Annotated in this window: 48 protein-coding genes (1 of these 48 only partly in view); 13 read left to right on the forward strand and 35 right to left on the reverse strand. The window is 73.3% G+C overall.

Features of this window, described 5'->3' with window-relative positions:
* Positions 1-207 precede the first annotated feature (207 nt).
* The 3 genes from ACZ52J_RS29635 to ACZ52J_RS29645 form a co-directional block, all read right to left on the reverse strand.
* Positions 208-1,011, reverse strand: coding sequence for a DUF3710 domain-containing protein (locus tag ACZ52J_RS29635; RefSeq protein WP_360506080.1), 804 nt, complete (start codon positions 1,009-1,011; stop codon positions 208-210).
* A 69-nt stretch (positions 1,012-1,080) separates the two neighbouring features.
* The gene (dut, locus tag ACZ52J_RS29640; RefSeq protein WP_465623112.1) at positions 1,081-1,548 is read right to left on the reverse strand and encodes a dUTP diphosphatase; all 468 of its coding nucleotides are present in this window, start codon (positions 1,546-1,548) and stop codon (positions 1,081-1,083) included.
* Positions 1,545-2,123, reverse strand: a complete 579-nt coding sequence (locus tag ACZ52J_RS29645) for a PaaI family thioesterase (RefSeq protein ID WP_465623237.1) — start codon at positions 2,121-2,123, stop codon at positions 1,545-1,547. Before ACZ52J_RS29645 ends, dut begins: the two co-directional genes overlap by 4 nt.
* A 136-nt stretch (positions 2,124-2,259) precedes the next feature.
* Between ACZ52J_RS29645 and ACZ52J_RS29650 the strand changes: the two genes are divergently transcribed.
* On the forward strand, positions 2,260-2,709 hold the full coding sequence (locus ACZ52J_RS29650) for a DUF3093 domain-containing protein (protein ID WP_396289671.1): 450 nt from the start codon (positions 2,260-2,262) through the stop codon (positions 2,707-2,709).
* 318 nt (positions 2,710-3,027) lie between these two features.
* Here the strand turns inward: ACZ52J_RS29650 and ACZ52J_RS29655 are convergent, their stop codons facing one another.
* From ACZ52J_RS29655 to ACZ52J_RS29670, 4 genes are all read right to left on the reverse strand, one after another.
* Positions 3,028-3,327: a DUF4193 domain-containing protein gene (locus ACZ52J_RS29655; protein ID WP_030057692.1), complete on the reverse strand. Its 300-nt coding sequence runs from the start codon at positions 3,325-3,327 to the stop codon at positions 3,028-3,030.
* A gap of 473 nt (positions 3,328-3,800) precedes the next feature.
* Positions 3,801-4,799, reverse strand: a complete 999-nt coding sequence (locus ACZ52J_RS29660) for an acyl-ACP desaturase (RefSeq protein ID WP_396289669.1) — start codon at positions 4,797-4,799, stop codon at positions 3,801-3,803.
* A 229-nt stretch (positions 4,800-5,028) separates the two neighbouring features.
* Complete coding sequence (locus tag ACZ52J_RS29665) at positions 5,029-6,330, reverse strand: sensor histidine kinase (protein ID WP_465623115.1); 1,302 nt, start codon at positions 6,328-6,330, stop codon at positions 5,029-5,031.
* Positions 6,331-6,415: 85 nt separating this feature from the next.
* Positions 6,416-7,069 (reverse strand): response regulator transcription factor, encoded by a 654-nt coding sequence (locus ACZ52J_RS29670; RefSeq protein WP_359913230.1) that lies wholly within the window; start codon positions 7,067-7,069, stop codon positions 6,416-6,418.
* Between the two features lie 443 nt (positions 7,070-7,512).
* On the opposite strand from ACZ52J_RS29670, the gene ACZ52J_RS29675 reads away from it, so the two are divergent.
* Complete coding sequence (locus ACZ52J_RS29675; RefSeq protein WP_030057688.1) at positions 7,513-7,698, forward strand: hypothetical protein; 186 nt, start codon at positions 7,513-7,515, stop codon at positions 7,696-7,698.
* 167 nt (positions 7,699-7,865) lie between these two features.
* Here the strand turns inward: ACZ52J_RS29675 and ACZ52J_RS29680 are convergent, their stop codons facing one another.
* Positions 7,866-8,684 (reverse strand): inositol monophosphatase family protein, encoded by an 819-nt coding sequence (locus ACZ52J_RS29680; protein WP_465623117.1) that lies wholly within the window; start codon positions 8,682-8,684, stop codon positions 7,866-7,868.
* Between the two features lie 42 nt (positions 8,685-8,726).
* Positions 8,727-9,869: a ferrochelatase gene (locus tag ACZ52J_RS29685; RefSeq protein WP_465623118.1), complete on the reverse strand. Its 1,143-nt coding sequence runs from the start codon at positions 9,867-9,869 to the stop codon at positions 8,727-8,729.
* A gap of 136 nt (positions 9,870-10,005) precedes the next feature.
* Here ACZ52J_RS29685 and ACZ52J_RS29690 point away from each other — a divergent pair, with 136 nt between their 5' ends.
* Together ACZ52J_RS29690 and ACZ52J_RS29695 are read left to right on the forward strand one after the other, a co-directional pair.
* A complete protein-coding gene (locus ACZ52J_RS29690) occupies positions 10,006-11,262 on the forward strand; it encodes an MFS transporter (protein WP_465623120.1) in 1,257 nt (418 codons plus the stop codon).
* A 103-nt stretch (positions 11,263-11,365) separates the two neighbouring features.
* A complete protein-coding gene (locus tag ACZ52J_RS29695) occupies positions 11,366-12,688 on the forward strand; it encodes a D-arabinono-1,4-lactone oxidase (RefSeq protein ID WP_465623122.1) in 1,323 nt (440 codons plus the stop codon).
* A 46-nt stretch (positions 12,689-12,734) separates the two neighbouring features.
* On the opposite strand, the gene ACZ52J_RS29700 is transcribed toward ACZ52J_RS29695, so the two are convergent.
* Positions 12,735-13,580, reverse strand: a complete 846-nt coding sequence (locus tag ACZ52J_RS29700) for a hypothetical protein (RefSeq protein WP_465623124.1) — start codon at positions 13,578-13,580, stop codon at positions 12,735-12,737.
* A gap of 518 nt (positions 13,581-14,098) precedes the next feature.
* Between ACZ52J_RS29700 and sepH the strand changes: the two genes are divergently transcribed.
* The gene (gene sepH, locus ACZ52J_RS29705) at positions 14,099-15,178 is read left to right on the forward strand and encodes a septation protein SepH (RefSeq protein WP_465623126.1); all 1,080 of its coding nucleotides are present in this window, start codon (positions 14,099-14,101) and stop codon (positions 15,176-15,178) included.
* A gap of 54 nt (positions 15,179-15,232) precedes the next feature.
* Here the strand turns inward: sepH and ACZ52J_RS29710 are convergent, their stop codons facing one another.
* Positions 15,233-16,108 carry a sulfurtransferase gene (locus ACZ52J_RS29710; protein ID WP_465623128.1) on the reverse strand — a complete coding sequence of 292 codons (876 nt, stop codon included), beginning with the start codon at positions 16,106-16,108 and terminating at the stop codon, positions 15,233-15,235.
* 165 nt (positions 16,109-16,273) lie between these two features.
* Here ACZ52J_RS29710 and ACZ52J_RS29715 point away from each other — a divergent pair, with 165 nt between their 5' ends.
* A complete protein-coding gene (locus ACZ52J_RS29715) occupies positions 16,274-17,017 on the forward strand; it encodes a VOC family protein (protein WP_465623239.1) in 744 nt (247 codons plus the stop codon).
* A gap of 86 nt (positions 17,018-17,103) precedes the next feature.
* Here ACZ52J_RS29715 and ACZ52J_RS29720 read toward each other — a convergent pair whose 3' ends face one another.
* The 4 genes from ACZ52J_RS29720 to ACZ52J_RS29735 form a co-directional block, all read right to left on the reverse strand.
* On the reverse strand, positions 17,104-17,760 hold the full coding sequence (locus tag ACZ52J_RS29720; protein ID WP_360506051.1) for a thymidine kinase: 657 nt from the start codon (positions 17,758-17,760) through the stop codon (positions 17,104-17,106).
* Positions 17,761-17,821: 61 nt separating this feature from the next.
* Positions 17,822-19,009: an alkaline phosphatase family protein gene (locus ACZ52J_RS29725; RefSeq protein ID WP_465623130.1), complete on the reverse strand. Its 1,188-nt coding sequence runs from the start codon at positions 19,007-19,009 to the stop codon at positions 17,822-17,824.
* A 32-nt stretch (positions 19,010-19,041) separates the two neighbouring features.
* Complete coding sequence (locus ACZ52J_RS29730) at positions 19,042-19,641, reverse strand: DUF5998 family protein (RefSeq protein WP_360506045.1); 600 nt, start codon at positions 19,639-19,641, stop codon at positions 19,042-19,044.
* A 91-nt stretch (positions 19,642-19,732) separates the two neighbouring features.
* On the reverse strand, positions 19,733-22,534 hold the full coding sequence (locus ACZ52J_RS29735; protein WP_465623241.1) for a bifunctional acetate--CoA ligase family protein/GNAT family N-acetyltransferase: 2,802 nt from the start codon (positions 22,532-22,534) through the stop codon (positions 19,733-19,735).
* Positions 22,535-22,775: 241 nt separating this feature from the next.
* Between ACZ52J_RS29735 and ACZ52J_RS29740 the strand changes: the two genes are divergently transcribed.
* A complete protein-coding gene (locus ACZ52J_RS29740; protein ID WP_360506040.1) occupies positions 22,776-23,057 on the forward strand; it encodes an HPr family phosphocarrier protein in 282 nt (93 codons plus the stop codon).
* An 83-nt stretch (positions 23,058-23,140) separates the two neighbouring features.
* On the opposite strand, the gene ACZ52J_RS29745 is transcribed toward ACZ52J_RS29740, so the two are convergent.
* From ACZ52J_RS29745 to ACZ52J_RS29755, 3 genes are all read right to left on the reverse strand, one after another.
* Complete coding sequence (locus tag ACZ52J_RS29745; protein ID WP_465623133.1) at positions 23,141-24,334, reverse strand: RtcB family protein; 1,194 nt, start codon at positions 24,332-24,334, stop codon at positions 23,141-23,143.
* A 316-nt stretch (positions 24,335-24,650) separates the two neighbouring features.
* Entirely contained in the window at positions 24,651-26,015 is a 1,365-nt protein-coding gene (locus ACZ52J_RS29750) for a M16 family metallopeptidase (RefSeq protein WP_360506092.1), read from the reverse strand.
* A 20-nt stretch (positions 26,016-26,035) separates the two neighbouring features.
* A complete protein-coding gene (locus ACZ52J_RS29755) occupies positions 26,036-27,421 on the reverse strand; it encodes a M16 family metallopeptidase (RefSeq protein ID WP_465623135.1) in 1,386 nt (461 codons plus the stop codon).
* 274 nt (positions 27,422-27,695) lie between these two features.
* On the opposite strand from ACZ52J_RS29755, the gene ACZ52J_RS29760 reads away from it, so the two are divergent.
* Both ACZ52J_RS29760 and ACZ52J_RS29765 read left to right on the forward strand, forming a co-directional pair.
* On the forward strand, positions 27,696-30,146 hold the full coding sequence (locus tag ACZ52J_RS29760; RefSeq protein ID WP_360506031.1) for a DNA gyrase/topoisomerase IV subunit A: 2,451 nt from the start codon (positions 27,696-27,698) through the stop codon (positions 30,144-30,146).
* A 97-nt stretch (positions 30,147-30,243) separates the two neighbouring features.
* The gene (locus tag ACZ52J_RS29765) at positions 30,244-31,146 is read left to right on the forward strand and encodes a sucrase ferredoxin (RefSeq protein ID WP_465623137.1); all 903 of its coding nucleotides are present in this window, start codon (positions 30,244-30,246) and stop codon (positions 31,144-31,146) included.
* Positions 31,147-31,301: 155 nt separating this feature from the next.
* Here ACZ52J_RS29765 and ACZ52J_RS29770 read toward each other — a convergent pair whose 3' ends face one another.
* Genes ACZ52J_RS29770 through ACZ52J_RS29780 form a run of 3 tightly spaced genes read right to left on the reverse strand, consistent with a single transcriptional unit; the run spans position 31,302 to position 34,100 of the window.
* Entirely contained in the window at positions 31,302-32,378 is a 1,077-nt protein-coding gene (locus tag ACZ52J_RS29770) for an ABC transporter substrate-binding protein (protein WP_360506025.1), read from the reverse strand.
* A 38-nt stretch (positions 32,379-32,416) separates the two neighbouring features.
* The gene (locus ACZ52J_RS29775; protein WP_465623140.1) at positions 32,417-33,286 is read right to left on the reverse strand and encodes an ABC transporter permease; all 870 of its coding nucleotides are present in this window, start codon (positions 33,284-33,286) and stop codon (positions 32,417-32,419) included.
* Complete coding sequence (locus tag ACZ52J_RS29780) at positions 33,276-34,100, reverse strand: ABC transporter ATP-binding protein (RefSeq protein WP_360506020.1); 825 nt, start codon at positions 34,098-34,100, stop codon at positions 33,276-33,278. The genes ACZ52J_RS29775 and ACZ52J_RS29780 overlap by 11 nt, the downstream gene beginning before the upstream one ends.
* A gap of 305 nt (positions 34,101-34,405) precedes the next feature.
* Between ACZ52J_RS29780 and ACZ52J_RS29785 the strand changes: the two genes are divergently transcribed.
* Both ACZ52J_RS29785 and ACZ52J_RS29790 read left to right on the forward strand, forming a co-directional pair.
* A complete protein-coding gene (locus ACZ52J_RS29785; RefSeq protein ID WP_465623142.1) occupies positions 34,406-36,001 on the forward strand; it encodes an ATP-binding protein in 1,596 nt (531 codons plus the stop codon).
* Positions 36,001-36,687, forward strand: coding sequence for a response regulator (locus tag ACZ52J_RS29790; protein ID WP_360506014.1), 687 nt, complete (start codon positions 36,001-36,003; stop codon positions 36,685-36,687). Before ACZ52J_RS29785 ends, ACZ52J_RS29790 begins: the two co-directional genes overlap by 1 nt.
* A gap of 148 nt (positions 36,688-36,835) precedes the next feature.
* Here ACZ52J_RS29790 and ACZ52J_RS29795 read toward each other — a convergent pair whose 3' ends face one another.
* The 6 genes from ACZ52J_RS29795 to ACZ52J_RS29820 form a co-directional block, all read right to left on the reverse strand.
* A complete protein-coding gene (locus ACZ52J_RS29795) occupies positions 36,836-38,638 on the reverse strand; it encodes a solute symporter family protein (protein ID WP_465623144.1) in 1,803 nt (600 codons plus the stop codon).
* Positions 38,635-39,273: a DUF485 domain-containing protein gene (locus ACZ52J_RS29800; protein ID WP_465623145.1), complete on the reverse strand. Its 639-nt coding sequence runs from the start codon at positions 39,271-39,273 to the stop codon at positions 38,635-38,637. The genes ACZ52J_RS29795 and ACZ52J_RS29800 overlap by 4 nt, the downstream gene beginning before the upstream one ends.
* Before the next feature lie 127 nt (positions 39,274-39,400).
* Positions 39,401-40,093, reverse strand: a complete 693-nt coding sequence (locus ACZ52J_RS29805) for a response regulator transcription factor (RefSeq protein WP_465623147.1) — start codon at positions 40,091-40,093, stop codon at positions 39,401-39,403.
* On the reverse strand, positions 40,090-41,280 hold the full coding sequence (locus ACZ52J_RS29810; RefSeq protein ID WP_465623148.1) for a sensor histidine kinase: 1,191 nt from the start codon (positions 41,278-41,280) through the stop codon (positions 40,090-40,092). The genes ACZ52J_RS29805 and ACZ52J_RS29810 overlap by 4 nt, the downstream gene beginning before the upstream one ends.
* An 82-nt stretch (positions 41,281-41,362) precedes the next feature.
* Positions 41,363-41,848: a DUF1453 domain-containing protein gene (locus tag ACZ52J_RS29815; RefSeq protein ID WP_465623150.1), complete on the reverse strand. Its 486-nt coding sequence runs from the start codon at positions 41,846-41,848 to the stop codon at positions 41,363-41,365.
* 156 nt (positions 41,849-42,004) lie between these two features.
* Positions 42,005-44,116: a DNA gyrase/topoisomerase IV subunit B gene (locus tag ACZ52J_RS29820; protein WP_360505997.1), complete on the reverse strand. Its 2,112-nt coding sequence runs from the start codon at positions 44,114-44,116 to the stop codon at positions 42,005-42,007.
* A 538-nt stretch (positions 44,117-44,654) separates the two neighbouring features.
* On the opposite strand from ACZ52J_RS29820, the gene ACZ52J_RS29825 reads away from it, so the two are divergent.
* Complete coding sequence (locus ACZ52J_RS29825) at positions 44,655-44,888, forward strand: DUF7455 domain-containing protein (RefSeq protein WP_360505994.1); 234 nt, start codon at positions 44,655-44,657, stop codon at positions 44,886-44,888.
* A gap of 224 nt (positions 44,889-45,112) precedes the next feature.
* On the opposite strand, the gene ACZ52J_RS29830 is transcribed toward ACZ52J_RS29825, so the two are convergent.
* The 8 genes from ACZ52J_RS29830 to ACZ52J_RS29865 form a co-directional block, all read right to left on the reverse strand.
* A complete protein-coding gene (locus tag ACZ52J_RS29830) occupies positions 45,113-45,913 on the reverse strand; it encodes a S1 family peptidase (protein WP_465623243.1) in 801 nt (266 codons plus the stop codon).
* Positions 45,914-46,204: 291 nt separating this feature from the next.
* Positions 46,205-47,830 (reverse strand): RNA polymerase sigma factor, encoded by a 1,626-nt coding sequence (locus tag ACZ52J_RS29835; RefSeq protein WP_465623152.1) that lies wholly within the window; start codon positions 47,828-47,830, stop codon positions 46,205-46,207.
* Positions 47,831-48,349: 519 nt separating this feature from the next.
* Complete coding sequence (locus ACZ52J_RS29840) at positions 48,350-49,228, reverse strand: FadR/GntR family transcriptional regulator (RefSeq protein WP_360505985.1); 879 nt, start codon at positions 49,226-49,228, stop codon at positions 48,350-48,352.
* A gap of 202 nt (positions 49,229-49,430) precedes the next feature.
* Positions 49,431-50,336, reverse strand: a complete 906-nt coding sequence (locus ACZ52J_RS29845; RefSeq protein ID WP_465623154.1) for a hypothetical protein — start codon at positions 50,334-50,336, stop codon at positions 49,431-49,433.
* Positions 50,337-50,339: 3 nt separating this feature from the next.
* Positions 50,340-51,935 (reverse strand): ATP-binding cassette domain-containing protein, encoded by a 1,596-nt coding sequence (locus ACZ52J_RS29850; RefSeq protein WP_465623156.1) that lies wholly within the window; start codon positions 51,933-51,935, stop codon positions 50,340-50,342.
* Between the two features lie 221 nt (positions 51,936-52,156).
* Positions 52,157-52,288: a hypothetical protein gene (locus ACZ52J_RS29855; protein ID WP_465623158.1), complete on the reverse strand. Its 132-nt coding sequence runs from the start codon at positions 52,286-52,288 to the stop codon at positions 52,157-52,159.
* 11 nt (positions 52,289-52,299) lie between these two features.
* Positions 52,300-53,058: an NUDIX hydrolase gene (locus tag ACZ52J_RS29860; protein WP_465623160.1), complete on the reverse strand. Its 759-nt coding sequence runs from the start codon at positions 53,056-53,058 to the stop codon at positions 52,300-52,302.
* Positions 53,059-53,231: 173 nt separating this feature from the next.
* Entirely contained in the window at positions 53,232-55,355 is a 2,124-nt protein-coding gene (locus ACZ52J_RS29865; RefSeq protein ID WP_465623245.1) for an amylo-alpha-1,6-glucosidase, read from the reverse strand.
* Positions 55,356-56,107: 752 nt separating this feature from the next.
* On the opposite strand from ACZ52J_RS29865, the gene ACZ52J_RS29870 reads away from it, so the two are divergent.
* On the forward strand, positions 56,108-57,276 hold the 5' portion of the coding sequence (locus tag ACZ52J_RS29870; protein ID WP_465623162.1) for an alpha/beta fold hydrolase. The gene runs 145 nt beyond the window's last position; the window shows 1,169 of its 1,314 coding nt (coding positions 1-1,169); its start codon is at positions 56,108-56,110; the stop codon falls past the right edge of the window.

Here is a 57,276-nt window from a genome sequence, read left to right on the forward strand (position 1 = left end):
CCCTCCGGGCTTCGTTCTTTCGTGTTTCAAGCTTATCAGATGTTTTCCGCTCCGTTTTCCGGAGTTTCATTCATCGGATTCGCTTTCCGCTTTGCAGCCCCGGTCTCCCGCGGCGACTCCGGAACTGTACGGGGACGGGCCCGCCACATGCAAATCGCCCCTGCCCGGGGTCCCGGGCAGGGGCGATCAGGGCCGATCACGGACCGATCAGCGGACCTCGGTGATCTCCGGACCGCGCGCGAACGGGTCGATCGAGGCGCCGCCGAAGCGGTTGTCGCCCTCGCCGGCGGTGGCGGCCGCCCCGCCACCGTCGGCCACCATCTGGGCGTCCTCGGGAAGCTTCAGCACGATCGGGTCGCGGGGAGCCATCGGGGACTCGCCACGGACGACGACCGTCTGGCGGAAGACCTGCTCCAGGATCCCGGCCATCTCCGGCTGCACCGCAGCCTGACCCGAGATCACGCCGCGCAGGAACCAGCGCGGACCGTCGCAGCCGACGAACCGCACCAGCTGGACACCCTGGGTGCCGTCGGGCAGCTGCACCGGGACCTGGGCACGGAGGTGCCAGCCGAGCGGGCCCTCCTCCTCCTCGATGAGGCCGCCCTGCGAGGTGATGCCGTTGGCGATCTCCTCGCGGACCTCCCCCCAGATGCCCTCGGACTTCGGGGCCGCGAAGGCCTGGAGCTGGATGGCGCTGTTGCCGAGCACGAGGGTGGCGGCCACGATCGCGTCACCGGCGACCTCGACGCGCAGTTCCATTCCCTCGACACCGGGGACCAGCAGACCCCCGAGGTCGACTCGTCCCTCCTCGGGGTTCTCCAGCTCCGAGTGGTCCCACGGACCGTCCGGCCGGGGGGCCGGCGGCAGGCCGACCCTGTCGGCCGGGTCCAGCTCGGTCACGTTCTCGCTCTCGGCGGAACCTTCGACGTCATCGGCCGTCTCGTCGGCGCTGATGGCGTCGTCGGCGAGCTGCTCGACAGCGTCCTCGCTCTTCTGGCGACGACGGAACACGGTCACTGTCCTTCCCGGTCCAAGACCGATGCGAATACCTGCTCGGCTTCCTGCGAGGCCGCGGGAATGCTAGACCGCGGCATGGCCGCCGGTCGACCCGAACCCGCCCTCGGCGCGTGCCGACCCAGGCAGCTCCTCCACCTCGTGGAAGCGGGCCTTCTCGACCTGCTGGATCACCAGCTGGGCGATCCGGTCCCCTCGGCGGAAGCTGACCCCCTCGTGCGGGTCCAGATTGACGACGATCACCTTGATCTCTCCACGGTACCCGGCATCGACGGTCCCCGGGGCGTTCACGAGAGCAACTCCGCAACGAGCTGCGAGCCCGGACCGGGGGTGGACGAAGGCCGCGTAGCCGTCCGGGAGGGCGACGGCGATGCCGGTCGGCAGGACCGCCCGCTCGCCGGGGGCCAGCTCGGCGTCGACGGTGGTGCGCAGATCGGCGCCGGCATCCCCGGGCTGCGCGTACGCGGGCAGCGGCAGCTCGGGGTCGATGCGCTTGATCAGGACGTCCAGCTGCGGGCGGGGGGTGTCACTCAAGGGTTCACCTCAAAGGCTCGTGCGCGCTTCATCAGATCCGGGTCGTCGAGGACCTTTCCGACGTCCTCGGCTCGACCGTGCGTGGTGAAGTGTTCCAGCTTCACCTGGATGAAGAGCGCCTGAGCACGCACGGCGACCGGTCCGTCCGGCCCGCCGATCCGCGCCTCGGCGGCGCTGTAGATCTTGCGGCCGTGCACGCCGGTGACCCAGGCGCGCAGGTGCAGCACCGAGTCGACGGGCACCGGGGAGAGGAAGTCGGTCTCCAGCCGGCCGGTCACGGCGGGGGCGTGCAGGAGCCAGTTGAGCGTGCCGAGGGTCTCGTCCATGGCGGTCGTCAGCACGCCGCCGTGGGCCAGCCCGGGGCCGCCCTGGTGGACGTCCCGGACGGTGAACTCGGCCGTGACGTCGAGTCCCTCGCCGGCGATCGCGTCGATCCGCAGGCCGCCGGGGTGCTGCGGGCCGCAGCCGAAGCAGTGCTCGTAGTGGGAGCCGAGCCGGGTGCCGGGGGCCGGTGCCTCGGGGGCGCGCGGCGGCAGGACGGCGTCCGGCGGCGGGGTGGTCGGGGACGGCGGCACCGCGGGCGCCGGCCGGTCGGTGGGAGTGGTGGGGGCTGTCGTACCGGTCACGGAGCCCAACCCTACTCAGGGGTAGGTAGGCCCCCGGTGGGGGTGGCGTCCCGCGCCAGGCGTCAGGGCGCCCACAATGGAGGGCATGTACGACGAACGCCTCACGGTGCCGCGCTCCTGGTGGCTGCTCCCGGTCGCGGTGGGCCTCACGCTCGCGCTGATCCTGATCCGGGTCAGCGGCCCGGCCGCGCTGGTCGGGCTGGTGGTCGGCATCGCTGCCGGCGCGGTCGGGATCAGCAGCTACGGCTCGGCCCGGATCCGTGTGGTCCAGGGCTCGCTGGTGGCCGGACCGGCCCGGATCCCGGTGGACGCGCTCGGCGCCGCGCAGGCGTTGAGCCCCGCCGAGGCGGCGGCCTGGCGCGGTCCGAAGGCCGATCCGCGCGCCTTCATGCTGCTGCGCAGCTACGTCCCGACGGCGCTGCGGGTCGAGGTGAGCGATCCGGCCGACCCGACGCCGTATCTCTATCTGTCGACCCGCTCGCCGATGAAGCTGGCGGAGGCGCTGGAGGAGGCCCGGCGCGGCGCCCGTACCTGAGCGCGCGGGCCGCGAGGGCCCCCGAAGGGTCGTGACAGGCCCTGACAGATCCTGGGAGGCCCTGGGAGGCCCTGAAGGGTCCGAGGACCGGAAACCTGAAGGGTCCGAGGACCGGAAAACGGAGAGGGACGGTTCCGCTGCTGCGGGACCGTCCCTACGACTTTGTGCCGGCCGACGCGTCGGCCGACTCCGTCCTGCCGGGCCCGTCCGTTCGGACGGGCTCCGGAACTGCCGTCCGGCCCCGCTGCCCGGGGCCGGAAGGAGCGGTGTGCCGGTCCCGCGGGAGCCGCGGGCACCGGGCCCTGTCTGCCGCGGTGCTCAGGCGCCGCAGTCCCGGCAGATCGGGTTGCCGTTCTTCTCGCTGTAGAGCTGGCTGCGGTGGTGGACCAGGAAGCAGCTCATGCAGGTGAACTCGTCCGCCTGCTTCGGCAGCACCCGGACGGCGAGCTCCTCGTTCGAGAGGTCGGCGCCGGGGAGCTCCATGCCTTCGGCGGCGTCGAACTCGTCGACGTCGACAGAGCCGCCGCCCTTGTCGTTCCGCCGAGCCTTGAGCTCCTCGATGCTGTCTTCGTTGAGCTCGTCGTCAGTCTTGCGTGGGGTGTCGTAGTCGGTTGCCATTTGTCGCTCTCCCCCTCCGGGTTGTGCGGTGTGTGCGGGTATCTCCAGCGCACGTAACGCATGGGGGGCCGGTCTTGTGCCCGACCCGAGGCGGAGATTTTGCCTTACTTCAAGCCCTGTTACTCAATCGACACTCAGCCCGGGGTCCATCGGGGTGATCCTCGGGGCCGCAAAAGGCCTCACGCTGGGCCATCGCCGACCCTTCCCGGGCCCGGTGAGCCAGCCACGCACAGTGAGCACCGGAGGTGCGGGTACCCGCCGAATCCCTTGCCTCTCAGGGATGACGACCGATCCGGCGGATCCGCCCGGGGGCGAAATCCGGTCACGGACGGCGATCTACACCCCCGAACGGGTGATCACTCTCCGGGGTTGGCCGAAACCATGGAGCGACACGGTGTGAGCTTGGTCACGTTCAGAATCTTCCGGGGCAAACCACGGAAAATCCACCCACTCCGACCGCCTGCGGGAGCACCCTACTCCGCGCTCCGCCGGGCCGCCCGACGCGCCATGATCGCCGCCTGGCGCTCCTCGAACTTCCGCGCCTGCGAGTCCAGCCCGTCCAGGAAGACGCCCAGCTCGTTCTGCGCCAGCACCCCCTCCGGGCCGAGGCCGCCGATCTCCATCACCTTGAGGTGGCGCAGCACCGGCTGCAGCACGTCGTCGTGGTGGATGCGCAGGTTGTACACCCCGCCGAGGGCGATCTGCGCGGCGGCGCGCTCGAAGCCGGGGATGCCGTGGCCGGGCATCCGGAAGTCGGTGACCACGTCGGCGATGGCCCGCATGGCCTGGTCGGGGGCGATCTCCAGGGCGGCCTTCAGCAGGTTCCGGTAGAAGACCATGTGCAGGTTCTCGTCGTTGGCGACCTTCGCCAGGAGCTGCTCGCACAGCGGGTCGCCGGCGTACTTGCCGGTGTTGCGGTGCGCGATGCGGGTGGCGAGCTCCTGGAAGGCCACGTACGCGACCGACTGCAGCATGCTGTGCGCGTTGTCGGACTCGAAGCCCTCGGACATGTGGCTCATCCGGGCCCGCTCCAGCTCCACCGGGTCGACGGCCCGGGTGGCGAGCAGGTAGTCGCGGATGGCTATGCCGTGGCGGCCCTCCTCGGCCGTCCAGCGGTGCACCCAGGTGCCCCAGGCGCCCTCGCGGCCGAACATGCTGGCGATCTCGTGGTGGTAGCTGGGGAGGTTGTCCTCGGTCAGCAGGTTCACCACCAGCGACACCCGGCCCAGCGCGGTCACCTGCGACTGCTCGACCGACCAGGCCTCACCGCCCAGCACGCCGTCGAAGTCGCGGCCCTGACTCCACGGGACGAACTCGTGCGGCATCCACTCCTTGGCGACGCTCAGGTGGCGGTCGAGTTCCTTCTCCACGACCTCCTCGAGGGCCAGGATCAGCCGCGCGTCGGTCCAGCCGCTCGATCCGAGCGAGGTGCTGCTCTGCACGGTGCTGCGCTGCACAGGGGCGATGGTCACGGTTTGCTCCTGGGGGACGGCACGCGCGGGGACCGGCGCGTTGGGCGGGCACACGTCGTGCGGACTCCGGCGGGGGCGCCGGCGGACTCGCACTTACGGTTGCGTAGGTTACGACACCGTAAGTTGCTGGGGCCGCAAAAGACAAGCCGCCCCCGCCAGGCCTTATGTCGTCTTGACGGGCCTGACGGGGGCGGCTTGCTGTTCCACGAGCCGACGGCAGCCGGTCTGCCTACGGCGAGGGGATGCGAACCCGCATGGTGAGGCCGCCGCCGGCGCGCGGGGTGGCCTCGATGGTGCCGCCGTGGGCGCGCACGACCGAGCGGACGATGGACAGACCCAGCCCGACCCCCTTGTCGCTGCGGGTGCGGTCGGCGCCCTTGACCCGGCGGAACGGCTCGAAGATGTGTTCCAGTTCGTACCCCGGCACCATCGGGCCGGTGTTGGAGACCACCAGCTCGCCGCCGCCCGGCACCTCGGCGGTGGCCAGCTCGACCCAGCCGCCCGGGGTGTTGTACCGGACCGCGTTCTGCAGCAGGTTGAGCGCGAGCCGCTCCAGCAGCACGCCGTTGCCCGCGACCACGGCCGGATCGAGCTTCGAGCGCAGCTCGACCTCGCGCTTGTCCGCCTCGGCCCGGGTCTGCTCCAGCGCCCGGGTGGCCACCTCGGACAGCTCCACCGGGCGGCGGTCGGTCAGCTCGTTCTCGCTGCGGGCGAGCAGCAGCAGGCCCTCGACCAGCTGCTCGCTGCGCTCGTTGGTGGCCAGCAGGGTCTTGCCCAGCTGCTGCAGGTCGGGGGAGGCGGCCGGGTCGGAGAGCTGGACCTCCAGCAGGGTGCGGTTGATCGCCAGCGGCGTGCGCAGCTCGTGCGAGGCGTTGGCGACGAAACGGCGCTGGGAGTCGAAGGAGCGGTCCAGCCGGTCCAGCATGTCGTCGAAGGTGTCGGCGAGCTCCTTGAGCTCGTCGTCCGGCCCGTCCAGCTCGATCCGGCGGTGCAGGTCGGAGGAGGCGACGTCGCGGGCGGTGCGGGTGATCCGGCCGAGCGGGCGCAGCACCCGGCCGGCCATCGCGTAGCCGGCCGCGAAGGCGATCACGGCGAGGCAGACCAGGACGGTCAGCAGCTTGCGCAGCAGGGTGTTGAGCGCCTGGCTGGCCTGGTAGGCCTTGTAGTCGTTCAGCCACTGGTCGAGCGCGGACTGGCTGTTGAGGGTGAGGTTGTCCGGGGTCCGCACCGAGATGCCCGGTCCGTTGAGCACCAGGTGCGGCTGGCCGACCTCCTGCAGGGCCTGCTGGACGAAGAAGTACATCACCAGCAGCAGCACGACGCCGGCCATCAGGAACATCCCGCCGTAGAGCAGGGTGAGCCGCATCCGGATGGTGGGGCGGAAGGGCAGCCAGGCGAGCACGCCGTCGCCGGGGACGTAGGTCTGGTTCGACCGGGCCGAGCGCGGCGGGTGCAGAGGCTTGGGCGGTACGGCGCGCGGGCCGCCGGCGGGCGCGCCGGAGGGCCCGCCGGCCGGGGGCGGGGTGGTCATGATCGTCCTCTCGGGGCGTCCGCCGGGGCGGGCGCGGGGTGGTGGATTCCCGGGATCCGGGCCCTTCGTCGAAGGGATCCCGGGGTCAGATCCGGTAGCCGGAGCCCGGCACGGTGACGATCACCGGCGGGTCGCCGAGCTTGCGGCGCAGCGTCATCACGGTGACGCGCACGACGTTGGTGAACGGGTCGGTGTGCTCGTCCCAGGCCTTCTCCAGCAGCTGCTCGGCGGAGACGACGGCGCCGCCGGCCCGCATGAGCACCTCCAGGACGGCGAACTCCTTGGGGGCGAGTTGGACGGTGCGGCCGTCGCGGATCACCTCGCGCCGACCGGGGTCGACCGAGATGCCGGCGCGTTCGAGCACCGGGGGCAGCGGAACGGTCGCGCGGCGGCCCAGCGCCCTGACCCGGGCGACGAGTTCGCTGAAGGCGAACGGCTTCGGAAGGTAGTCGTCCGCGCCGATCTCCAGGCCCTCGACCCGGTCGCTGATGTCGCCGGAGGCGGTCAGCATGATCACCCGGGTCGCGAGGCCCTGCTCGACCACCTTGCGGCAGACGTCGTCGCCGTGGACCAGCGGAAGGTCGCGGTCCAGGACCACCACGTCGTAGTCGTTGACCGCGATGCGCTGGAGCGCGGCCTCCCCGTCGTACACCACGTCGACAGCCATCGCCTCGCGGCGCAGGCCGGTCGCGACGGCCTCGGCAAGCAGCTGCTCGTCCTCGACGACGAGAACCCGCACGGTCGTTGTCCCTTCTCCAGGCCGGCCCCGGAAAGCGGACGCACGGCTCCGACGGTGGCTCCATCCTGCCTGGTCCTGCGGTAAAGCAGCGATAAGCTGCCCCTCGGGCACGGGGTCCGGGTCCGCGGCGATGACCGTTCGTGTCGGCACCACTCCGCTTGGACTGTGACACGGGCAACTTTCTTTCGCCGGGAGGTTTCCCGGCCGCCCCGGCGGGGAGGACAGCTGCACACCCGCGATCTGGCCCTTGGCCGGTCGCACCCACCCGCCGTGCGTTCATCCGCGCCGGCCCTGGGGCTGGGACATCACCGGGAGCGGCCGAAGGCCGTCTCCGCGTCCGACCGGCGATCCACCACTGCCGGCCGGGGCGCTTTCACCGGCTGGACCTTCCTCAGGGCGGAGAACGCACGACCGTGCACGTCCGACACAGTAAGGGGGCCCGTATGGACGCCTTCAAGGCCGGAATCCTGCAGCGCATAGCCAACGCCGAGCAGGACCTGCACCGCGCGATCGAGGCCGGGGACGAGTTCCTCGCCGAGGTGGAGCAGTCCGAGCTGGACGACCTCCGCCGACTCGCCGCCGAGCACGGCGTGGACACGGTGCTGGAGCGCCACCGCACCGCTGCCTGACCCGTCCGGCACCACCGACCCGTCGCCGGTCCTCCGGCACCTGCGGCCCTGCGGGGGCCGTGCGAAACCCCAGGCCCTGGCATCCCCCGTATGCCAGGGCTCTTCGCATGCCCGGGGCCGAGCCGCGGTCCCGGGCGTGCGAACCCGCCCGGCCGGGCCGGAACCGGTCAGTCCGCCCAGGCGCGCAGCGTGGCCAGGCGTTCCTGCAGCGGCTCGTACACGCCCGGGGCGGCGGCCACGGTCAGCTCGCCGTCCGGGCCGTGCCCGGGGCGGCCGCCGGTCAGCGCGCCGGCCTCGGCGGCGATCAGACAGCCGGCCGCGCGGTCCCAGGGGGCGAGGCCGCGCTCGTAGTAGCCGTCCAGCCGCCCGGCGGCGACGTCGCACAGGTCGACCGCGGCCGCCCCGCCCCGGCGGATGTCCCGCACCTCGGGCATCAGCGCCAGCAGCACCTCGGCCTGGCGCACCCGCACCGACCGGACGTAGTTGAAGCCGGTGGCGATCAGCGCCTGGCCCCACGGCGGGGCGGGGCGGGCCGAGAGCGGCCGGCCGTTCAGCCGGGCGCCGCGGCCCAGGACGGCGTGGAACAGTTCGTCGCGCGCCGGGGCGAACACCACGCCGACGACCGCCCGGCCGTCCAGCTCGGCGGCCACGCTGACCGCCCAGGAGGGCAGTCCGTACAGGTAGTTGACCGTGCCGTCGAGCGGGTCCACGACCCAGCGGACCCCGCTGGTGCCGGACCGTTCGGCGCCCTCCTCGCCGAGGTAGCCGTCGGTCGGGCGGCGGTCGGTGATCAGCTCCAGCAGGAGCTTCTCGGAGGCGAGGTCCATCTCGGTGACCACGTCGACCGGGCTGCTCTTGGTGCCGGCCACGCCGAGGTCGGCGGGGCGGCCGTCGCGCAGCAGGACGCCGGCCTGCCGGGCCGCGTCCAGGGCGACGTCCAGCAGGTCGTCGAGGAGCCGGTCGTCGGGCTGGGCGGGGGCGGTCACGGGATTCTCCTCCGGGGCGGCGGTGAGCGGCGGGACGGGCGGTCAGTGCTCGGCGGCGGCCGGGCGCGGGGCGCGCGGGTTGGGGCAGCAGGCGATCGCGCACACGTCGTGGCTGGGGCCGAGCGCGCCGAGGGCGCAGCGGGTCACGCCCTCGCCGCGCTCGGTGGCGGCCCGCTCCAGGACCAGGTCGCGGACAGCGGCGGTGAACCGGGGGTCGGCGCCGACGGTGGCGGCGCGGGCCACTGGCAGGCCGAGTTCGGCGGCCTTGGCGACCGCCTCGGTGTCGAGGTCGTACTTGACCTCCATGTGGTCGGAGACGAAGCCGATCGGGACCATCACCACGGCGGGCGCGCCCTCGGCCCGCCGGGCCTCCAGGTGGTCGCAGATGTCGGGTTCCAGCCACGGGGTGTGCGGGGCGCCGCTGCGGCTCTGGAACACCAGTTCCCAGGGTCGGTCGGCGACGCCGGTGCGCTCGGCGACGGCGGCGGCGATCAGCCGGGCCACGTCCAGGTGCTGGGCGACGTACGCGCCGCCCGGGGTGCCGCGGGCCGGGTCGTCCGGGGCGCCGGAGGACTCGGCCATGGCGTCCGGGATGGAGTGGGTGGTGAACGCCAGCCGGGCGCCGTCCCGTACCCCGGCGGGCAGCTCGGCCAGCGCGGCCACGGTGGCGTCGATCATCGGCTCGACGAAACCGGGGTGGTTGTAGAAGTGCCGCAGCTTGTCGACCCTCAGGGCGGGCACACCCTCCTCGGCCAGGGCGGTCAGCGCGTCGGCGAGGTTCTCCCGGTACTGGCGGCAGCCCGAGTAGCCGGCGTAGGCGCTGGTGGCGAGCACGGCGATCCGGCGGTGGCCGTCGGCGGCGATCTCCCGCAGGGCGTCGACCAGGTAGGGCGCCCAGTTCCGGTTGCCCCAGTAGACCGGCAGGTCAAGCCCGTGCTCGGCGAAGTCCTTGCGCAGCGCGGCGAGCAGTTCGCGGTTCTGCTCGTTGATCGGGCTGACCCCGCCGAACATGAAGTAGTGCTTGCCCACCTCCTTCAGCCGCTCCTTGGGGATGCCGCGGCCGCGGGTGACGTTCTCCAGGAAGGGGACGACCTCCTCGGGGCCCTCGGGCCCGCCGAAGGACAGGAGCAGCAGGGCGTCGTACGGAGCGGCGCCGGAGGGGGAGGGTTTGCGCGCGTCGGACATGGCACCGATCCTGCCACTGAGGGGCCGGGCGCTGTCGCCGGGGCCGCGCAGGTGTCCGGAAAATACCGTTTGCCAACGTACGTAAGCTGTGTTCACCTGCCTTGTTCCTTACCCCACCCCCGTCCGGAGTTCTCCCGTGCTGTCCAGCTACCGCCGGATATTCGCCTCCCCCGGCACTCTGGCCTTCTCCACCACCGGTTTCGTCTCCCGGCTACCGATCTCCATGACCGGCATCGGCATCGTGACCATGCTCTCCCAGCTGAGGGGCTCGTACGGTGTCGCGGGCCTGGTCTCGGCCACCCTGGCGATCTCCGCCGCCGTCCTCGGCCCCCAGGTCTCCCGGCTGGTGGACCGGCTGGGCCAGCGCAAGATCATCATCCCGGCCATGGCGCTCACCATCGCCGCCGTCGTCGGCCTGCTGCTCTGCGCCCGACTGAAGGCCCCGGACTGGACGCTGTTCGTCTTCGCGGCCGGCATGGGCGTCATGCCGAGCACCGGCGCGATGGTCCGCGCCCGCTGGGCCCACCTCTACCGCGACGACGCCCCCAAGCTGCACACCGCGTACTCCTTCGAGGCCGTCGTCGACGAGGTCTGCTTCATCGTCGGTCCGATCCTCTCCATCGGGCTGGCCACCTCCGTCTTCCCCGAGGCCGGCGTGCTGCTCGCCGGGATCTTCCTCGCCGTCGGCGTCCTGCTGTTCGCCGGACAGCGCTCCACCGAGCCGCCGGTCCACCCGACCGCCCGGCACGACGGCCACTCGGTCATCCTCAACCACGGCCTCCAGGTGCTGATCCTGACCTTCGTCGCCACCGGCGCGATCTTCGGCTCGGTCGAGGTCGTCACCGTCGCCTTCTCCGAGGCCCAGGGCCACAAGTCGATCTCCAGCGTGATCCTCGCCCTGTGGGCGCTCGGCTCCTGCCTGGCCGGCGTGGTCTACGGCACCCTCAAGCTCACCGGCTCGCTGGCCGCCCGCTTCTTCCTCGGCGTGGCGTTCATGGCCGTCAGCATGGTGCCGCTGCTGCTGGTCGCCCATGCGGTGCACGGCGTCGGCGGGCTGGCCGCGGTCGGCGGCGCCCTGCTGGTCGCGGGCATCGCCATCTCCCCCACCCTGATCAGCGCGATGGCCCTGGTCGAGCGGCTCGTGCCGGCGTCCCAGCTGACCGAGGGCATGACCTGGACGACCACCGGCCTCGCCCTGGGCGTCGCGGTCGGCTCCTCGGCCGGCGGCTGGGTGGTGGACGCCTCCGGCGCCGCCGCCGGCTACTGGGTACCGCTGGCCGCCGGCATGCTCGGCGTGGTCGCCGCACTGGGCGGACTCGGCCGGCTGCGCGCCGGACTGGCCGCCGAGCAGCCCGCCGCGGACGCCGATCGACCCGTAGACGCCGAACGGTGAACTGACTAATCTCTCGCCCTACCCGTGGCCCTACCCGCGGGTAGGGCGGCCGCGCCGTCCCGGACCGCGCCGACCCCGGTGCCACGGAGCAGGAGGCAGCGCAATGCCCCAGGCCAGTACCGCGACCCGCACCCGGTGGACCAACTGGGCCGGCAACCAGAGCGCCGAGCCCGCCCGGGCCGCCGCCCCCGGCACCGCGGAGGAACTGGCCAAGGAGATCCTGCGCGCCGCCGAGCAGGGCCGCACCGTCAAGGCCGTCGGCTCCGGCCACTCCTTCACCTCGATCGCCTCCGCCGGCGACGGCGTCCAGATCCGCCCGCACGCGCTCACCGCCATCCGCGAGATCGACCGCGAGGCGGGCACCATCACCGTCGAGTCCGGCCTCCCGCTGCACCGACTCAACCGGGTCCTCGCTACCGAGGGCCTCTCCCTCACCAACATGGGCGACATCGAGGTCCAGACCGTCGCCGGCGCCACCAGCACCGGCACCCACGGCACCGGCCGCGACTCCGGCTCGCTCGCCGCCCAGATCCGCGCGCTGGAGATCGTCCTCGCCGACGGCTCCCTCAAGCGCTGCTCCCCCACCGAGAACCCCCGGCTCTTCCAGGGCGCCCGGCTCGGCCTCGGCGCCCTCGGCGTGATCACCGCGCTCACCTTCGGCGTCGAACCGGCCTTCCTGCTCACCGCGCACGAGCAGCCGATGGCGTTCGACGAGGTGCTGGAGCGCCTCGACGACCTCGCCGCCGTCAACGAGCACTTCGAGTTCTACTGGTTCCCGCACACCGACCGCTGCTCCACCAAGCGCAACAACCGCAGCCAGGGCCCGGCCGCCCCGCTGCCCCGGTTCAAGGGGTGGCTGGAGGACGACTTCCTCTCCAACACCGTCTGGGAGGGCGCCTGCCGGGTCGGCCGGCGCTTCCCCGGCTCGATCCCCTCGATCGCCGCACTGGCCAGCCGCGCCTGGTCCGACCGCAGCTACACCGACACCGCGTACCGGGTGTTCACCAGCCCGCGCAAGGTCCGCTTCGTGGAGATGGAGTACGCGGTGCCACGCGCGGCCGTCGGCGAGGTGCTGCGCGAGCTGAAGGCCCTGATCGAACGCTCCGACTGGAAGGTCAGCTTCCCGGTCGAGGTGCGCTTCGCCCCCGCCGACGACCTCTGGCTCTCCACCGCCTCCGGCCGGGACAGCGCCTACATCGCCGTCCACCTCTACCGGGGCACCGCCGACCAGGGCTACTTCACCGGCGTCGAACAGCTGATGACCGCCCATCAGGGCCGCCCGCACTGGGGCAAGCTGCACACCCGCGACGCCGAGTACCTGGCCGGCGTCTACCCGCACTTCGGCGACTTCACCGCCCTGCGCGACGAGGTCGACCCGCAGCGGATCTTCGGCAACGACTACCTGCGCCGGGTGCTGGGGGCCTGATCCACGGGGCCCGGTCCGCCCGGACTCGCCGGTCCGCCCGGGCTCGTCAGTTCGCCGGGGTCCCGGCCGCCGGCGGCGGGGCCACCGTCGTCGACCCCGTCGGCTCGTTCCCCGGCACGGGCGGCTGCGTCGTGGCCTCGCCGGTGGGCTTCCCGCCCCCCGCCGACGGGGAGGAACCGGCCGACGGGGTCGCGCTCGGACTCGCCGAGGGCGAAGCCGTACCCGGGCCGGTACCAGGGGTGCCGCTCGGCTCCCGGCTCGGCCGCGTCGTCGCCGGGGCCGAGGCGCCGCCGGACGGCGTGGCCTCCGGAGCGCGCCTGTCGCCCGGGCCCGGCCGCTCCGGCGGAGCGTCCTGCGGCTGGGAGGACTTGGGCGCCACCGAGCCGCCGAAGGAGGTGCCGTTGCCGGACTCGCCCTTGACCGTCGCCGACACCGGCTGCCCGGTCGCCAGTTCGAACGCCACGATCGGCGTCATCGCCAGCACGAACACCAGCCCGGACACCACCGCGTAGGTCTTCCAGGTCCACCGCCGGCGCGCCCGCACCACCTGCGGCTCGCTCCACTCCGCGGTGATCACCGAAGGCCGCGGCGGCGCTTCGTGCTCCGCCGGCACCTGGCGCAGCGTGTTCGCGGTCTGGATCGGCCCCCGGTCCACCGCGTCGCGCAGTTGCTCGCCGGTCCGCCTGAAGACGTGCTGGAGCACAGCGCCGCCAGTGGTGGCCCCGACACTCACCACCGCGGCGCCCATGATCGTCCCGTACACGCCCAGTTCGGAGGCCAACAGCGCGCCCACCACGGCGGCCAGCGCACCCGCCGCGACCTGAGCCACACTCAGATCGATCCGCTTGCGCTCCTCCTTGCCGCCCTCCTCGGCGGGGCTCAGCTCCGACATCAACATCCCTCGGTCCGTACGACTGTTCCTCGAACAAGCCACTCCATCTTGCCCAAAGAAGGACACAAGGGACGAAAATGCGGTTCTGCGCGCCTGGATTGTGTGAAGATGATCACCGTTCACCCACTGGTGGTCCGCCATCGGGGGAGCGCGCTCTTGAGATTCCCGTGAATCGCGGGAGACTTGAGCGGCGAGCCGCCCCTTTGGATGCCACGAATGGAGTACTGTTCGTAAAGCCTGAGCCTTGGGTCGACTTGTCGACTGCTTCTACACCGGCAGCTTGACGAGGAGCCACGGAACAGGCACGCACGGCGACGCCGGGTCCCGGATCGTCGCGAACACTCCGCGTGCGAGGACGGCCGGGACACCCAGGCGCGACGTCGACGGATGGCGTGGCAAAAAGGCAACCGTGCCACAGCGGCGTGGCGGGGCGTAAGCCCGACACGCCGGGGAACTCAGCAAGGTTGTGGCCAGTCGCGAGCGGGCAGGCCACACTCAGTACGGGAGCAGCGACGCAGGTGACGTCGGCAGGCACCACCCGGGAGGTAACCGTGCCCGAACTGCGGGTTGTGGCCGTCAGCAACGACGGCACACGGCTGGTGCTCAAGGCTGCCGACAGCACGGAGTACACCCTCCCCATCGACGAGCGGCTGCGCGCCGCCATCCGCGGCGACCGGCCGCGCCTCGGCCAGATCGAGATCGAGGTCGAGAGCCATCTGCGCCCCCGGGACATCCAGGCCCGGATACGAGCCGGTGCCTCCGCCGAGGAGGTCGCCCAGGCCGCCGGGATCTCCGTCGACCGCGTCCGTCGCTTCGAGGGTCCGGTCCTCGCCGAGCGCGCCTTCATGGCCGAGCGCGCCCGCAAGACCGCCATCCGCCGCAACGGCGAGTCCCCGGGCCCGCAGCTCGGCGAGGCCGTCGCCGAGCGGCTCGCGCTGCGCGGCGCCGAGAAGGACACCGAGCGCTGGGACTCCTGGCGCCGCGACGACGGCACCTGGGAGGTCATCCTCTCCTACCGGGCCGACGGCGAGGGCCGCAGCGCCTCGTGGACGTACGACCCGCCCCGGCGCCTGGTCCAGCCCAACGACGACGAGGCCCGCGCGCTGATCGGCGAGAACGTCGAGCGCGAGGAGGAGTCGATCTTCCCGTTCATCCCGCGGATCGCCCGGCTCCCCCAGGACCGGCCACCCCGCCCGATGATCGACCGGCCCTCGGCCGACCGCATCATGTCGGCCCGCGAGGTCCGCGAATCGCGGGAGGCCACCGCCGAGTCCCGGGACTCGCTGACCAGCCTGCTCGACGTGGTCCCCGCCTTCCGCGGCGACCTCGCCGTCGGCAGCCCCGCCCCGATCGAGCCGGTGCCCGCCGAGGTCGCCGAGGAGAGCGAGGAGCCGGCCGCGGCCGCCGCCCCGGCGGTCGGCGCGGGTTCGGCCTACGCCGACATCCTGATGCCGCGCGCCGTCGCCCCGCACCGCGAGCGCCTGGTCGGCACCACCGACCGGCAGGCCGAGGCGGACGGCGTCCGGCCCGGGCGCCGGGCCACCGTGCCCAGCTGGGACGAGATCGTCTTCGGCAGCCGGCGCAAGAAGCAGGAGTAGTACCGATGCCGAAGGGCGGGAGGCCGGGCCTCCCGCCCTTCGGCGTTCCCGGACTCAGCCCGGCTGGTCGGTGACCGCCACCGGGCGGCCCGGGTCGCTCGACCACTCGCTCCACGACCCCGGGTACAGCGTGGCCGGCAGACCCGCCACCTCCAGCGCCAGGATCTGGTGCGCCGCCGTCACCCCCGAGCCGCAGTACACCGCGGTCTCCCGCTCCCCCGCGCCCAGCGCCCGGAACCGGGCCGCCAGCTCGGCCGCCGGACGGAACCGCCCGTCCGGGCCCACGTTCTCGGCCGTCGGCGCCGACACCGCGCCGGGGACGTGCCCGGCCCGCGGGTCCACCGGCTCCGTCTCGCCCCGGTAGCGCTCCCCCGACCGGGCGTCCAGCAGCAGACCGCCGCGCGCCCAGGCCGCGGCGCCGTCCGCGTCCACCGTCGGCAGCCGGCCGGGCACCGGCTTGAAGTCGCCCTCCGCGGGCTCCGGCAGCTCGGCCGTCACCGTCAGCCCCGCCGCCTGCCAGGCCGCGAAGCCGCCGTCCAGCACCCGGACGTCCCGGTGCCCGGCCCAGCGCAGCAGCCACCAGGCGCGGGCCGCCGCCATCGAGGCCGCGCCGTCGTACACCACGACCGGGCGCTCGGCGCTCACCCCGAAGCCGCGCATCGCCGCGCCGAACTCCTCCGGATCCGGCAGCGGGTGGCGCCCGCCCCGGCCGGGGGCACCGGGCGGGGCCGCGAGGTCCCGGTCCAGCTCGACGAAGTGGGCGCCGGGCAGGTGCCCGGCCCGGTACTCCTCGGCCGCGGTCGGGCCGCCCGGCGCGGCACCGACCAGCTGGTAGCGCACGTCCAGCAGCACCGGCGGACGGGCGGAGGCGAGCGCCTCCGCCAGCTCGACCGCGGAGATCAGCGGGGAACCGTCGTTGTAGGTGGTCATGGCGGCCATTGTCGCGCAGCACCGCCGACCCGCCGCTCTTTGTGCGGACTTTGCCGGATTTTCCGCGCGGCCCGAGGGTTGGGCGCCCGCCAGGGTGGAAGCATCACCCTCGCGCCCGAGGTTTCCGTGCGCCAACCACCCACGAGGAGGCCCGCATTGCCCGCGGTGGAACTCCGACTGGCCCAGGGCACGCCCTGCTGGGTCAGCCTGCTGACCGACGACCTGGCCGGCGCCCGCGCCTTCTACGGCGTACTGCTCGGCTGGACGTACACCCCAGGACCCGGCCAGCTCGGCGACTACGTCCGGGCCGAACTCGACGGGGCGCCGGTCGCCGGCCTCGGCCTCTCCACCGCCACCGGCTTCCCGGTGCAGTGGACCACCTACTTCGCCGTGGACGACGCCGACCGCACCACCCAGCTGGTCCGCGAATGCGGAGGCACCGTCGCCGTCGGGCCGCTGCAGGCCGAGCGCGCCGGCCGGATGGCCATCGCCTCCGACGTGTCCGGCGCCGTCTTCGGCCTCTGGCAGGGCGAGGAGCACCTCGGCCGGGAAGCCGGCACCGAGCACGGCGGACCGACCTGGGCCGAACTGCTCACCCCCGACACCGAGGGCGCCGCCGTCTTCTACGCCACCGTACTCGACCGACCGGTCCGGCCCGGTGCGGACGAGAGCGCGCTGCTCGTACACGGCCGGGCGGTCGCCGGCATCCGGCACCGCGCCGACCTGCGCGGCCACCCGCCGCGCTGGCGCACCCACTTCGCCGTCCGGGACGCCGACCTGACCGCCCGTCACGCTGTGGAGCTCGGCGGCCGGATCCTGGTCGAGCCGCACGACACCACCCGCGGCCGCGCCGCCCGGCTGGCCGACCCGCAGGGCGGGCACTTCTCGGTGCTGCAGACCTTCGGTTAGGCCTGCTCTCGGTCAGGTCTGCAGCCTTGGTCAGGCCTGCAGAGGCCCGGCCAGGCCTGCGGCGCCGGTCAGGCCTGCGGCGCCGGTCAGGCCTGCTGCTCCTCGAAGGGCAGCACGTCCGGGGAGAGCACCGAAGCGCGGGCCGTCGCGGCGGTCAGCCGGCGGCGGTGGTGGCGGCGGCACAGCACCTCGTAGCCGACCTCGTCGTCGCGCACCGAGATGTCGCCGATCACCACCTGGGCGCCCTCGACCACCATCACCCCGCCGACCGTACGGGCGTTGTGGGTCGCCCGCGCCCCGCACCAGCACAGCGCCTCGACCTGCAGCACCTCCACCCGGTCGGCCAGTTCGATCAGCCGCTGCGAGCCCGGGAACAGCCGGGTGCGGAAGTCGGTGGTGATGCCGAAGGTGTAGACGTCGATGTCCAGCTCGTCCACCACCCGGGCCAGCTGGTCGACCTGCCCGGCGGAGAAGAACTGCGCCTCGTCACAGATCAGGTAGTCCACCCGGCCACCCGCCGAGAGCCGGTGCACCACGTGCGTGTGGAAGTCGAAGTCGTCGGTCACCTCGACCGCCTCGGCCTGCAGGCCCAGCCGGCTGGAGATCGTCGCGGTGCCCGCCCGGTCGTTGCGGGTGAGGATGACGCCCTGCCGGCCGCGCGCGGCGTGGTTGTGGTCCATCTGCAGCGCCAGCGTCGACTTGCCGCAGTCCATCGTGCCCGAGAAGAACACCAGTTCAGCCATGGGTGGAGCAGGGGCCTTTCAGATCAGGGGAGTTCGGACACGGATGAGTCAAGGGGGCGGCTCAGCCGCGGACTTCGAGCAGCGGCACGAACTGCTCGACCGGGGTCATCGAGCCGTGCAGGCCGATCATCGCGGATTCGCCGGGCTCGTTGCGGGAGGCGACGATCGCGATGTCGTCGCGCGCCGCGGCGACCACGTCGCCGATCCGGCCGTACACCCGCTCGTCCACGGCCGGGCCGAACCAGCCCGCCGCGACCGCCTGGTCCCGGGTGGCGACCCACATCCGGTCGCCCAGCACCTCGCTCCAGACCGTGTGCACGTCGGCCGCGGCCCCCGGCACCGCGTACACGTGCCGGGCCCGGCCCTCACCGCCGAGCAGGGCCACGCCGGCGCCCAGCTCCCAGTCCTCGTCGAAGTCGATCCGGTCCTCCGGCGCGATGTCGATCATGCCGTGGTCGGCCGTCACGTACATCGCCGAACGCGGCGGCAGCTGCTCGGCCAGCCGGCGGGCCAGCCGGTCCACCGCGTCCAGCGTCATCCGCCACTCGTCGGAGTCCACCCCGAAACGGTGGCCCGCGCCGTCCAGCTCGCTGACGTATGTGTACACCAGCGCCCGGTCGTGCTCGGCCAGCCAGGAGGCCGCCAGGTCCATCCGCTCCTCGCCGGTGGTGCGGCCGAGGAAGGTGCCGCCGGACAGCGCCACCCGGGTCAGCGGGGTCTGCGCGAACAGCGGGGACGAGACCTGCGCGGTCGCCACCCCGGCCTGGTGCGTCCGCTCGAAGACCGTCGGGTACGGCTGCCAGGCGTGCGGCTCGGTCGGCGGCTGCCAGCGCAGCTGGTTCATCAGGTAGCCGGCGCCCGGCACCGCCACCGTGTACCCGGCCAGGCCGTGCAGGCCCGGCGGCGTCCCGGTGCCGACCGAGGCCAGCGAGGTCGCCGTGGTGGACGGGAAGCCCGCGGTCAGCGGACGGCCGCTGCCGCCCAGCGAGCTCCCGGCCAGCGAGGACAGGAACGGCGCGTACTCGGGGTGGCGAAGCAGCAGCTCCCAACCCAGGCCGTCCACCAGGAACACCACCACCCGGTCCGCCGGGGCGATGGGCAGCGTCGCGGTGAACCCGGGAACGCCGAGCCCCGCCGCCACCGAGGGCAGCAGGTCGCACAGCGAACCGCTGCCGTACGGGGGCGCGGGGGCCGCGGCCGGGTCAAGGATCTCGAAGGCGTCGTAGCCGTCGGCAGGAACGAAGGACATGGAACCGGATTCGTAGCGTTCGGTGGCGGCGATCAGACCCGCGGGCCGTTGTCGATCGTCGCGTCGGACAGTGCCCGGGCGAACACCAGCGCCTGGGCCACCGTCTCCGGGCCGTCACCGGCCTCACTCACCCGCAGCGAGAGATCGTCGGCGGTCGCCGAGCCCGTGTAGCCGTGGTCCGCCTCGCAGTTCGGGTCCGAGCAGCCGGCCGGCTCCAGGTCCAGGCGCTGCACCGCGCCCCAGCCGATCGTCAGCACGACCTCGCGCGGAAGCGTCCCCGGCGTGTACGTCTCCGGGTTCGCCACCATCCGGCTCACCACGACCGAGCCGATCCGGTCCAGCCGGACGCTCTCCGTCGAGGTCGTCGCGAACGGCACCGAGGGGCTGCCCTCGGCCCCGGACTGCTCGTCGGTGTGGCTCACCACGAACCGGGTCGGGGTCAGCACCAGCACCGTCACGTGCCGGCGAACCTCGTTGGCGTCGAAGGTCGTCTCCTGGTGCACCAGGTAGGAGCCGATCGGCTCCGGGCCCACCGCGGACTCGACCGCCTCGGACACCAGGGCTGGGTAGTAGCCGCTGCGCTCGATCGCCGAGCGCAGGTCCTGAGTGGTGGTGGTACCGGTCTTCGCCATATCTCCATCCTGGCATGGTCCGCCGACGAAGCGGGCGGCACGGCGCCGAGCTTCGGACAACAGCGCCCGGGCAGGGCGCAACCAAGGAAGGTTACAGCGTGCTCATCGCGCGCGGGCCCAGATCGCTGCGGACCGGCAGGGGCGCGACCCGCACCCGCGCCCCCAGGATCGCCAGCCCGTGCGGGGCCACGACCACGGGTTCGAGATCCACCGAGGCGATCTCCGGGACGTCGTCCACCAGCTGCGACACCCTGAGCAGCAATTCCTCCAGGGCCGCGGTGTCCACCGCCTCCGCGCCGCGCCAGCCGAACAGCAGCGGCGCGGCCCGCACCTCCCGGATCAGCCCGGCGACGTCCTGGTCGGTGGCCGGAACCAGTCGGTGCGCCGTGTCGCCCAGCAGTTCGGCCGGTGCGCCTGCCAGGCCGAAGGACAGGATCGCCCCGACCGCCGGGTCCACCGTGGCGCCGATCACGGTGTCCACACCGCGCGGCGCCATCCGCTGCACCACCAGCTCGGCCTGCGCGGCGCCGCCGAGCAGCGCGTCCAACTCGCGGTGGGCGCGGCGCAGGCCCGGCTCGTCGGTCAGGTCCAGCCGGACGCTGCCCAGGTCGGGGCGGTGGCGCAGGTGCGGGGCGGTCGCCTTCAGAGCCACCGGGTAGCCGAGCGAGGCCGCCGCCGCGACGGCCGTCTCCTCGTCCGGGGCCGGCCGCGTCGACGAGACGTCGATGCCGTAGCGGACCAGCAGGTCGCGGGCCTCGGCGTCGGACAGGGTGATCCGGGCGCCGCCGGGCTGGGTGCGCGCGGCGATCGCGGTTCGGGTACTCAGCGCCGCCGCCACCAGGGTGCGGGCGCCGGGCTCGTCGATCCGGTCCAGCTCGGGGACGCGCGCGGTCTCCTCCGCCTCGGCCGTCCGGCGGCGCCACTGCGCGTAGTGGACGGCGTTGGCGAGGGCGTGCACGGCCCGCTCGGGCGCCGCGTACGCGGGGATGCCGCCGGGGCGCAGCCGGACCGGCAGGTCGGTCAGTGCCAGGTGGGCGAGCACCAGCGGCTTGCCCAACTCCTGGGCACGCTGACCGGCTTCGAGCAGGGCGGCGGCGATCTCCGGGTCGTCGGAACCCATCGCGGGGTCGTCCTCGCCGGTCAGCCGGCCGCCCATGAAGGCGTGCGCCGAGGTGCCGATCGGCGGGATGGCGACGGCGATCACCGCGTCCACGGCGGGGTCGGCGAGGGCGACGTCGAGCGCGATCCGGAAGTTCTCGCCGGTCGCGGCGGTGGTCAGGTCGACGGGGGTCCGCGGGCGCAGGCCCGCGCCCAGCAGGGCGTCGTAGGTGAGCAGGCCGAGCGAGTCCGAGTTGCCGACCACCGCGACCCGGTCCCCCGGCGGCAGCGGCTGCAGGGCCAGCAGCTCGCCGGTGTCGTACAGCTCGGTGATGGTCGCGACCCTGATGACGCCCGCCTGTTCGAACAGCGCGTCGACGGTCGCGTCGCGCAGGCCGGTGGCGGTGGCCGGGACGGCGTGGCCGGGCGGCAGGCTGCCGGTGTGCCGGGCGCCCTTGACCACCACGATCGGCTTGGCGGCGGCCAGGCGGCGGGCGATCCGGGTGAACTTGCGCGGGTTGCCGAAGGACTCCAGGTACAGCAGGACGACCCGGGTGGCCTCGTCCTCGGCCCAGTACTGCAGGAAGTCGTTGCCGGAGACGTCGGCGCGGTTGCCCACCGAGGCGAAGGAGGAGACGCCGAGGCCGCGCTTGTGGGCGGCCTCCAGCAGGGCCACGCCGATCGCGCCGGACTGGCAGAAGATCCCGAAGCCGCCGCGGCCGGGCAGGCGCGGCGCGAGCGAGGCGTTCAGCGGGTTCGCCGGGTCGGTGTTGATCAGGCCGAAGGCGTTCGGGCCGATCACCCGCATCCCTGCCGCGCGGGCCTGGCGGACCAGGGCGCGCTGCCGGTCCCGGCCTTCCGGACCGGTCTCCGCGTAGCCGGCGGTGACCACCACCAGGCCCTGCACGCCGTGGGCACCGCACTCGGCGACGGCGGCCGGGACGGCGCCCTCGGGGACGGCGATCACCGCGAGGTCCACCGGCCCGGGGATGTCCAGAACCGAACGGTGCACCGGGATGCCGTCCAGCTCGGTGCCGGGCGGGGCGTTGCGGTTCACCGCGTAGACCGGGCACTCGGTCGGGGCGCCGCCCAGCAGGTCGCGCAGGATCGCCCGCCCGACCGTCTGCGGGGTGCGGGAGACCCCGATCACCGCGACCGAGCGCGGGGTGAGCAGCCGCTGCACCGAGCGCGCCTCGGCGCGGTGCTCGCGGGCACGCATCACGGCGAGCGAGCGGTCGGTCTGTTCGAGGCTGAACTCCAGGTGCACCACGCCGTCGGCGAAGCTGCGGCGCTGGGTGTAGCCGGCGTCGGTGAAGACCTTCACCATCTTCCGGTTCTCCGGCAGCACCTCGGCCTGGAAGCGGCGGATGCCGCGCTCCTGCGCGACGGCCGCGATGTGCTCCAGCAGTGCCGAGGCCACGCCGCGGCCCTGGTGGGCGTCCTGCACGAGGAAGGCCACCTCGGCGTCGGTCCCGGTGGCGGACGGGCGGCCCTCGGCGTCGATCCGGTCGTACCGGACGGTGGCGATGAAGTCGTCCCGGATGACGACCGCGAGGCCGACCCGGTTCACGAAGTCGTGGTGGGTGAAGCGGCGGACGTCCTTGGCGGAGAGCCGGGGATAAGGAGCGAAGAAACGGAAGTACTTGGACTGGTCCGAGACCTGCTCGTAGAACTCCACGAGGCGCCCTGCGTCGGCGGGCGTGATCGGCCGGATCCGGGCCGTGCCACCGTCGCGCAGCAGGATGTCGGCTTCCCAGTGCTGCGGATAGTCCGGTTGCTGCTCGGGGTTCGGCACCGCGGAGTCGTCCACATTCGTCAGGTTATCCGGCGGCGGGCCGGATGGCGCCGGGTGCGTGCTCACGGCAGGGCGGACAGGACCAGTGGCCGGGGTTTATGCCCCGAAAAGAAACAATCACAAGTCCTGAACGCAGCGGCCCGCAGGGGTTGCCTGCGTGCGACACTGGTCTAGACAACACGGCCGCTTCCCCCGCTCCCCGAGCACGGCCGTGACCAGCTTCACCGGAAAGGCACGTCTCATGGCCGAGCGCCGCGTCACCATCGGTTGGGCCGAGGGCCTGCACGCCCGTCCCGCCTCCGTCTTCGTCCGGGCCGTGACGGCCACCGGCGTGCCGATCACCATCGCCAAGCCCGGCGGCAACCCGGTCAACGCCGCCTCCATGCTCGGCCTCCTCGCCCTGGGCGCCCAGGGCGGCGACGAGGTCATCCTGGCCTCCGACGCAGCCGACGCCGACGACGCGCTCGACCGCCTCGCCAAGCTCGTCCAGGAGGGCCTCGACGAGCTCCCCGCCGCGGCCTGAGGCCTCGCAACCGCCCGATCGGGGTGTCGCCGGACTCCCGGCGGCACCCCGATCTGCTGTGGTCGGCCCTTCGCCCGTCGAGGTCAGCCCTTGACGCAGACGACCTGCTTGAGGTGCGCGACCACCTCGACGAGGTCCTTCTGCTGCTCGATGACCTTCTCGATGTTCTTGTAGGCGCCCGGGATCTCGTCCACCACGCCGCTGTCCTTGCGGCACTCCACGCCCGCGGTCTGCTCGGCCAGGTCCCGCGTGGTGAACCGCTTCTTCGCGGCGTTACGGCTCATCTTGCGGCCGGCGCCGTGCGAGGCGGAGTTGAACGACGCCTTGTTGCCCAGGCCGCGGACGATGTAGGAGCCCGTCCCCATCGACCCCGGGATGATCCCGAAGTCACCGGAGCCGGCCCGGATCGCGCCCTTGCGGGTCACGAGCAGGTCGACGCCGTCGTACCGCTCCTCCGCCACGTAGTTGTGGTGGCAGCTGATGACCTCGTCGAAGGTGACCTTCGCCTTCGCGAACTCACGCCGGACGACGTCCTGGAAGAGCGCCATCATCACCGCTCGGTTGTTCTTGGCGTACTCCTGCGCCCAGAACAGGTCCTGGCGGTAGGCGGCCATCTCCGAGGTCTTCGCGAGGAAGACCGCGAGGTCGTGGTCGACCAGGCCCTGGTTGTGCGGCAGCGAGCGGGCGACGCCCATGTGGTGCTCCGCCAGCTCCTTGCCGATGTTTCGGGATCCGGAGTGCAGCATCAGCCAGACCACACCAGTCGTATCAACACATACTTCTATGAAGTGATTTCCCCCGCCGAGCGTGGCCATCTGCTGCATCGCCCGCTCGCGGCGCCACTTGACGTCCTCCGCGATGTCGTCGAAGCGCTGCCAGAAGTCGTCCCAGCCCGCCGCCCGGAAGCCGTCCAGCTTCGCCGGGTCGACCGGGTCGGTGTGCAGGCCGCGGCCGACCGGGATGGTCTGCTCGATCTTGCTGCGCAGGCCGGACAGGTCGTCCGGGAGGTCCTTGGCGGTGAGCGAGGTCTTCACCGCGCTCATCCCGCAGCCGATGTCGACGCCGACCGCCGCCGGGCAGACCGCGCCCTTCATGGCGATGACGGAGCCGACCGTCGCGCCCTTGCCCAGGTGGACGTCGGGCATCACGGCGAGGCCGTGCAGCCACGGCAGGGAGCTGATGTTGCGCAGCTGCTGCAGGGCCTGGCTCTCGACCGTCGCCGGATCGGTCCACATCCGGATCGGGACCCGGACGCCGGGTACCTCGGTGTACGTCATCGCTGAACGACCTCCATGGGTCGGGTGGTTCACGAGAAATGGGGTGCCGCGCGAAAGGATCCCGGCGGGGCTCGGGGAAGTTCAGGGGTGGGGCTCAGGCGCCCGGGGCGGCACAGAGGGAATGCGGCCTTGGGGAGCGTCGTCGTATGGCTCGCTCGACCCGCATGGTGACCGCCTCCCTTCGTTCGTCAGAGTTCGTACGTGTGTGCCGGGGGATATCTATCCACGGACCGGACGGGGCCCGCAAGGGATTTAAAAACGCGTTCGGCCCGGTGGAGCGGGTGCTCCACCGGGCCGGACGGAACCGCAGCGGTCGTCAGCTGACGACGGTGACCTCGCCGATGCCGAGCGCCCGCACGTCGTCGGCGATCGTGGCGGCGTCGCCGACCAGGACGGTGACCAGCCGGTCCGGCGGGAAGGCCGCGACGACCGCCTCGGTGGCGGCGGCGGTGGGCAGTTCGGCGAGCTGCCGGTAGACCTCGGCCTGGTAGTCGTCCGCCAGGTACTGCTCGACCTGGTCGGCCAGGGTGCCGGCCACCGAGCCCGCGGTCTCGTACTTCAACGGGGCGACGCCGACCAGGAACTGCACGGCCTCGTCGCGCTCGGCGTCGGTGAGGCCCTCGGCGGCGAGGGTGCGCAGGATCGTCCAGGTGTCGGCGAGCGCCGGGGCGGTGGAGGCGGTGTCCACCGAGCCGCTGATGGCGAGCAGCGAGCGCCCGCTGCCGTCGGCGGCGGAGCGCAGCGGCTGGGCGAAGGAGCGGACGCCGTAGGTGTAGCCCTTCTCCTCGCGCAGGACGCGGTCGAGGCGGGAGGTGAGGGTGCCGCCCAGGCAGTAGGTGCCGAGGGTCTGGGCGGCCCAGACCGGGTCGTGCCGGTCGGGGCCGATCCGGCCGATGAGCAGCTGGGTCTGGACGGAGCCGGGGCGGTCCACGATGACGACACGGCCGTGGTCGTCGCCGGCGACCGGGGCGTGGACGGAGGCCTCGGCGGCCGAGCCGGTCCAGGTGCCGAGGGTGCTCTCCAGGAGGGCGGGCAGGTCGACGCCGGTGAGGTCGCCGACCACGACGAGGGTGCTGGTCGCCGGGCGGACGTGGGCCTCGTAGAAGGCCTTGACGGCGGCGCGGTCGATCGACTTGACGGTGTCGGCGGTGCCGGCGCGGGGCCGGGAGAGCCGGTCGGCGGCGTCGAAGAGCTCGGCGTAGAGGGCCTTGGCGGCGCGCCGGGCGGGACTGGCCTGCTCGTGGACGATCTCGTCCAGGCGGTTGGCGACCAGGCGCTCGATCTCGGCCTCGGGCAGCGCGGGGGCGCGCAGGGCGTCGGCGAGCAGGGAGAGGCCGCGCTGGAGCCGGGAGGCGGGCACCTCCAGGGAGACCCGGATGCACGGGTGGTCGGCGTGCGCGTCCAGGGTGGCGCCGGCCCGCTCGAGTTCGCCGGCGAACTCCTCGGCGCTGAGGGTGTCGGTGCCTTCGCTGAGGGCGCGGGCGAGGATGGCGGCGATGCCGTCGAGGCCCTCGGGTTCGGCGGCGAGCGGGGCGTCGAGGAGGACCTCGACGGCGACCAGCTGCTGGCCGGGCCGGTGGCAGTGCAGGACGGTGATGCCGTTGCCGAGGGCGGTCCGCTCGGGGGCGGGGAAGGCCCACGGGCTGGGGGTGCCGGGCTGGGGCTGGGGGTGGAAGGTCATGGCGGGGACGTAGTCGGTGCTCATACGGCGGCACCCTCCTCTTCGGAAGCGGCGTCGGAGTCGGCGGCGGAGTCGGCGGCGGCGGTCTCGGCGGCGGAAGCGACGTCGGTCTCGGCGGCGGTCGGCTCGTAGACGAGGACGGCCCGGTTGTCGGGGTGGATCCGGGCCTTGGCGACGGCCTGGACCTCCTCGGCGGTGACGTCGAGGACCTTGGGGAGGGCGTCGTTGAGCAGCTTGGGGTCGCCGAACAGGACGGCGAAGCGGCAGAGTTCGTCGGCGCGGCCGGCGACGGTGGTCAGCCGGTCCAGCCACTCGCGCTCGATCTGGGCCTGGGCGCGCTCGAGTTCCTCGGCCGTGGGGCCCTCGGCGGCGAAGCGGGCGAGTTCCTCGTCGACGGCGGCGTCGATCTGCGCGATGGTGGCGTCGCCGGAGGTCTTGACGTCGAGCCAGCCGAGGCTGGGGGCGCCGGCCAGGCGCAGCAGGCCGAACCCGGCGGCGACGGCGGTGCGGTCGCGGCGGACGAGCCGGTTGTAGAGGCGGCTGGACTCGCCGCTGCCGAGGATGGTGAGGGCCAGGTCGGCGGCGTCGGCCTCGCGGGTGCCGTCGTGCGGGAGGCGGTAGGCAGCTGTCAGGGCGCGGGAGGGGACGTCCTCGTGGATCTCCTCGCGGATCTCGCGGCCGATGGTGTCCGGGAGTTCGCCGGAGCGCGGGGGCTGCTTGCCGTCGTGGGCGGGAATGGAGCCGAAGTACTTCTCGACCCAGGCGATGGTCTGCTCGGGGTCGATGTCGCCGACGACGGACAGGACGGCGTTGTTGGGCGCGTAGTAGGTGCGGAAGAACGTCCGGGCGTCCTCCAGCGTGGCCGCGTCGAGGTCCGCCATGGAGCCGATGGGCGTGTGGTGGTACGGGTGGCCGTCGGGGAACGAGAGGGCGGTGAGCTTCTCGAAGGCGGTGCCGTACGGGACGTTGTCGTAGCGCTGGCGGCGCTCGTTCTTGACGACGTCGCGCTGGTTCTCCATGGAGGTCTCGTCGAGCGCGGCGAGCAGCGAGCCCATGCGGTCGGCCTCCAGCCAGAGGGCGAGCTCCAGCTGGTGGGCGGGCATGGTCTCGAAGTAGTTGGTGCGCTCGAAGCTGGTGGTGCCGTTGAGCGAGCCGCCGGCGCCCTGGACCAGTTCGAAGTGGCCGTTGTTGGAGACGTTGGCGGAGCCCTGGAACATCAGGTGCTCGAAGAGATGGGCGAGGCCGGTGCGGCCCTTGACCTCGTGGCGGGAGCCCACGTCGTACCAGAGGCAGACGGCGGCGACCGGGGTGAGGTGGTCCTCGGAGAGGACGACGCGCAGCCCGTTGGCCAGGCGGTGCTCGGTGATGGCGATGCCTCGGCTGGAGGCGGGGGCCGGGTTGGCCATGCGCTCGGGTCCTTCCCGTCGTCGATGTCGGGGTTCGTGTGGCGTCCCCCATTGTGGTGCAACGTGCGGGAGCCGTGTTTGTGTCCGCGCGGACGGGGTCGTTCGCCAGGGGCGGAAGAGGGCCGCTGACCGGGAGTGTCGGCGCGAGGGTCCACAATGGGGGCGCCGTGCCCTGTCGACCACACCTGGTTGACGGGTTCGGCGTCAGGACGGCACCGGCCGACCGACGACCGACCTAGACACAGCCAGCGACACGTAAGGGAGCCCCGCCGCGATGGCCCGCCGCAGTTCGCAGACCCCGCCGCCCGGAGACTTCGAGGAGCGGATCCTCGACGTCGATGTCGTGGACGAGATGCAGGGCTCCTTCCTGGAGTACGCCTACTCGGTGATCTACTCGCGTGCGCTGCCCGACGCGCGGGACGGTCTGAAGCCGGTGCACCGCCGGATCCTGTACCAGGCCAACGAGATGGGCCTGCGCCCGGAGCGCGGGCACGTGAAGTGCGCGCGCCTGGTGGGCGAGGTGATGGGCCGGCTGCACCCGCACGGTGACGCGTCGATCTACGACTCCGTGGTGCGCATGGCCCAGCCGTTCTCGATGCGGCTGCCGCTGATCGACGGGCACGGCAACTTCGGTTCGCTGGGCAACGACGACCCGCCGGCCGCGATGCGTTACACCGAGTCGCGGCTGACCGCGGCGTCGATGGCGATGGTGGAGTCGATCCACGAGGACACCGTCGACTTCGGCCCGAACTACGACGGCAGCGAGCGGGAGCCGCTGGCGCTGCCGGCCGCGTTCCCGAACCTGCTGGTGAACGGTGCGACGGGCATCGCGGTGGGCATGGCGACGAACATGCCGCCGCACAACCTGTCCGAGGTGGTGGCGGCGGCCCGGCACCTGATCAAGCACCCGAACGCCGACCTGGACACGCTGATGCGGTTCGTCCCCGGTCCGGACCTGCCGACCGGCGGGCGGATCGTGGGCCTGTCGGGGATCCGGGACGCCTACGAGTCCGGCCGCGGCACCTTCAAGATCCGGGCGACGACGACGGTGGAGGCGGTGACGGCCCGCCGCAAGGGCATCGTGGTCACCGAGCTGCCGTACAACGTCGGCCCGGAGAAGGTCATCGCGAAGATCAAGGACCTGGTCAACGCGAAGAAGCTGCAGGGCATCGCGGACGTCAAGGACCTGACCGACCGCGAGCACGGGCTGCGGCTGGTGATCGAGGTCAAGAACGGCTTCGTGCCGGAGGCGCTGCTCGAGCAGCTCTACAAGCTGACGCCGATGGAGGAGACCTTCGGCATCAACAACGTGGCGCTGGTGGACGGGCAGCCGCTGACGCTGGGTCTGAAGGAGCTGCTGGAGGTCTACGTCGACCACCGCTTCACCGTGGTGCGCCGGCGCAGTGACTTCCGCCGCCGCAAGCGCGAGGAGCGGCTGCACCTGGTCGAGGGCCTGCTGGTGGCCCTGCTCGACATCGACGAGGTCATCGCGATCATCCGGTCGAGTGACAACGCGCAGCAGGCGAAGGAGCGCCTGATGGAGCGCTTCTCGCTGTCGGACACGCAGACGGCGTACATCCTGGACACCCCGCTGCGCCGGCTCACCCGGTTCGACCGGGTGGAGCTGGAGCAGGAGAAGGCGAAGCTGACCGCGGAGATCGCGGAGCTGACCGAGATCCTGGATTCGGACACCCGGCTGCGCAGCGTGGTGTCGTCCGAACTGGGCGCGGTGGCCAAGCAGTTCGGCACGGAGCGGCGGACGGTCCTGCTGGAGGCGGGGGCGGCTCCGTCGGCGGCGCTGGCGGTGCCGTTGGAGGTCGCGGACGACCCGTGCCGGGTGCTGCTGTCCTCGACCGGGCTGCTGGCGCGGACGGCGGACGGCGAGCCGTTCGAGCTGTCGGAGAAGCGGGCGAAGCACGACGTGATCGTGTCGGCGGTGCACGCGACGGCGCGTGCCGACGTGGGCGTGGTGACGTCCGCGGGCCGGGTGCTGCGGCTGCCGGTGATCGACCTGCCCGCGCTGCCGCCGACGCCGTCGCCGACGCTGGCGGGCGGGGCCGCGGTGGGCGAGTTCCTGCGGCTGGAGGCCGGGGAGCGGGTGCTGGCGCTGACCACGTTGGACGAGTCCTCGCCGGGGCTGGCGCTGGGCACCCTGCAGGGTGTGGTGAAGCGGGTGGTGCCCGAGTGGCCGGCGAACAAGGACGAGTTCGAGGTGATCGCCCTCAAGGAGGGTGACGAGCTGGTCGGCGCGATCGAACTGCGCACCGGTGAGGAGGACTTGGTCTTCATCACCTCGGACGCGCAGTTGCTGCGCTACCCGGCGGGCCAGGTCCGCCCGCAGGGCCGTCCGGCCGGCGGCATGGCGGGCGTCAAGCTGTCCGACGGGGCGCGGGTGCTGTCCTTCACGGCGGTGGACCCGGCCACCGACGCCGTGGTGGTCTCGGTCGCCACGACCTCCGGCACGCTGTCCGACGGCGAGCAGACGACCTGGAAGGTCACCGCGTTCGAGCAGTATCCGCGCAAGGGCCGCGCCACCGGCGGCGTCCGCTGCCAGCGCTTCCTGCGCGGCGAGGACGCCCTGGCCTTCGCCTGGGCCGGCGCCGCCCCGGCCCGCGCCGCCACCGCCAAGGGCGCCCCGGTCGACCTGCCCGACCGCGACCCCCGCCGCGACGGCTCCGGCATCCCGGTCACCACGCCCATCGCGGTGGTCGCCGGCCCGGCGTAGCGGCGCACGGGGGGAGGGATGCCGCGCGGGGTGTCCCTCCCTCCGCCGTTTCCGGGGCTCGACGGCCGCGGCAGACGGTGAGGGTAGCCTTGCCCGGGTGAGCACCTGTGCGACGTTGTCGCGTGAACTTTCGGAGCCGCTGGCCGCGACGGCGGCGGTGGCGAGCACCTGGCTGCTGGTGGAGCAGAACGGGCCGTGGGGTGCGAAGGCCCTGCGCGAGAGCCATCTGGACGCGGCGCTCGGTCAGGCGCTGGAGGAGGCCGCGGCGGGGACGGGCGTGCGGGTGGCGCTGATCCGGCGGCCGGGGCGGCACGCGGACTGCCTGCCGACGGCGCGGCACGAGGTGATCGTGGCGCACACGGTGCCGGGCCGCGGCTGGGTGCGCCGGGCGGGGGTGACGGACCCGGCGGAGCTGCTGGGGCTGGACTTCGCGGCGCTCGGCGCGGGTGACCACACGGGCTTCGGGGCGGAGCACGTCGGCGGCCCGGTGGCGCTGGTGTGCACCAACGGGCGGCGGGACCGCTGCTGCGCGCTGCTGGGCCGTCCACTCGCGGCGGAGCTGGCAGCGGCCGGGCACAGCGAGGTGTGGGAGGTGACCCACCTGGGCGGGCACCGTTTCTCCCCGACGATGCTGGTGCTGCCGTACGGCTACGCGTACGGACGGCTGACGGCGGAGAGCGCCAAGGAGGTGCTGGCGGCGACGGCGTCCGGGCACATGGTGCCGGCGTGGTCGCGCGGCTGCTCGGGCTGGGAGCGCCCGGGCCAGGCGGCCGAGCACGCGGTGCGGCTGGCGACCGGCGAGACCGGCGTGGACGCGCTGACGCTCAGCCAGCGGCCGGACGGCGCGGGCCGCTGGCTGGTGACGGTGCTGCACCAGGACGGCCGGGCCTGGGAGGTGGACGTGATCGAGTCGGCGAGCGAGCCGCCGCGTCCGGAGAGCTGCGGCAAGGCGGCGGGGACGCCGTCCCGCATGGACGTGCTGTCCGTGCGGGGGATCTGACGAGGAGCCTGACCAGGAGTCCGAAAATCGGCCCGACCCGGAGTCCGAAAAGTGGCCCGACAAGGGGTCTGACCAGGGTTCCGGCAAGGGGTCCGAGCGAACGAACAGCGGCCCCGCGCCCGTGGGGGTGAGCGCGGGACCGCGGCAGCAGGGGCTCAGCCGGTGGCCTTGCCGACGAACTCGGTGGTGTACGTCTTGGACAGGTCGATCGACCCTTCCTTGCCCTTGACGTCCGGGTGGAACGCCGCGAGCACCGAGAGCACGGTCTTCGGACCGTCGGCCGGCATCACGCCGTCCGTGGTGAACATCGGCAGCGTCGCCTTGATCGCCGCCGCGTACTGGTCGGCGCCGCCCTGCCCGTAGTCGGCGGGCATCTTCGCGGCGATCTCCTCGGGGGTGTGGGTGGACATCCACTTGAGGGTCTTCACGAAGGCGTTGGCGAGCTTCTGGGTGGTGTCCTTGTTCTTCTCCACCCAGTCGATGTTCATGTACAGCGAGGACGACGGGTACAGCCCGCCGAGCGCCTGGCGCGAGCCCTCGGGGGTGCGCATGTCGTAGAGGACCTTGCCGAGGCCCTTGTCCAGGATGGTGGCGACGGTCGGGTCCGTGGTCATCCCGGCGTCGATGCTGCCCTGTTGGAGCGCGGCGATGAAGGTCTGGCCGGCGCCGACCGCGATCGGGCTGAACTCGCTGACGGCGGTGCCGTTCTTGACCGCGAGGTACTTGGTGAGGAAGTCGGTCGAGGAGCCGAGGCTGGTGACGCCGAGCTTCCTGCCCTTGAAGTCGGCGCCGGACCTGACAGCGTCGGCCTGCTTGGTGGAGACCACCTCGACCTCGCCGGGCGCCTGGGCGAACTGCACCACGGACTCGACGTTCTTGCCCTTGGCCTGTAGGTCGATGGTGTGGTCGTAGAAGCCGACGGCGCCCTGGACGTCCCCGGCGAGCAGGGCGGTGGTGGCGTTGACGCCGGCGGGCTCGGTCATCAGCTCGACGTTGACGCCGGCCTCGGCGAAGTAGCCGAGCCGCTGGGTGAGCATCGCGGGCAGGTAGATGACCTTGTCCAGGCCGCCGACCATGATCTTGACCTTGGGCCCGTCGACCTGCTGCCCGGCCGGGGCGGCGACCGCTCCGTGGCCGGCGGTGGCGGCGTCGTTGGCGCAGGCGGAGAGCGGGAGGAGCAGGACGGCGGCGAGGGCGGCGGCAGCGGCTCTGCCGGTCGGGTTGGGGCGCATGGGTGGGGGGTGCCTCTCTCTTCTTGCCGGCGGGGGTGTCAGCGGCCGTCGCCCGCGTCGGCGGGCTTCCAGCGGAACAGCTTCTTCTCGGCGAAGGTCAGCAGCCCCTCGGTGAGCAGCGCGACGACGGCGAGGATGGTCATGGCGGCGTACACGCCGGCCGCGTTGAAGGTGCCCTGGGCGGCCGCGACGAGCAGGCCGAGGCCCTTGGTGGCGCCGATGTACTCGCCGACGATGGCGCCGATCAGCGCGAAGCCGAAGCTGACGTGCAGGCTGGTGAAGATCCAGGTGGTGGCGGCGGGGATGACCACCTGGAGGGTGACCTTGCGGTTGTCGGCGCCGAGGATGCGGGCGTTGGCGACGAGGTTGCGGTCCACCTCGCGGGCGCCCTGGAAGGCGTTGAAGAACACCGGGAAGAACACCAGCACCACGGCGGAGGCGACCTTGGAGGCCGGGCCGAGGCCGAACCAGATCAGGAAGATCGGCGCGAGCACGATGCGCGGGATGGCGTTGAGCACCTTGATGTACGGCCCGAACACGTCGGCCAGGAAGCGGATCCGGCCGAGCGCGATGCCCAGCAGCACACCACCGATGACGCCGATCACCCAGCCGGTGAGGGCCTCGTAGAGGGTGTAGCCGATCTGCTCGCCGAGCGAGCCCTGCGCGGTGCCGTGGGTGATCCACTGCCAGATCTGGTCCCAGATCTTCGACGGCTGCGAGAAGTTGAACGGGTCGATGACGTCCGTACGGGCGCAGACCTCCCAGAGCCCGAGGAAGGCGACCAGGACCGCCCCCCGGGCGCCGTAGACACCCAACTTCCGGTTGCGGGCGGCCCGTTCGCGGGCCTCGGTTCTCGTCGTGACGGCCGGGGACTTCCCGGCGACGGCGGACGCGGTCTCAAGCGGCACGACCCGCTCCTCTCTCCCGGGTGATGCGCACCTCTTCGCCGAGCGAGGCCCAGATCTCGCGGTACAGCTCGACGAACCTCGGTTCCAGCCGGACGGCCTCCACGCTGCGCGGTCGTGGCAGGTCGACGGTGAAGATCTCCTTGACGGTGGCCGGTCCGGCGGTCATGACGACGACCCGGTCGGCGAGCGCGATGGCCTCGTCCAGGTCGTGGGTGACGAAGACGACCGACGCCGCGCCCCTGGAGGAACTCGTGCCGGCCCACAGCTCCAGCAACTGGTCCGACATCAGGGCGCGGGTCTGCACGTCCAGCGCCGAGAACGGCTCGTCCATCAGCAGGATCGCCGGGTCGTTGACGAAGGTCTGGGCGAGCGCGACGCGCTTGCGCATGCCGCCGGACAGCTGGTGCGGGTAGCGGTCCTCGAAGGCGGCGAGGCCGACCCGGCCCAGCCAGTCCCGGGCCCGCTCCTTGGCCTCGGCGGCGGGCACGCCGCGGAAACGCGGGCCGGCCATGACATTGGACAGGACGGTGCGCCAGGGGAAGACGGCGTCCTGCTGGAAGACGAACCCGACCTTCGGGTCGATCCCGCTGACGGGCTCGCCGTACACCCGGACCTCGCCCTCGGTGGGCTCCTCCAGGCCGCTGACCAGGGTCAACGTGGTCGACTTGCCGCAGCCGGTGGGCCCGACAACGGCGACGAACTCGCCTTGGGCGACGGTGAGATCGAGATCGCGGACGGCGGTGTGCAGGGCCCCGGAGGGGGTGCGGAACCGTTTGGTCGCGCCGGTCAGCTCGATCGCCGGGGTTGTGCTCATTCGATCCTCCCGGGTCAGTGCTTGCCCCGGAAAGGTAGGAGCGGCCCCGGCCCCGGCGGGAGCCTTCTCCGCGTACTGCGACTTCTCCGCATAGAGGGGTGTTCTGCTCGTTTTGCTTCCGCTACAACTGCGGGGACGCGGCTGACAGAAACACGCCGGAAACGTAGGGTGTCCCGACCCCCGTGTCCCGCCCCTCCCGAGGACGCTCCCCACCCCGCAGAACCGCCCCGAGAACCACCCCCGCAGACCCGCCCCTGCGCCCCCACCCCCGCAGAACCGCCCGAAGCTGCCGAGAGGAGGCCCGGATGAAGCTCCCCCACTGGCCCCGCCGGGTCTTCGCCCAGCTGCTGCTGAGCCAGACCGTCGTCACCGTCGGTGTCACCACCGTGACCGCCGGGCTGTTCCTGGCCCCGGTCAGCAGCGAGCTGGACCACGACGCGATGCAGCGGGCGCTGTCGATCGCCCAGGCCACCGCCACCGACGAGACGATCGCCCGGGCCGCCGACACCCGCGACGTGGTCACCGCGCAGCGCAACGCCGAACAGATCCGCCTGGCCACCGGCGCCAGCTTCGTGGTGGTCACCGATCTGGACGGGATCCGGCTCTCGCACACCGACCCCGGCCGGATCGGCCACCGGGTCAGCACCGACCCGGAGCCGGCGCTGGGCGGCCGCAGCATCACCGCGATCCAGCAGGGCACCCTGGGCCGCACCGCGCGCGGCAAGGTGCCGCTGCGGATGACGGACGGCCGGATCGTCGGCGAGGTGTCGGTGGGCATCAGCGACGACTCGATCCGGCGCCGGTTGCTGAAGATGCTCACCGGGATCCTGCTGTGCGCGGGCGCCGGCCTGGCCGCCGGTACGGTCGCCACGCTCGCCCTGGCCCGTCGGCTCAAGCGCCGCACCCACAACATCGCGCTGGCCGACATCTCCGCGCTGCTGGTGGAGCGGGAGGCGATGCTGCACGGCATCCGCGAGGGCATGGTGGCGCTGGACGAGCGCGGCCGGATCCGGCTGGCCAACGACGAGGCGGTCCGACTGCTCGGCCTGCCCGAGGACTGCACCGGCCGCCCGATCGCCGAGGTGCTGCCGCCGGGCCGGCTGGCCGACGTGCTGACCGGGCGGATCACCGGCGCCGATCTGCCGGCCGTCCGGGACGACCGGGTGCTGGTGGTCAACCGGATGGCGACCCCCGAGCGGGGCGCGGTGGTCACACTGCGCGACCGCACCGAGCTGGAGTCGCTGGTCCGCGAACTGGACACCACCCGCAGCCTGACCGAGGCGCTGCGCGCCCAGGACCACGAGCACGCCAACCGGATGCACACCCTGCTGGGCCTACTGGAACTGGGCCGCCACGAGCAGGCGGTGGCGTTCATCTCGGAGCAGTCCGGCTCGCACGCCGTGGTCGCCGCCCGGATCGCCGAGCAGGTGCAGGATCCGCACGTCGCGGCGCTGCTGGCGGGCAAGACGGCGGTGGCGCAGGAGCGCGGGGTCCGGCTGGTGCTGGCCCCGGCGGCGCACCTGCCGGACGCGGTGGTGGACGCCCGGGCGCTGGTGACGGTGCTCGGCAATCTGATCGACAACGCGGTGGACGCGTTGACGCCGGGTGGGGGCGGCCGGGCGGAGGTGAGCCTGGCGGCGGCCGGCTCGACCCTTCTGCTGCAGGTCGCGGACAGCGGCCCGGGCGTGCCGGAGGAGCTGCGCGAGCAGGTCTTCGAGGAGGGGTGGACCAGCAAGGACGCACCCGCGCACCGTCCGCGCGGGCTGGGACTGGCGATGGTGCGGCGGCTGGTCGAACGGACCGGCGGCCGGATCGTGCTCGACGCCGGGCCGATGGGCGGCGCCCGGTTCACGGTCGAGCTGCCCGAGGCCCTGCTCACCGATCGGCTCGTGGAGGCCTGATGATCGACGTACTCGTGGTGGACGACGACTTCCGGGTCGCCGACGTGCACGCCGCGTACGTGGCCAAGGTGCCGGGCTTCCGGGTCACCGGCACCGCGCACTCGGCCGGGGAGGCGCTGGCCTCGCTGGAACGCCGCCCCGTGGACCTGCTGCTGCTCGACCACCACCTGCCCGACGAGACCGGCCTGGCCCTGGTGCGCCGGCTGCGGGAACGCCAGGTGGCCTGCGACGTGATGATGGTGACCGCCGCCCGGGACGTGTCGACGGTGCATGCCGCGATGCAGCACGGCGCGCTGCAGTACCTGGTCAAGCCGTTCACCTTCGCCGGGCTGCGGGACAAGCTGGCGGCGTACGCGCAGCTGCGGCACGCGCTGGCCGCACCGGCCCGGGAGGCCGGCCAGGACGAGGTGGACCGGCTGTTCGCGACCCTGCGCAGCGCCGCCGCCCCGGCCGGGACCCTGCCCAAGGGTCACTCGGCGCCGACCACCGACCTGGTGATGGGCGTGCTGCGCCGGGCGGGCCGGCCGCTGTCCGCCCAGGAGGTCGCCGACGCCACCGGGCTGAGCCGCTCCACGGCGCAGCGCTACCTCAAGCAGCTGGAACGGGACAGTCGGCTACGGCTGACCCTGCGGTACGGCGACACCGGCCGCCCGGAGCACCGCTACGGGCTGGCGGCTCGGGCGTAGCCCCGGTCCTGGCCGGGTGGCAGCAGTCCCGGCCGGGCCGGGTGGCAGCAGTCCCGGCTTGGTGGCACCGGGCCCGGCGCCGCAGGGCCCCGGATATGGGGGAACCCCGGCGGCCCCAGGCCCGCCGGGGTTCCCCGGGCGCGACGGCTCAGGCCGCGCCCGCACCGGTGAGGGCACGCACCTCCAGCTCGGCGAAGCGGTCCGCGTCGGCCGGCTCGGGCGAGGTGACCGTACCGATCCAGCCCGCCAGGAAGCCGAGCGGGATGGAGACGATGCCGGGGTTCTCCAGCGGGAACCAGTGGAAGTCGACGCCGGGGAACAGCGCCACCTTGGTGCCGGAGACCACCGGTGAGAAGAACACCAGCACGATCGCCGGGACCAGACCGCCGTACACCGACCAGACCGCGCCGCGGACGGTGAACCGCGACCAGAACAGGCTGTACAGCAGCACGGGCAGGTTGGAGGAGGCGGCGACGGCGAAGGCCAGGCCGACCAGGAAGGCGACGTTCAGCTGCTGCGCGTAGAGGCTGAGCACGATCGCCGCCGCGCCGATCCCGACGGCCGCGATCCGGGCGACGACGATCTCCTGCCGCTCGCCGGCCCCGGGCCCGGGCTCCTCCGCAGCCCGGGAGGCCGCGACGCCCTCCGACGACCGGGACGCCGGGACGGCCTCGGCCCGACGGCGGCGCCCCCGGTCGCGAAGTGCCCGGGGGCGCCGCCGGGGCCGGTTGCGCCAGGCCCCGGCCCAGATGTCGTGGGCGAAGGCCGCCGAGGAGGCCAGGGTCAGTCCGGCGACCACGGCGAGGATGGTGGCGAAGGCGATCGCCGAGATCAGCGCGAACAGCACCACCCCGCCGGTGCTGCCGTTGCCGCCGCCGAGCACCAGGGCGAGCAGCGGCACGGCGGTGTTCCCGGCCGAGTTGGCGTGCCGCACCTCGGCCGAGCCGACCAGCGCGGTGGCGCCGAGGCCGAGCACGATCGCCATCAGGTAGAAGCCGCCGACCAGGCCGATCGCCCACATCGTGGAGCGGCGGGCGGCGCGCGCGGTGGGCACGGTGTAGAAGCGGGACAGGATGTGCGGCAGGCCGGCGGTGCCGAGCACCAGGGCGAGGCCGAGGCTGAAGAAGTCCAGCCGGCTGGTGAAGGTGCGGCCGTACTTGAGCCCGGGTTCCAGGTAGCGGTGTCCGGCGCCGCTGTGCTGCGCGGCCTGGCGCATCAGTTCGCCGAGGTCGCCGTGGAAGCGGACCACCAGCAGCACCGTGAGCAGCACCGAGCCGGCGGTGAGCAGGAAGGCCTTGATGATCTGGATCCAGGTGGTGGCCCGCATCCCGCCGATCGTCACGTAGACGATCATCAGGGCGCCGACCCCGATGATGGTCCAGGTCCGGGCCTGCGGGCTGTCGGTGCCGAGCAGCAGGGCGACCAGCGAGCCGGCGCCGACCATCTGGGCGACCAGGTAGAGCAGGGTGACGACGACGCTGGCGCCGCCGGCCGCGGCGCGCACCTTGCGGCGGCGCAGCCGCAGCGCGAGCACGTCGGCCAGGGTGTACCGGCCGGCGTTGCGGACGAGTTCGGCGACCAGCATCAGCACCACCAGCCAGGCGACCAGGAAGCCGATGCTGTACAGCACGCCGTCGTAGCCGTACAGGGCGATCAGCCCGGCGACGCCGAGGAAGGAGGCGGCGGAGAGGTAGTCGCCGGAGAGGGCGAAGCCGTTCTGCAGCGGGGTGAAGTCGCGGCCGCCTGCGTAGAAGTCCTCGGCGGCGTTGCCCTGGCGGCCGACCCAGAGGGTGATGCCGAGGGTGACCAGGACGACGACGGCGAACAGCACGATCGCGAGCGAGTGGTGGTCGCCGGTGGGGGCGACGGGGGGCGGGGTGGCGGTCGTCAGCACGGTCGTCACCGCGTTCCTCACCGGGCCGGTCATCAGTGTGGTCATCACGCTCGTCATCGCAGTTGGTCCTGGGTGTCCCAGCGCAGGCCCAGGGCGGCGCGGTCGCGCTTGGTCCGGGCGTTGCGGGCGTAGAGCCAGGTGAGCAGGAAGGTGGAGGCGAACTGCAGCAGGCCGAGCAGCCAGGCCACGTTGAACGGCCCGGCCACCTGGGTGCGCATCAGGTCGGGGGCGGCCGCCTGGGCGGCGACGTACAGCAGGTACCAGCCGAGGAAGCCACCGGTGACCGGGAAGACGAACGACCGGTAGCTGCGGCGGATGTCCTGGAAGGCCGCGCTGGCCTGGACCGCCCGGTAGACCTTGGTGCTGTCGGCGGCCTCCGGAGCGGCGTCGACGACCGGGGCGTCCGGGCGGATCGGCGGGACGGCGGCCCGGTCGGCCGGCGCGGCGGCGGGCTCGGCCGCGACCGGTGCCGACCGCTCCGCACGGGCGGGAGCCGTACGGGCGGGCGCGGGCTGCGTCGGCACGGCCGATCGGCGGTGCGGTGCCGACGGCTCGAACGGCTCGGACGTGGCTCCGGACGGGACGTCGGCCGGGCTGCCGGACGGGGTGGCGGACAGGGTGGCGGCAGCCGGAGCGGCCCACCAGTCGAATCGCTGTCCCTGCCCGGGACTGCTCGTCTGCTGCTGTGGCACTGCTGCTCCTGGGCCCGGCCGGACGTTCTGACCCGAACCATGATGGGGGCCGCCGGACAGCGCCTCCGACCACCGTAGATACGTTCACTCGATGAGGTGATCGATCATCCGACAGACACTCATACGACTACTGCTGCGTACCGGTGATTCCGTGTCGGAACGCGTACGCGACCGCCTGCGCCCGGTCCCGGACCGCGGTCTTGGCGAACAGGTTGTTGATGTGCGTCTTCACGGTGGCCTGGCTGACGAACAGCCGCTGGGCGATCTCGGCGTTGGAGAGCCCCTGCGCGATCAGCGCCAGCACCTCGGCCTCCCGGACGGTCAGCCCGTCGGGCAGCTCCCCCGGCCGCACGGCGGGCCGTTCGGCCGTCGGCGCGGACCGGCCCGGCTGCTCCGACAGCCTTTCCAGCAGCCGGAGTTGGACCTGCGGCGAGAGCCCGGCCGCGCCCGCGCGGACGTCCGCGACGACCCGGGCGATCTCCTCGGCGCCGGCGTCCTTGGTGAGGTAGCCGCGCGCCCCGGCCTGCAGTGCCGGGAACAGCGAGTCGTCGTCGGCGTAGGTGGTGAGGATCACGACCTCGGTCTCCGGGTGCGCCGCCCGGATCCGCCGGGTCGCCTCGACGCCGTCGCAGCGCGGCATCCGCAGGTCCATCAGCACCACGTCCGGGTGATGGCGCTCCACCAGGGCGACGGCCTCCTCCCCGTCGCCCGCCGCGCCGACCACCTCGATGCCGGGCAGCAGCCCCAGCAGCATCACGATGCCCTCGCGCACCACCGTCTGGTCGTCCGCCACCAGCACCCTGGTGATCGCCGCCGTCATGCCGGCACCCGCAGCAGCACGCGCCACCCTCCGTCCTCCGGGCCCGCCAGCAGCGTGCCGCCGAGCAGTTCCGCGCGTTCGCGCATTCCCAGCAGACCGTACCCGCTGCCGCTGCCGGCCAGCTCCCCCGGCGAAAGCTCACCCGGCGACAGCTCACCCGCGGACTGGCCGCGCGGCGGGCGGGTGTTGCGCACCTCCAGCTCCACGACTCCGTCCAGGTAGCGCAGTTCGACGGAGCAGCGGGCGCCGGGCGCGTGCTTGCGCACATTGGTCAGCGCCTCCTGCGCGGTGCGCCGCACCGCGAGGGCCGGCTCGGCGGCGAGCGGCCGGGGTGTGCCGGTGACGACGAGGGCGGCCCGCTCCCGGCCGGTCAGCTCGACCAGGAAGTCCCCGACCGGGGTGAACTCGCCGCGCAACGCGGACAGCGCCTGCCGGGTCTCGGCCAGCCCGTCCTGCGCCATCCGCCGGGCGGCGACGACCCGTTCGCGAATCTGCTCGCGATCGGTGTCGCGCTCCAGCATCAGCCGGGCCGCCTCCAGGTGGACGAGCTGCGCGGAGAGGCTGTGGGCGAGCACGTCGTGGATCTCCCGGGCGATCCTGGCCCGTTCGGCGAGCGCCGCGCTCTCCGCCTCGGCGGCCCGCGCGGCCCGCTCCTGTTCGAGCAGTCGGCGCGCGGTGCCGCGCGCCTCGACGTCCAGCCGCAGCAGGTAGCCGAGCAGGACGGAACCGCCGACGGTGGCGGAGATACTGAGCCAGCTCGCCGGGGAAGCGGCCGTGTACGAGCCCAGCGCGGCCACCGCCGCGAGCAGCGCGGGCGCGGGCGGCAGCCGGATCAGCACCGTCACGGCCAGCCCGATCCAGAGGAAGTCGGCCAGCGTGTAGGCCAGCCCCCGGTTGGCGAGCCAGGCGGCACCGATCAGGGCGGCCGACAGCAGGTACGAGGCCGTCGGGCGCTGCTCCCGGGTGACCCGCAGGTAGAGCGCGCAGAGCGCGACGGCCGCGACCAGCCCGGCCGCCGCGGCCACCGCCGCCCAGCCGGCGTACTTGCCGTCGGAGAAGGTCCCCCAGCCGACGACGGCCAGCAGGACGATCCGACCGAACACGCTGAGGACCCGCCGCGGCCGGCTCTCGGCCTCACGCTCCAGCCCCTCGCGGGACGGCCAGCGGGTCCGGTACCACGCGGCCACGGGTGCCTCCTCGGTGCTCACGGCGGGCTCAGGGCTCACCGACGGGGGATCACTGCGGTCCTTCGACAGGGTCTCGACGAGATCACCGCAGCACGGCGGTCCGCTCGACGGGCTCCAGCATCCGGGCCCGCCAGTTCACCACGAGCGAGCGGACCAGCAGCATGACCGCCATGCCCAGCATCAGCGCGCTGCCCGACTGGTGGACGTGCAGCGCCGAGCCGATCCCGTACAGGCCGACCCGGACGGCGATCATCCCGCCCCAGGCGGCCATCGTGGCCTTGGTGCCCTTGGCCAGGACGGTGCCGTCGGCGTCCCGCCAGAGCCGGACGGTCCAGCCCCAGACGGAGCCCATCGCGAGCACCGTCACCAGTCCGGCGGCCAGCAGGGCGATCGAGAGCCCGGTGTGCTGATGGTCGATGATCTGCGGGTCGCGCAGTGCGAGCACGCCCAGGATCAGCGGCAGCAGCCAGAAGCGGCGCTCGGTGTCTAGGCGCTGGACACGCATCTGGCGCTGGACCACCGCGACCATCACCACCGCGATCACGAGGAGGTTGGCAAGGGCGCTCATCGAACTTCTCCGTCCCGACGGAAGGGCTTGTGCTGACCTCTCCGACGCTACGGACCGGGCCGTTCCCCCTGATCGGAGCGGGGGTGGACCTCGGGTGGAACGGAAAGCGCGCGGGCCCTCCACCCGTGGGTGGAGGGCCCGGCCGGACGGGGTGCGTCAGGCGTCGATGCGCGAGCGGTCCAGGGTGGCCGCCGAGTCCACGATGAACTCCTTGCGCGGGGCGACGTCGTTGCCCATCAGGAGGTCGAAGATCCTCTCGGCCTGTTCCAGGTCGCCCAGGTTGATCCGGCGCAGCGTGCGGTGGCGCGGGTCCATGGTGGTCTCGGCCAGCTGGTCGGCGTCCATTTCGCCCAGACCCTTGTAGCGCTGCACCGGGTCCTTCCAACGCAGCCCCTTGCGCTGGAACTCCAGCAGGGTGGAGCGCAGTTCGGCGTCGGAGTAGGTGTAGTGGTACTTCTCCTGGCCGCGCTTGGGGTTGGTGAGCTCGATCCGGTGCAGCGGCGGCACGGCGGCGAAGACCCGGCCCTGCTCGACCATCGGCCGCATGTAGCGGTGGAAGAGGGTCAGCAGCAGGGTACGGATGTGCGAGCCGTCGACGTCGGCGTCGGCCATGAAGATGACGCGGCCGTAGCGGGCCTGGTCGATGTCGAAGGTGCGGCCCGAGCCGGCCCCTATCACCTGGATGATCGCGGCGCACTCGGCGTTCTTGAGCATGTCGCTCACCGAGGCCTTCTGCACGTTGAGGATTTTGCCGCGGATCGGCAGCAGCGCCTGGAACTCGGAGTTGCGGGCGAGCTTGGCGGTGCCGAGCGCGGAGTCGCCCTCGACGATGAACAGTTCGCTGCGGTCGACGTCGTCGCTGCGGCAGTCGGCCAGCTTCGCGGGCAGCGAGCTGGTCTCCAGCGCGGTCTTGCGGCGCTGGGCCTCCTTGTGCTGGCGGGCCGCGACCCGGGTGCGGGCGGCCGCGACGACCTTCTCCAGCACGGCCCGCGCCTGGAGCTTCTCGTCCTTCTTGGCCGAGGTGAGGAAGGCCTTGAGCTCCTTGGCGACGACGGCGGCGACGATCCGGTTGGCCGCCGAGGTGCCGAGCACCTCCTTGGTCTGGCCCTCGAACTGCGGCTCGGCGAGCCGGACGGTGACCACCGCGGTGAGGCCCTCGGTGGCGTCGTCCTTGGTGACGTCGTCCTCGGCGACGCGCAGCAGCTTGCCGGCCCGCAGCGCCTCGTTGACGGTCTTGGCCAGCGAGCGCTCGAAGCCCGTGACGTGGGTGCCGCCCTTGGGGGTGGCGATGATGTTGACGAAGGAGCGCAGGGTGGTGTCGTAGCCCGTGCCCCAGCGCAGCGCGATGTCCACCCCGAGGTGGCGGGTGACCTCGGTGGGGGTCATGTGGCCGAGCTCGTCCAGGACCGGCACCGTCTCCTTGAAAGTGCCCTCGCCGCGCAGCCGCAGCACGTCGCAGACCGGCTTGTCGGGGGCCAGGAACTCGCAGAACTCGGCGACGCCGCCGTCGTAGCGGAAGACCGACTCGTCGATCTGCTCGCTCTCGGTGAGCCGTTCGTCACGCACGACGATGGTCAGGCCGGGGACGAGGAAGGCGGTCTGCCGGGCGCGGCTGTGCAGCGTCTCCAGGGAGAGCTTGGCGTCCTTGAGGAAGATCTGCCGGTCGGCCCAGTAGCGGATCCGGGTGCCGGTGCGGGTCTTCGGCACCTTACGGGCCTTGGTCAGCCCGTTGGCGGGCTCGAAGGGCGCGTCCGGGCTGGTCTCGGTGAAGATGCCCGGGGTGCCGCGGCGGAAGCTGATCGCGTGGGTGTGGCCGCCGCGGTCGACCTCGACGTCCAGCCGGGCGGAGAGGGCGTTCACCACCGAGGCGCCGACGCCGTGCAGACCGCCGGAGGCCGCGTAGGAGCCGCCGCCGAACTTGCCGCCGGCGTGCAGCTTGGTCATCACGACCTCGACACCGGACAGTCCGGTCTTGGGCTCGACGTCGACCGGGATGCCGCGCCCGTTGTCGCGGACCTCGACCGAGGAGTCCGGGTGCAGCACGACGTCGATGCGGTCGCAGTAGCCGCCGAGCGCCTCGTCGACGGAGTTGTCGATGATCTCCCAGAGGCAGTGCATCAGGCCGCGGCTGTCGGTCGAGCCGATGTACATGCCGGGGCGCTTGCGAACCGCCTCAAGGCCCTCCAGGACGAGCAGGTGCCGCGCGGTGTAGTTGGAACCGTCGTCGCCGGCCAGCAGCGCGGACGGCACGGTCGTTTCGGCACTCACGCGGCACTCTCCTCGGTGAAGTTCTGTCTCATCGGTCACATCCGGACGGATCCGGACCAAACGCCAGTGCAGCACGCCGCACCGACATCCGTCGCTCTGCGTGCCCGCACCCCTCCGTCGGGTGTGCAGCACGTCGGCCGGGCCCCGCGCAGCTTGTACGCGCTGCGCGAACAAGGACCGCGCCGGGGCGTGGGCCCCGGGGGCGCCATCTCCTCCCGATAGCACCGGTCCTGGCGGATCGTGGGACCGGCGCAAGCTCCGGAACTGCCGTTATGCAGGCTACCGGGGCCCGGGACGGGGCTTATGCTCCAACCCGGCAGAGGATTATGCTACGCGGACCTCGGACCCGATCCCGATCGGACGTTCGAGCGGTGGACGGATCCCGGGACTCGGCACGCATGAACCACCGGCGCCCGGGGCACGTCCTCATCAACACATGCAGAATCCTCAGAGAAGAAAAGCCACGAGCGGGAACGTTTTCGGCCTGGTTGGATGTTGACCCTGGTACGACAGCTCGTCGAGCTAGAGAAGAGGCGACGTGACTACTGTTCTGACACCTGCGAGCCCGCTCACCGCGGCTGACCGCTGCGACCGATGCGGCGCCCAGGCTTACCTGCGCGTCGTACTCGCCAGCGGCGGAGAGCTGCTCTTCTGCGCCCACCACGGCCGGAAGTTCGAGCCCGAGCTCAAGAAGATCGCCGTGGAGATACAGGACGAGAGCGGCCGTCTCAGCACCAGCCCCAACGCGACGGCCACCGACGACGAGCGCTGATTCCAGGCGCCGCCACCAGCAGCCAGCGTCGAGCTGTGTCCGGTCACGCACTGCGCGCGACCGGTGAGCCGGGCGATTGACCCCCTCGGGGGCCGGTCGCCCGGCTCCGTTGTTCTCCGGACGATTCTCCCGCGTTCACCCGCTGCGGGCTCGGTGATTCGACGCTGCGTCAGAACGTGACCGACGCATCACTCACCGCGAGGCTCGCGGCGGCTCCCCGCCACTCACAGCACCGAGTGCACCGCGTCCGCGACCGTGGACACCCGCGTGTAGACGCCCGGGTGGGCCGCCTCGGCACAGCCCGTCCCCCAGGACACCAGGCCGACCAGTCGCCCGTCGACGACCAGCGGGCCGCCGCTGTCGCCCTGGCAGGCGTCCTTGCCGCCCTTCTCCTCGCCCGCGCAGACCATGCCCCGGGCGTCGAACTTGCCGTCCTGCCCGCCCGGGTAGGCGTGCGCACAGGTCTGGTCCGGAACGATCGACACGTCCACCCCGCGCAGCACGGGCGAGTAGGCACCCCGCCCGGTGGTGTCGCCCCAGCCGTACACCTGCGCCCTGGTCCCGGCCGCGTACGGCGCCGTTTCGCCCGGGCCGACCAGCTCGACCACCGGCCGGGAGCCCTGGGACTCGGCGAGCGTGAGCACCGCGACGTCGTTCATGTTGGCGGCGAAGGAGTAGTCGGGGTGGATCCAGACCGACTGCACCGCCACCTCGCGGCCGGACGTGCCGCGCATGTCGTCCCGGCCGACGATCACCTTGAGTCCGGGCCGCTCCACCCGCCCCTTGCCCTCGTCGTAGAAGCAGTGCGCGGCCGTCACCACCTTGGTCGGGCCGACCAGCGCGCCCCCGCAGAACTGACCGGAGCGGCCGCTGCCGAACTGCTGGCGGCTGGCCAGCGCCACGATCCACGGGTGGTCGACGGTGCTGGCGGCGTTGCCGCCGACCACCCGGCGCTGTGCCTCGGCCGGCGCCGCCGCACCGAGGGCGACCAGCGGGACGGGTACGGCGGCGAGCAGCGCCAGCACGGCAGCCCGGCGACGGCGGTCCGCCCGGGCGGCGGCCGGGTCGGCCCGGGGCGGGACGGGGGTCGGCAGGTCAGTGCGGTCCGGCTCGGTCGGCACCGTGACTCCAGAAGGCTCGGCAGCAGGCAACCGGCACAGCGTAGGTGTTCAACTACGCTGTGCGTCCGCTTCCGGACACGCCGCCACCCGGACGAGCGACAACCAGCACCCGGACGCTGACACACCCGGGGCCGGACAGCCGTGAAGGCCCGGAGCCGTACGGCTCCGGGCCTTCACGTCGACGATCGTTTTCGATCAGTCCAGGTAGTCGCGCAGCACCTGGGAGCGCGACGGGTGGCGCAGCTTCGACATGGTCTTCGACTCGATCTGGCGGATGCGCTCACGGGTGACCCCGTACACCTTGCCGATCTCGTCGAGCGTCTTCGGCTGGCCGTCGGTCAGACCGAAGCGCATCGAGACCACGCCGGCCTCGCGCTCGGACAGGGTGTCCAGCACCGAGTGCAGCTGCTCCTGGAGCAGGGTGAAGGAGACCGCGTCGGCCGGGACGACCGCCTCGGAGTCCTCGATCAGGTCACCGAACTCGCTGTCGCCGTCCTCGCCCAGCGGGGTGTGCAGCGAGATCGGCTCACGACCGTACTTCTGGACCTCGATGACCTTCTCGGGGGTCATGTCGAGTTCCTTGGCCAGCTCCTCCGGGGTGGGCTCGCGGCCCAGGTCCTGGAGCATCTGGCGCTGGACGCGGGCCAGCTTGTTGATGACCTCGACCATGTGCACCGGGATACGGATGGTCCGGGCCTGGTCGGCCATGGCGCGGGTGATCGCCTGGCGGATCCACCAGGTGGCGTAGGTCGAGAACTTGTAGCCCTTGGTGTAGTCGAACTTCTCGACCGCACGGATCAGACCCAGGTTGCCCTCCTGGATCAGGTCCAGGAAGAGCATGCCGCGGCCGGTGTAGCGCTTGGCCAGCGAGACCACCAGGCGGAGGTTGGCCTCCAGCAGGTGGTTCTTGGCCCGGCGGCCGTCCTCGGCGATGATCTCCAGCTCGCGCTTGAGCTTGGGGGCGAGCTTGTCGGCGGCCGAGAGCTTGTCCTCGGCGAACAGGCCGGCCTCGATGCGCTTGGCGAGCTCGACCTCCTGCTCGGCGTTGAGCAGCGGGACCTTGCCGATCTGCTTCAGGTAGTCCTTGACCGGGTCGGCGGTGGCACCGGCGACGGCGACCTGCTGGGCCGGCGCGTCGTCCTCGTCGTCGTCGGAGAGGACGAAGCCCTCCGACTCCTCCTCCGGGCCCTCGGCCTCGGCCTTCTCGCCCGGCGTCGCCGTCTCCTCGAGCAGCTCCTCCTCGCCGAGCAGCTCCTCGTCGCCCTTGCCGGACTTGGCGGCGGTCTTCTTGGCGGCGGCCTTCTTGGCCGGCGCGGCGGTCTTCTTGGCCGCGGCCTTCTTGGCCACGGCCTTCTTCGCCGGGGCCTTCACCTCGGCGATGCCGACGGTCGCCCCCTCGACGGTGATGTCGGCGGAGACGGTGGGAACCGGGGCCGCGGCGGCGGCCGCGACGGCCGGAGCCGCGACGGGGGCGCCGGGGGCGATCCGGACGGGCGGCTTGGTCGGGGCCGCCGGGCTCCGGGTGGTGACAGCCTTGGTGGCGGTGCGCTTGGTGGGGCTCTTGGCAGCAACGCTCTTGCGCTTGGCGCCGGCCGGTTCGGCCGCGCTGACCATGAGGTCCACCCCCTCCTCAATCAGCACCTGGTTGAGGCTGCGCATGACGTTCTTCCACTTGGTGACCGGGATCTGGTCCGCCTCGAACGCCTGGCGCACGTCGTCACCGGCGATCTGCCCCTGGGCCTTGCCCCGCTCGATGAGCGCCAGCAGAGCCGCGGACTCGGCGATCTCGGGGGGAAGCGAACGGGATGTGCTGGCCGACACGAACAACCTCTCGGACGATGAGTGGACTCGAACCCGTACCGGCCGCCCGAGCGGGCGGGGAAGGAAATCGCGCGTCGGACGCGCGGTGTCGATTCCGACCGACTCGGGCTTGAGGACTGGGTTTGCAGGACGGCAGCAGCGCCGCGGACCAACACAGCATTCTGACATGTTGGAGTATTCCGGAGCTGCTCCCGCTCAGGAGACATCGCTGCTACTCGTCAAGTGTTACGCATGGCCTTCGTGTCGCGGGTCACACCACTCGGCGGCCGCGGCCACGGGGCCGGGTTCCATCATCGCGCACTCGCGCCGAAAGCTTTTGTCATGGCCTGGGCGGACGTCGTTGTCTGGGCGGATCGTGGCAGCCACGGCAGATCGTGGAGGCCTGGGCGATCCGGTCCTGCGAGAGCCGTCCGGGCCTCCGCATGCGGAGGCCCTCCGGCTGCGCCACGCGGTGCGGCCGGAGGGCCTCGGCGGAGCGGGCCGCCGGGCCAGGCGCCTCCGCTCGTCGGAACAGCCCGCTCAGTGCTCCCGGGGCGCGGGGACGGACGGCTCGACCTCGGGGTGGACGGTGAGCAGCGCCCGCATCCCGACCTCGGCCGCGGCGCCGTCGCCGGCCCCCAGTGCGTCCACCAGCCGGGCGTGCAGGCTGACCGAGGACTCGGAGGGCCGCTCGCACGAGATCGCCGGGCCGCCCGAGACGTGCAGGGCGCAGCCGACGATCCCGGACAGGTGCTCCAGCATCCGGTTGCCGGCCATCTGCAGGACCAGGCCGTGTAGCTCGGCGTCGGCCCGGGTGTAGGTCGAGAGGTCGGCCTGGGCGGCGGCGTGGCCCATGATCTCGACCAGTTCGACCAGCCGCTGCTGGACGTCCTCCCGGCCGTGGCCGGCGGCCAGCCGGGCGGCCAGCGGGTCGATCGCCCAGCGGAGCTCGAACAGCTCCCGGCGCTGCTCGTCCCGCTGCGGGCCGAAGGCACGCCACTCGATGATGTCGGGGTCCAGCAGGTTCCAGTCGCCGACCGGGCGGACCCGGGTGCCGACGTTCGGCCGGGCGCTGACCAGGCCCTTGGCCTCCAGCACACGCAGCGACTCGCGGACGACGGTCCGGGACACCTCGAAACGCTGGCCGATCTCCTCGGGGACCAGCGGGCGGTCGGCGCCGAGGTCACCGGAGACGATCATCTGGCCGAGCTGCTGGACCAGCTGGCCGTGCAGGCCGCGACCGCGGCTGCTGGTGGTCTTGCGGCCGACCCGGCCGATGTCGGACTCGGCGCCCTCCCAGCGGGGCGCCGGCGGGGCCGGCCGGTCGGCGTACGAGAAGCGGTCCAGGTCGCCGGAACCGTGGATCGGCCCATCGGCGGAACGGGCGGGGGTCATGGTGGGGTGCGCAAGGGTACTCACGCCTCATTTGTCGGCGATCGGCGGGCGCGGCTTGAGAATTCTCGTGAAAAGCACACGAAAGGGTGATCGCCCGTGACTGGATAATTGACTTCTTATCAGGAAGAACCGCTCATTACGGTCACTGCTGGTCGATCTTGGTTCTTCGGGGTGCCGACGCCCCACCGCTTGCGGCGCCGGGCCCTACCGGTCGCCGCGCCGGGCCCTACAGCGCACGGCGCCGGGCCTGGACGAGCAGCGCGGCGAGCAGCAGGACGGCCGCGGGGGCCCCGACCACCGCGAGCAGCGCCGGGTCCGTCAGCGCCGCGCTCCCGGCCGCCGCCTCGTGCGCCCCGCCGTACACCCAGCCGTAGGCCCACTCGATGCCGGACTGGAACGGCAGCAGCTCGGCCGCGCGCACCGGCCACGGCCGGCCGGTCCGGCGCAGCAGCAGGGCGACGCCGGACTCCAGCAGCGGCGGCAGCGCGCACAGCAGCAGCACCCCGGCGGCGGCGCTGCGGGTCAGCGACGCGGTCAGCACCCCGGTCCAGGCGGCCACGACGGTCAGCAGGACGAACGCCAGCAGCGCGGCCGGCACCCCGTGGCCGGCCACCAGCGCCAGCGGGGCGAAGACGCCCGGCAGGTCCGACAGCCCGGACAGCCCGGCGCCGCTCACCGCCCCGGACAGCCGCTCCGACAGTGCGCCGGGCTCCGCCCAGGCCGCCACCGTCACCCCGCCCGGCAGCGAGAGGTGCACGGCCACCGTGTCGAGCAACAGGGTGGCCAACGCCAGCAGCGCCGCCACCGGGCCGACCACCAGCAGCTTGGCCAGCAGCAGCCGCACCCGGCGCGGGTACGACACCAGCGAGGCCGGCAGCCCCGGGTGGCACACCTCGTGCCCGTACGAGAGCGCGCCCAGCACTCCGGCGCCGAGGGCCGCGAACGGCAGCGGGATCAGCGGGACGGCGGCGGTCAGCAGCCGCACCCCGGCGCGCGCGGCCAGCGGGCCGTCCGGGGTCTGGCTCGCCAGGACGGCGGCCACGGCGGCGTCACCGAGCAGGACGCTGGCGAGCAGCAGCCAGGTGGAACGCAGGCCGCGCAGTCGGCGCAGTTCGTAGGCCAGGACACGCACGGTTCACTCGCTCCGGTGGTCGTCGGTGGTGGCGGGGGCCGAGGCGGCGGTCGCGCCCGAGGCGAGGCGGCGGAGGCGGACGGTGTCGTCGGTGAGCAGGTCGGCGTTCTCACGGCGCCCCGGCGGCTTGGACCGGACGGCTTCCCCGGCCGGGGCCGGGTCGTCGCGGAAGAGCCGGTCGACAGCGACGGTGGGGGCCGACTCGCCGTGCACGGTGCGCTCGGCGGGCCGGTTGCGCTCGGCGGGCCCAGTGCGCTCGGGGGGCCGGTTGCGCTCAGCGGGCCGGTTGCGCTCGGCGGGCCGGTTGCGCTCGGCGGGCCGGCCGGGGTGGGCCGACGTGGCCCGGGGACCGGGCGTGGCGAGGACGGGGAGGCCCGCGGCGACCACGGCGACGGGCAGGGCGCGGGTGGGCAGGAAGGCGTCGTCCTGGGGGCGCGGCGCCCGGCGCTGCGGGGTGGTGGCGGCCTCGGAGTCCGGCTCGGTGGCCCGCGCGACGGCCGGGTCGGCGCATCGCGCGGCAGCCGGTACGGCGACCGGGTCGGTGTCTGCTGCGTCGGCCGGGGCGTCCGGGGCGGGTCCGGCGGCCGGCGGCCCTGCGGGCTCGTGGCCCGGCTCGGGGCTCGGTTTCCGGGCCGGCTCGGGGCTCGGTTCGGCGTCCGGTACCGGGCGGACCCGGAGGTGGCCTGAGCGGCCCGAGGCGACCGGCAGGACGACCCGGGGAGCAGGCTGCTCGACCACCCGGTCGGCCAGCTCGTGCAGCAGGATCCCGTGACGGTAGGCGAGTTCGCCGATCTCGGTGCGGTCGACGCCGGCCACCGCGAGGCCCACGCTGCCGTCCCGGCGGACCTCGGCGCCCTGGCTGACCAGCAGGTCCGCCAGCCGCGCCATCTGCGGCCCCCGCACGGCCACTTCGGGGCTGAGCCTGGTCCGCCGGAACTCCGCGACCGGCTGGTCGGCCACCAGACGGCCGCGGTCCAGGGTGACGACCCGGTCCGCGAGCTGCGAGGCCTCCTGCGGGGTGCGGGTGGTCACCAGGACCGTGCCGCCGGCGACGCCGAACGAGCGCAGGAAGGAGTGGAACCACTCGACGTTGCGCGGCGACAGGCCCTCGGTCGGCGCGTCCAGCAGCAGCGTCCCGGGGTCGCCGAGCAGGGCCGCGGCCAGGGCCAGCCGGCGGTGCATGCCGGGCGAGAAGACGCGCAGCCGCTGCCCGGCGACGGAGGCCAGCCGGGTCTGCTCCAGGAGTTCGTCGGCCCGCCGGGCCGGGACGCCGACGGCCGCCGCGAGCATCCGCAGGTGGCCGCGCGCCCTGCGGCCCGGGTGCCCGGCCACCGCGGCCACGCCCTCGCCCGGACCGGGCAGCAGTACGCCGACCTCGCGCTCGGGGCGCCGGAGCCGGCGGTAAGGGTGGCCGTCGAAGAGCGTGACGCCCTGGCCGCGCTCGAGTTCGAGCATCAGCCGCAGTGCGGTGGACTTGCCCGCGCCCTCGGCACCGAGCAGTGCGGTCACCGCGCCGGGCCGGGCGTCGAAGGTCAGGTCCAACACGGCGGGCGGAGCGCCCTTGCGATAGACCTTGGTCAGTCCGGTGATCTGGATCATCGCTGGCTGCTCCCGTGCCCTCGGCCGACCCGCTCGACGCGGAGCGGGACCGTGCCCGCACGGCCCCGCGCCAGCACACTAGGGGGCGGCGGCGGCGATTCCGGGCATTGCGGGAGCGGAACGGGGCCACCGGCCGCCCACCTCACCCGATCAGGGGACAATCCGATCCTGGGGTTCCCTGCCGCGCACCCGGTGCCGCCGGCTGCAGGCCTGCCGGGCGGCTAGTCCGAGATCCAGGGCAGCGGCGGGAGGTGGTGGTCGCTGCACTCGCCCGTGAACTCGTCGACGGCGGCCCTGCCCTGGTCCGCGACCCTCCCCTGCTGGTCCTCGTGGGAGGTCAGCCGGTCCTGCACCGGGCCGACGCTCAGGAGTCGGGGCGGAGCATGGGCGGGTTGAGGGCGGACGCGCCGCCGGCGGTGAAGAGCTGGGCCGGGCGGCCGCCCTGACGGGTCGTCGTGCCGCCGGAGGGCAGCAGGAAGCCCGGGGTGCCGGTGACCTTGCGGTGGAAGTTCCGCGGATCCAGCACCACGCCCCAGACCGCCTCGTAGACCCGGCGCAGCTCCCCGACCGTGAACTCGGTCGGGCAGAAGGCGGTCGCGAGGGAGGAGTACTCGATCTTGGAGCGGGCGCGTTCCACGCCGTCGGCGAGGATCAGCCCGTGGTCGAAGGCGAGCGGGACGCCGTCGGCCGGGCTGTCGCCGAGCAGCTCGCCGACCGGTGCCCAGCGGGCGCTGCTGGCGTCGCCGCCGGCCCGGGGCGTCGGCAGGTCCGGGGCGAGCACCAGGTAGGCCACGCTGACCACCCGCATCCGGGGGTCGCGCTGCGGATGGCCGTAGGTGGCGAGCTGCTCCAGGTGGGCCCCGGCCGCACCGGGGCCGACCGCGTCGTGGCCCGGGGCCGAGTGCGCGCGCAGGCCGGTCTCCTCGGCCAGCTCCCGGGAGGCGGCCTCGGCCAGGCCCTCGTCCGGGCGGACGAAGCCGCCGGGCAGCGCCCAGTACCCCTGGAACGGCGGCTCGCCGCGTCTGACCAGCAGGGCGCAGAGCGCGTGGTCGCGCACCGTCAGCACCACCAGGTCAACCGTGACAGCGAACGGGGGGAAGGCCGACGGATCGTAACGCGACATGGCGACGATCATAGTCGTCTCTCTGACGATAAGCACAGGCCTTGCGCCCGGCCCTCCCGAGGCCGTCGGCCCGCCCGCCCGGCACGGTTCGCGCACGGGCGGGCGGGGACTCCCGGGCCGAAGTCGCCGAAGCGGCGCCACCGGCCCGGGGCGGGCCGGCCCGGGGCGCGCGGTCAGCGGGCGACGAGCTGCAGGTCCGCGGAGGCCTCCTCGACCATCGCCACCCCGATCCGGCTCACCCGGACCGAGAAGGGCTCGCCCGCCACCCGCAGGCCGGTCAGCTCCAGCTCGCCGAGCGGCGCGGTGCTGGCCGGGCGGACCAGGACCCGCCCACCCGGCACGTCGGGCCGCACCCCGGCGAGGGCGAACACCGCGTGCGCGGCGCCGGCTGCGGAGACCGCCGCCGGGCGGCAGGCCGCCGGGTGCGGCACGGGCGGGCAGCCGGGGGTGCGCTGCTCCCCCGCGTACATCTCCGGCAGCCGTCCCTCGAAGTGGGCGGCCGCGGCGAGCAGGCCCTCCAACAGGGTGCCGGCCTCGTTCTCGTGGCCTGCCTCCGCCAATCCGGCGATCGCCAGCGCCGTCTCGTGGACCCGTACCGTGCCGCCGCGGTGGCCCAGCGGGTTGAAGCGGGGGGACTTGGCGCTGAGGGTGCGCAGGCCCCAGCCGCTGTCCAGCTCCGGCGCGACCAGACGCTGGGCGAGCAACCGGGTCTGCTCACGGTCCAGTAGGCTCTCGTGCCGGTCGCCGTCGACGGCGAGCCCGGTGTCCAGCAGGTGCACCAGGCAGGAGGCGACTGCGGGCAGCGGCTGGCCGCCCGGGGCCAGCCCGGCGGCGGGGCGGCCGCCGGAGAGGTCGTCGATCCAGAACCGCTCGCGGAAGCTCCCGCGCAGCTCGGCAGCCCAGCTCCGCCAGCCCTCGGCACCCGGCCGTCCGAAGGCCTCCAGCAGCTCGGCGCCGTGCAGGGCGGCGCGGTGGGCCTGCGCCTGGACCTCGGCGCGGGCGGCGACCGGGTGGGCGGAGCGCTCCTCGGTGGGGCGGCTCAGGTCGGTCACGAAGCCGTCGACCAGTCCGTCCCGCAGGGCGGCCAGGGCCCGCTCGGCGGCCGGGAGCAGCTCGGCGACCTCCGCCGTGGGCAGGCCCCAGCGCCAGGCCTCGGCCAGCACCGTGACGAACAGCAGGGTGGCCTCGGTGGCGGTGCAGGTGGGCGGCAGCTCCGGGCCGCCGTGCCGCAGGCCGCCGGGCAGCAGGCCCTCGGTGCGGCCCGGGGCGGGGGCGAGCTGCTGACGGCGGGCCAGCGCCCGGAGGGTGCCGGCGGCCAGCCGGGTGCCGAGCGGCAGGGTCAGCCGGGCGGCCCAGAGCGCGTCGGCCGGGGCAAGGCCGAAGCGCCAGGGCGCGCCGGAGGCCGGGTAGAGGTCAGTCGGACGGTCCGGGTCGGCGAACAGCAGTCCGCCGAGAGCGTCCAGGGAGCGGGAGACCAGCGGGGCGACCCGGGAGTCGTCGCTGCGGACCTCGGGCTCGGACCAGGGCAGCGGGACACCGGTGCCGCGCCCGCCGGGTGGGCGTGGGCCGGTGGCGGCGCTCTCCAGCTCGGTGCGCAGTTCGACCGACCAGCGGGCGCCGGGCTGGACCTCCAGGTCCCAGCGGAGCACCCCGGCGCCGGCCAGTACGGCGTGCGGAGAGGGCTTGGCGCTGACCACGGCGCTGTGCGCGGGGCCCGTCCAGCGCAACCCGGCGGACTGCACCTGGCCCGGCAGGTCGGGCGGGCGGTGTCCGGCGGCGATCTCGGCGACCGGGCCGAGGTCCGTGCCGACGGCGATCTCCAGCGGCAGCCGTGCGGGCCGCGGGCCGGTGTTGCGCACGACGACAGTCTCCACGCCGTCCGCGTGGCGCAGCCGCTCGACGGTGAGCGCCGGATCCGGGTCGAGGTCGCCGGGGATGCGGACGGCGCCGAGGAAGCGAGCCTGGGCGGTGCTGGTCAGGGCGCCCTGGAGCGGCAGCGGCTCCATGCCGCCCAGCCGCAGCTCCATCCGGGCGAGTGCCCGGACACCGTTGCGGTAGAAGCCGTGCAGGCCGTGGCCGCGCAGCTGGCCGTCGGGGCCGGAGGCAGCCATCGCCGGGGCATTGACGCAGATCACCGCGTGGTGGACCGCGGGGGGCTGCGGGCGCGGCGCGGCGGTGGGCCGACCCGAACCGGCGGGTGCGCCCCCGGGGCCGGTCGGCGGGACCTGGTCGGGGCGCCCGACCGGTCTCGGCGCGCCGACCACGCTCTCGGCCGGCATGGCCTGTGGTGGCCTCATGGCGGTCACCGGACTCTCCTCCCCTCGGCGGTCCGGTGGCCGGGTCAGGCCGGTGGGCCGCGAGCATGCTCGATCGCGTGCTGATGGTGCCGGGCCGGCGGGGTTTCCCGTCGGCGGGTGTGCCGTGTCTGGCCGTACCCGGTGGCGGGTCGTACCAAGCGGTGCTCGGTACCGGGCCGGTACCGGCGCGCCGCGCCGTCGCGTCGGGCCCGCCACCGCGCCCGACACCCCGTCAGGTCCGCCATTCCGGCCCGCCGGTGACGCCCTGCCGCGTGGCCCGCGCCCGTCGGGCCGGCCGGTCCCCTCGCGGCGACCGGGCCCGGTGCCGCGCGTGGCCGGCGGTCGCCGTGGGGCCAGGGGCGGCCGGGCCGGGCCCCGGTCGGTCTCCGTCCGGCGCAGGGCCCCCGGGGTGAACGCCGCGCACCGCCGCCAGGTCACGCCCCGCCCGAAGCGCCGCTGGTCGGGACCGCCCCCGCCGGGCGGTCGTGCCGCGTCCGTCGGAGCATCACCGGGACCGCGCCACGGGCCCGTCGCCGCCTGCGGCCGAGGCCTGGTTCCGGGCGTTCCTGGCTGTCGTCCGCACCGCTCGGACCGGGCGTCGGCCGGGGTCGGCCGCCCGGCCGGATGGACGGGGACGGTCGAACCGGCGCTCGATCGCCGCCAGGATACGGTGCGGGGGTCGCGGCCCCCGCACCCGGTGATCCCGTGAACCGCGACACCACCGTTGTGACCAGCAGAGACCGAGGAGTTCCATGTCCACCGTCAGCCGGCTGCCCGGGATTGTCACGACCGACCACGTCTTCCAGGTGCCCCTCGATCACGCCGCCCCGCAGGGCGAGCAGATCGAGGTGTACGCCCGGGAGGTGGTGGCCGCCGGCCGCGAGCGGGACGACCTGCCATGGCTGCTCTTCCTCCAGGGCGGGCCCGGCGGCAAGGCCGCCCGCCCGCTCGGCCGGGACTCCTGGCTGGAGCGCGCCCTGGACGACTACCGGGTGCTCCTGCTCGACCAGCGCGGCACCGGGCGGTCCACGCCCGCGACCCGGCAGACCCTCGCCCGGCGCGGCGGCCCGCAGGATCAGGCGGACTACCTGGCCCGGTTCCGCGCGGACTCGATCGTCCGGGACGCAGAGCTGATCCGCACCCGGCTGCTCGGCGCCGACCGGCGCTGGAGCGTGCTCGGTCAGAGCTTCGGCGGTTTCTGCACGCTCACCTACCTCTCCATCGCCCCCGAGGGCCTGACCGAGGCCTTCATCACCGGAGGCCTGGCCGGCCTCGGCAGTTCGGCCGACGACGTCTACCGCGCCGCCTACCCGCGCGTGGCCCGCAAGAACGAGGACCACTACGCCCGGTTCCCGCAGGACGTCGAGGCGGTGCGGCGGATCGCCGCCCACCTCGCGGACGCCCCCGCGACCCTGCCGGACGGCGGGCTGCTCACCGTCGAGGCGTTCCAGGCCCTCGGACTGCTGCTTGGCGGCGGCAGCGGCTCCGGCGTCCTGCACTACCTGCTGGAGGAGGCCTGGGTGGAGGGCGCGGCCGGGCCCGAGCTCTCCGACACCTTCCTGGCCGGCGCCCAGGCCCAGCTCTCCTTCGCGGGCGGCCCGCTGTACGCCGTGCTGCACGAGTCGATCTACGGCCAGCGGTCGGTGGACCAGGGCGGCACCGCCTGGTCGGCCGAGCGGCTCCGCAAGGAGTTCCCGCGGTTCGACGCCCGGGCCGCGCTGGAGTCGGACGCGCCGGTGCTGTTCACCGGGGAGATGATCTACCCCTGGATGTTCGACACCGACCCCGCGCTGCGCCCGCTGAAGGAGACCGCGGAGCTGCTCGCCGCCCGCACCGACTGGCCCGACCTGTACGACCGGGCGCGCCTGGCCGCCAACGGCGTACCGGTCGTGGCGGCGGTGTACCACGACGACATGTACGT

This window comes from Kitasatospora sp. NPDC034035, assembly GCF_055575755.1.

Bases quoted from the DNA above. Each gene is read 5' to 3' on its own strand.
- ACZ52J_RS29650 (WP_396289671.1), top strand. From the start codon at position 2,260: ATGTACGACGAACGCCTCACGGTGCCGCGCTCCTGGTGGCTGCTCCCG.
- ACZ52J_RS29655 (WP_030057692.1), bottom strand. From the start codon at position 3,327: ATGGCAACCGACTACGACACCCCACGCAAGACTGACGACGAGCTCAAC.
- ACZ52J_RS29665 (WP_465623115.1), bottom strand. From the start codon at position 6,330: ATGACCACCCCGCCCCCGGCCGGCGGGCCCTCCGGCGCGCCCGCCGGC.
- ACZ52J_RS29675 (WP_030057688.1), top strand. From the start codon at position 7,513: ATGGACGCCTTCAAGGCCGGAATCCTGCAGCGCATAGCCAACGCCGAG.
- ACZ52J_RS29685 (WP_465623118.1), bottom strand. From the start codon at position 9,869: ATGTCCGACGCGCGCAAACCCTCCCCCTCCGGCGCCGCTCCGTACGAC.
- ACZ52J_RS29695 (WP_465623122.1), top strand. From the start codon at position 11,366: ATGCCCCAGGCCAGTACCGCGACCCGCACCCGGTGGACCAACTGGGCC.
- ACZ52J_RS29700 (WP_465623124.1), bottom strand. From the start codon at position 13,580: ATGTCGGAGCTGAGCCCCGCCGAGGAGGGCGGCAAGGAGGAGCGCAAG.
- ACZ52J_RS29710 (WP_465623128.1), bottom strand. From the start codon at position 16,108: ATGACCACCTACAACGACGGTTCCCCGCTGATCTCCGCGGTCGAGCTG.
- ACZ52J_RS29720 (WP_360506051.1), bottom strand. From the start codon at position 17,760: ATGGCTGAACTGGTGTTCTTCTCGGGCACGATGGACTGCGGCAAGTCG.
- ACZ52J_RS29725 (WP_465623130.1), bottom strand. From the start codon at position 19,009: ATGTCCTTCGTTCCTGCCGACGGCTACGACGCCTTCGAGATCCTTGAC.
- ACZ52J_RS29730 (WP_360506045.1), bottom strand. From the start codon at position 19,641: ATGGCGAAGACCGGTACCACCACCACTCAGGACCTGCGCTCGGCGATC.
- ACZ52J_RS29740 (WP_360506040.1), top strand. From the start codon at position 22,776: ATGGCCGAGCGCCGCGTCACCATCGGTTGGGCCGAGGGCCTGCACGCC.
- ACZ52J_RS29745 (WP_465623133.1), bottom strand. From the start codon at position 24,334: ATGACGTACACCGAGGTACCCGGCGTCCGGGTCCCGATCCGGATGTGG.
- ACZ52J_RS29750 (WP_360506092.1), bottom strand. From the start codon at position 26,015: ATGACCTTCCACCCCCAGCCCCAGCCCGGCACCCCCAGCCCGTGGGCC.
- ACZ52J_RS29755 (WP_465623135.1), bottom strand. From the start codon at position 27,421: ATGGCCAACCCGGCCCCCGCCTCCAGCCGAGGCATCGCCATCACCGAG.
- ACZ52J_RS29760 (WP_360506031.1), top strand. From the start codon at position 27,696: ATGGCCCGCCGCAGTTCGCAGACCCCGCCGCCCGGAGACTTCGAGGAG.
- ACZ52J_RS29770 (WP_360506025.1), bottom strand. From the start codon at position 32,378: ATGCGCCCCAACCCGACCGGCAGAGCCGCTGCCGCCGCCCTCGCCGCC.
- ACZ52J_RS29780 (WP_360506020.1), bottom strand. From the start codon at position 34,100: ATGAGCACAACCCCGGCGATCGAGCTGACCGGCGCGACCAAACGGTTC.
- ACZ52J_RS29785 (WP_465623142.1), top strand. From the start codon at position 34,406: ATGAAGCTCCCCCACTGGCCCCGCCGGGTCTTCGCCCAGCTGCTGCTG.
- ACZ52J_RS29790 (WP_360506014.1), top strand. From the start codon at position 36,001: ATGATCGACGTACTCGTGGTGGACGACGACTTCCGGGTCGCCGACGTG.
- ACZ52J_RS29795 (WP_465623144.1), bottom strand. From the start codon at position 38,638: ATGACGAGCGTGATGACCACACTGATGACCGGCCCGGTGAGGAACGCG.
- ACZ52J_RS29805 (WP_465623147.1), bottom strand. From the start codon at position 40,093: ATGACGGCGGCGATCACCAGGGTGCTGGTGGCGGACGACCAGACGGTG.
- ACZ52J_RS29815 (WP_465623150.1), bottom strand. From the start codon at position 41,848: ATGAGCGCCCTTGCCAACCTCCTCGTGATCGCGGTGGTGATGGTCGCG.
- ACZ52J_RS29850 (WP_465623156.1), bottom strand. From the start codon at position 51,935: ATGATCCAGATCACCGGACTGACCAAGGTCTATCGCAAGGGCGCTCCG.
- ACZ52J_RS29860 (WP_465623160.1), bottom strand. From the start codon at position 53,058: ATGTCGCGTTACGATCCGTCGGCCTTCCCCCCGTTCGCTGTCACGGTT.
- ACZ52J_RS29865 (WP_465623245.1), bottom strand. From the start codon at position 55,355: ATGAGGCCACCACAGGCCATGCCGGCCGAGAGCGTGGTCGGCGCGCCG.